The sequence below is a fragment of the Paenibacillus bovis genome (genome assembly GCF_001421015.2).
Taxonomy (GTDB): domain Bacteria; phylum Bacillota; class Bacilli; order Paenibacillales; family Paenibacillaceae; genus Saccharibacillus; species Saccharibacillus bovis.
This window is the reverse complement of the sequence record NZ_CP013023.1, coordinates 3,087,648-3,145,318: the sequence shown is the minus strand read 5'-3', so window position 1 is coordinate 3,145,318 and position 57,671 is coordinate 3,087,648. Positions and strand designations below refer to the sequence as shown.

At 47.0% G+C, this 57,671-nt stretch carries 47 protein-coding genes and 1 pseudogene (2 of these 48 cut by a window edge); 12 read left to right on the top strand and 36 right to left on the bottom strand.

All coding sequences use genetic code 11. The features are described from left to right. Positions 1-162: the 3' portion of an L-lactate dehydrogenase gene (locus AR543_RS13490; protein ID WP_060535010.1), read on the top strand. Its footprint begins 768 nt before the window's first position; only the last 162 of its 930 coding nucleotides appear in the window; its start codon lies beyond the left edge, outside the window; it ends in the stop codon at positions 160-162. A gap of 174 nt (positions 163-336) precedes the next feature. Here AR543_RS13490 and AR543_RS13485 read toward each other — a convergent pair whose 3' ends face one another. The 6 genes from AR543_RS13485 to AR543_RS13460 form a co-directional block, all read right to left on the bottom strand. Beyond that, positions 337-1,437, bottom strand: a complete 1,101-nt coding sequence (locus tag AR543_RS13485) for a DUF3900 domain-containing protein (RefSeq protein WP_060535009.1) — start codon at positions 1,435-1,437, stop codon at positions 337-339. A 101-nt stretch (positions 1,438-1,538) separates the two neighbouring features. Then, positions 1,539-2,480, bottom strand: coding sequence for a DMT family transporter (locus AR543_RS13480; RefSeq protein WP_060535008.1), 942 nt, complete (start codon positions 2,478-2,480; stop codon positions 1,539-1,541). Next, positions 2,480-3,184 (bottom strand): GntR family transcriptional regulator, encoded by a 705-nt coding sequence (locus AR543_RS13475; RefSeq protein WP_060536780.1) that lies wholly within the window; start codon positions 3,182-3,184, stop codon positions 2,480-2,482. The genes AR543_RS13480 and AR543_RS13475 overlap by 1 nt, the downstream gene beginning before the upstream one ends. Before the next feature lie 327 nt (positions 3,185-3,511). Next, positions 3,512-4,915 carry a branched-chain amino acid transporter BcaP gene (locus AR543_RS13470; protein WP_060535007.1) on the bottom strand — a complete coding sequence of 468 codons (1,404 nt, stop codon included), beginning with the start codon at positions 4,913-4,915 and terminating at the stop codon, positions 3,512-3,514. Positions 4,916-5,090: 175 nt separating this feature from the next. Continuing rightward, a complete protein-coding gene (locus tag AR543_RS13465) occupies positions 5,091-5,939 on the bottom strand; it encodes a hypothetical protein (RefSeq protein WP_060535006.1) in 849 nt (282 codons plus the stop codon). After that, positions 5,939-6,937, bottom strand: a complete 999-nt coding sequence (locus AR543_RS13460) for a tyrosine-type recombinase/integrase (protein WP_060535005.1) — start codon at positions 6,935-6,937, stop codon at positions 5,939-5,941. The genes AR543_RS13465 and AR543_RS13460 overlap by 1 nt, the downstream gene beginning before the upstream one ends. 374 nt (positions 6,938-7,311) lie before the next feature. On the opposite strand from AR543_RS13460, the gene AR543_RS13455 reads away from it, so the two are divergent. Next, positions 7,312-8,265, top strand: coding sequence for an alpha/beta hydrolase (locus AR543_RS13455; RefSeq protein ID WP_060535004.1), 954 nt, complete (start codon positions 7,312-7,314; stop codon positions 8,263-8,265). Between the two features lie 265 nt (positions 8,266-8,530). Here the strand turns inward: AR543_RS13455 and AR543_RS13450 are convergent, their stop codons facing one another. The 7 genes from AR543_RS13450 to AR543_RS24295 form a co-directional block, all read right to left on the bottom strand. Beyond that, positions 8,531-9,661, bottom strand: a complete 1,131-nt coding sequence (locus AR543_RS13450; RefSeq protein ID WP_060535003.1) for a 5-methyltetrahydropteroyltriglutamate--homocysteine S-methyltransferase — start codon at positions 9,659-9,661, stop codon at positions 8,531-8,533. A gap of 15 nt (positions 9,662-9,676) precedes the next feature. Next, positions 9,677-10,609, bottom strand: coding sequence for a LysR family transcriptional regulator (locus AR543_RS13445; protein ID WP_060535002.1), 933 nt, complete (start codon positions 10,607-10,609; stop codon positions 9,677-9,679). Positions 10,610-10,846: 237 nt separating this feature from the next. After that, the gene (locus tag AR543_RS13440) at positions 10,847-11,836 is read right to left on the bottom strand and encodes an aldo/keto reductase (protein ID WP_060535001.1); all 990 of its coding nucleotides are present in this window, start codon (positions 11,834-11,836) and stop codon (positions 10,847-10,849) included. A 250-nt stretch (positions 11,837-12,086) separates the two neighbouring features. After that, on the bottom strand, positions 12,087-14,291 hold the full coding sequence (locus AR543_RS13435) for a putative bifunctional diguanylate cyclase/phosphodiesterase (protein WP_158523966.1): 2,205 nt from the start codon (positions 14,289-14,291) through the stop codon (positions 12,087-12,089). An 808-nt stretch (positions 14,292-15,099) separates the two neighbouring features. Then, complete coding sequence (gene mbcS / locus AR543_RS13430; RefSeq protein ID WP_060534999.1) at positions 15,100-16,686, bottom strand: acyl-CoA synthetase MbcS; 1,587 nt, start codon at positions 16,684-16,686, stop codon at positions 15,100-15,102. 420 nt (positions 16,687-17,106) lie between these two features. Beyond that, entirely contained in the window at positions 17,107-17,979 is an 873-nt protein-coding gene (gene rhaD, locus AR543_RS13425; protein ID WP_060534998.1) for a rhamnulose-1-phosphate aldolase, read from the bottom strand. 201 nt (positions 17,980-18,180) lie between these two features. Further along, the gene (locus AR543_RS24295; protein WP_158523965.1) at positions 18,181-18,318 is read right to left on the bottom strand and encodes a hypothetical protein; all 138 of its coding nucleotides are present in this window, start codon (positions 18,316-18,318) and stop codon (positions 18,181-18,183) included. A gap of 209 nt (positions 18,319-18,527) precedes the next feature. On the opposite strand from AR543_RS24295, the gene AR543_RS13420 reads away from it, so the two are divergent. After that, positions 18,528-19,760 (top strand): family 16 glycosylhydrolase, encoded by a 1,233-nt coding sequence (locus AR543_RS13420; RefSeq protein ID WP_060534997.1) that lies wholly within the window; start codon positions 18,528-18,530, stop codon positions 19,758-19,760. Between the two features lie 209 nt (positions 19,761-19,969). Here the strand turns inward: AR543_RS13420 and AR543_RS13415 are convergent, their stop codons facing one another. The 3 genes from AR543_RS13415 to AR543_RS13405 form a co-directional block, all read right to left on the bottom strand. Then, positions 19,970-20,590, bottom strand: coding sequence for a hypothetical protein (locus tag AR543_RS13415; protein WP_060534996.1), 621 nt, complete (start codon positions 20,588-20,590; stop codon positions 19,970-19,972). 367 nt (positions 20,591-20,957) lie between these two features. Next, positions 20,958-22,286 carry an MFS transporter gene (locus AR543_RS13410; RefSeq protein ID WP_060536779.1) on the bottom strand — a complete coding sequence of 443 codons (1,329 nt, stop codon included), beginning with the start codon at positions 22,284-22,286 and terminating at the stop codon, positions 20,958-20,960. An 81-nt stretch (positions 22,287-22,367) separates the two neighbouring features. After that, positions 22,368-23,405 (bottom strand): quercetin 2,3-dioxygenase, encoded by a 1,038-nt coding sequence (locus AR543_RS13405; RefSeq protein ID WP_060534995.1) that lies wholly within the window; start codon positions 23,403-23,405, stop codon positions 22,368-22,370. Positions 23,406-23,602: 197 nt separating this feature from the next. On the opposite strand from AR543_RS13405, the gene AR543_RS13400 reads away from it, so the two are divergent. After that, positions 23,603-24,508, top strand: a complete 906-nt coding sequence (locus tag AR543_RS13400) for a helix-turn-helix domain-containing protein (RefSeq protein ID WP_060534994.1) — start codon at positions 23,603-23,605, stop codon at positions 24,506-24,508. 318 nt (positions 24,509-24,826) lie between these two features. Here the strand turns inward: AR543_RS13400 and AR543_RS13395 are convergent, their stop codons facing one another. The 3 genes from AR543_RS13395 to AR543_RS13385 all read right to left on the bottom strand — a co-directional run bounded on the left by AR543_RS13395 (position 24,827) and on the right by AR543_RS13385 (position 29,274). Then, positions 24,827-25,924: an SDR family oxidoreductase gene (locus AR543_RS13395; protein WP_060534993.1), complete on the bottom strand. Its 1,098-nt coding sequence runs from the start codon at positions 25,922-25,924 to the stop codon at positions 24,827-24,829. A 158-nt stretch (positions 25,925-26,082) separates the two neighbouring features. After that, positions 26,083-26,961 (bottom strand): DL-endopeptidase inhibitor IseA family protein, encoded by an 879-nt coding sequence (locus tag AR543_RS13390; protein ID WP_060534992.1) that lies wholly within the window; start codon positions 26,959-26,961, stop codon positions 26,083-26,085. Positions 26,962-27,273: 312 nt separating this feature from the next. Next, the gene (locus AR543_RS13385; protein WP_060534991.1) at positions 27,274-29,274 is read right to left on the bottom strand and encodes an ATP-dependent DNA helicase; all 2,001 of its coding nucleotides are present in this window, start codon (positions 29,272-29,274) and stop codon (positions 27,274-27,276) included. Positions 29,275-29,581: 307 nt separating this feature from the next. Here AR543_RS13385 and AR543_RS24290 point away from each other — a divergent pair, with 307 nt between their 5' ends. Further along, positions 29,582-29,800, top strand: a complete 219-nt coding sequence (locus AR543_RS24290) for a hypothetical protein (protein WP_158523964.1) — start codon at positions 29,582-29,584, stop codon at positions 29,798-29,800. Between the two features lie 32 nt (positions 29,801-29,832). On the opposite strand, the gene AR543_RS13375 is transcribed toward AR543_RS24290, so the two are convergent. Both AR543_RS13375 and AR543_RS13370 read right to left on the bottom strand, forming a co-directional pair. Next, positions 29,833-31,347 (bottom strand): ABC transporter permease/substrate-binding protein, encoded by a 1,515-nt coding sequence (locus AR543_RS13375; protein WP_060534990.1) that lies wholly within the window; start codon positions 31,345-31,347, stop codon positions 29,833-29,835. Beyond that, a pseudogene (locus AR543_RS13370) lies at positions 31,347-32,117 on the bottom strand (ABC transporter ATP-binding protein); the annotation flags it as partial. The pseudogene AR543_RS13370 and the gene AR543_RS13375, both read right to left, overlap by 1 nt. A gap of 475 nt (positions 32,118-32,592) precedes the next feature. Between AR543_RS13370 and AR543_RS13365 the strand changes: the two are divergent. Beyond that, positions 32,593-33,012, top strand: coding sequence for a hypothetical protein (locus tag AR543_RS13365; protein WP_060534988.1), 420 nt, complete (start codon positions 32,593-32,595; stop codon positions 33,010-33,012). A gap of 111 nt (positions 33,013-33,123) precedes the next feature. On the opposite strand, the gene AR543_RS13360 is transcribed toward AR543_RS13365, so the two are convergent. The 4 genes from AR543_RS13360 to AR543_RS13345 form a co-directional block, all read right to left on the bottom strand. Next, positions 33,124-34,260, bottom strand: coding sequence for a bifunctional cystathionine gamma-lyase/homocysteine desulfhydrase (locus AR543_RS13360; protein ID WP_060534987.1), 1,137 nt, complete (start codon positions 34,258-34,260; stop codon positions 33,124-33,126). Between the two features lie 4 nt (positions 34,261-34,264). After that, on the bottom strand, positions 34,265-35,188 hold the full coding sequence (locus tag AR543_RS13355; RefSeq protein WP_060534986.1) for a PLP-dependent cysteine synthase family protein: 924 nt from the start codon (positions 35,186-35,188) through the stop codon (positions 34,265-34,267). 462 nt (positions 35,189-35,650) lie between these two features. Continuing rightward, positions 35,651-36,853: a YsnF/AvaK domain-containing protein gene (locus AR543_RS13350; RefSeq protein ID WP_227871747.1), complete on the bottom strand. Its 1,203-nt coding sequence runs from the start codon at positions 36,851-36,853 to the stop codon at positions 35,651-35,653. A 133-nt stretch (positions 36,854-36,986) separates the two neighbouring features. After that, a complete protein-coding gene (locus tag AR543_RS13345; RefSeq protein ID WP_158523963.1) occupies positions 36,987-37,502 on the bottom strand; it encodes a general stress protein in 516 nt (171 codons plus the stop codon). 592 nt (positions 37,503-38,094) lie between these two features. On the opposite strand from AR543_RS13345, the gene AR543_RS13340 reads away from it, so the two are divergent. Genes AR543_RS13340 through AR543_RS13330 form a run of 3 tightly spaced genes read left to right on the top strand, consistent with a single transcriptional unit; the run spans position 38,095 to position 41,728 of the window. Further along, positions 38,095-39,066 (top strand): ABC transporter permease, encoded by a 972-nt coding sequence (locus AR543_RS13340; RefSeq protein WP_082472228.1) that lies wholly within the window; start codon positions 38,095-38,097, stop codon positions 39,064-39,066. Positions 39,067-39,106: 40 nt separating this feature from the next. Then, on the top strand, positions 39,107-40,018 hold the full coding sequence (locus AR543_RS13335; protein ID WP_060534984.1) for a carbohydrate ABC transporter permease: 912 nt from the start codon (positions 39,107-39,109) through the stop codon (positions 40,016-40,018). 54 nt (positions 40,019-40,072) lie between these two features. Further along, entirely contained in the window at positions 40,073-41,728 is a 1,656-nt protein-coding gene (locus tag AR543_RS13330; protein WP_227871746.1) for a type 2 periplasmic-binding domain-containing protein, read from the top strand. A gap of 205 nt (positions 41,729-41,933) precedes the next feature. On the opposite strand, the gene AR543_RS13325 is transcribed toward AR543_RS13330, so the two are convergent. Next, positions 41,934-44,288 carry an AraC family transcriptional regulator gene (locus AR543_RS13325; RefSeq protein ID WP_060534983.1) on the bottom strand — a complete coding sequence of 785 codons (2,355 nt, stop codon included), beginning with the start codon at positions 44,286-44,288 and terminating at the stop codon, positions 41,934-41,936. A gap of 254 nt (positions 44,289-44,542) precedes the next feature. Here AR543_RS13325 and AR543_RS24285 point away from each other — a divergent pair, with 254 nt between their 5' ends. Together AR543_RS24285 and rsgA are read left to right on the top strand one after the other, a co-directional pair. Next, complete coding sequence (locus tag AR543_RS24285) at positions 44,543-44,704, top strand: hypothetical protein (RefSeq protein ID WP_158523962.1); 162 nt, start codon at positions 44,543-44,545, stop codon at positions 44,702-44,704. Positions 44,705-44,972: 268 nt separating this feature from the next. Next, positions 44,973-46,037 (top strand): ribosome small subunit-dependent GTPase A, encoded by a 1,065-nt coding sequence (gene rsgA, locus AR543_RS13320; RefSeq protein ID WP_060534982.1) that lies wholly within the window; start codon positions 44,973-44,975, stop codon positions 46,035-46,037. A 246-nt stretch (positions 46,038-46,283) separates the two neighbouring features. On the opposite strand, the gene AR543_RS13315 is transcribed toward rsgA, so the two are convergent. Then, the gene (locus tag AR543_RS13315) at positions 46,284-47,306 is read right to left on the bottom strand and encodes a UDP-N-acetylmuramate dehydrogenase (protein WP_060534981.1); all 1,023 of its coding nucleotides are present in this window, start codon (positions 47,304-47,306) and stop codon (positions 46,284-46,286) included. A gap of 198 nt (positions 47,307-47,504) precedes the next feature. On the opposite strand from AR543_RS13315, the gene trhO reads away from it, so the two are divergent. Next, a complete protein-coding gene (gene trhO, locus AR543_RS13310; protein ID WP_060534980.1) occupies positions 47,505-48,398 on the top strand; it encodes an oxygen-dependent tRNA uridine(34) hydroxylase TrhO in 894 nt (297 codons plus the stop codon). 137 nt (positions 48,399-48,535) lie between these two features. On the opposite strand, the gene AR543_RS13305 is transcribed toward trhO, so the two are convergent. From AR543_RS13305 to AR543_RS13265, 9 genes are all read right to left on the bottom strand, one after another. Then, positions 48,536-49,777 (bottom strand): aminotransferase-like domain-containing protein, encoded by a 1,242-nt coding sequence (locus AR543_RS13305; RefSeq protein ID WP_060534979.1) that lies wholly within the window; start codon positions 49,775-49,777, stop codon positions 48,536-48,538. A 77-nt stretch (positions 49,778-49,854) separates the two neighbouring features. Beyond that, a complete protein-coding gene (locus tag AR543_RS13300) occupies positions 49,855-51,024 on the bottom strand; it encodes an amidohydrolase (RefSeq protein ID WP_060534978.1) in 1,170 nt (389 codons plus the stop codon). A 123-nt stretch (positions 51,025-51,147) separates the two neighbouring features. Continuing rightward, positions 51,148-52,218, bottom strand: coding sequence for an LLM class flavin-dependent oxidoreductase (locus AR543_RS13295; protein WP_060534977.1), 1,071 nt, complete (start codon positions 52,216-52,218; stop codon positions 51,148-51,150). A 102-nt stretch (positions 52,219-52,320) separates the two neighbouring features. Continuing rightward, a complete protein-coding gene (locus AR543_RS13290; protein ID WP_060534976.1) occupies positions 52,321-53,073 on the bottom strand; it encodes an amino acid ABC transporter ATP-binding protein in 753 nt (250 codons plus the stop codon). Beyond that, positions 53,070-53,780 carry an amino acid ABC transporter permease gene (locus AR543_RS13285; protein ID WP_060534975.1) on the bottom strand — a complete coding sequence of 237 codons (711 nt, stop codon included), beginning with the start codon at positions 53,778-53,780 and terminating at the stop codon, positions 53,070-53,072. Before AR543_RS13285 ends, AR543_RS13290 begins: the two co-directional genes overlap by 4 nt. Beyond that, positions 53,777-54,547, bottom strand: coding sequence for an amino acid ABC transporter permease (locus AR543_RS13280; protein WP_060534974.1), 771 nt, complete (start codon positions 54,545-54,547; stop codon positions 53,777-53,779). Before AR543_RS13280 ends, AR543_RS13285 begins: the two co-directional genes overlap by 4 nt. A gap of 42 nt (positions 54,548-54,589) precedes the next feature. Beyond that, positions 54,590-55,477: a transporter substrate-binding domain-containing protein gene (locus AR543_RS13275; RefSeq protein ID WP_060534973.1), complete on the bottom strand. Its 888-nt coding sequence runs from the start codon at positions 55,475-55,477 to the stop codon at positions 54,590-54,592. A 229-nt stretch (positions 55,478-55,706) separates the two neighbouring features. Continuing rightward, positions 55,707-56,624 carry a LysR family transcriptional regulator gene (locus AR543_RS13270; protein ID WP_060534972.1) on the bottom strand — a complete coding sequence of 306 codons (918 nt, stop codon included), beginning with the start codon at positions 56,622-56,624 and terminating at the stop codon, positions 55,707-55,709. Positions 56,625-56,917: 293 nt separating this feature from the next. After that, positions 56,918-57,671 carry the 3' portion of an LLM class flavin-dependent oxidoreductase gene (locus AR543_RS13265; protein ID WP_060534971.1) on the bottom strand. 575 nt of this gene lie beyond the right edge of the window, so only the last 754 of its 1,329 coding nucleotides appear in the window; its start codon lies beyond the right edge, outside the window; its stop codon occupies positions 56,918-56,920.

Below are 57,671 nucleotides of genomic sequence, written 5' to 3'. Positions count from 1 at the left end.
GACTATCACGGTATCTCCGATGTCTATCTCGGCGTACCTTCGATTGTCGGCAGAGAAGGTATCCGCGAGAAACTGCAGATTCCTCTTAATGAAAAAGAAGAAGCATTGCTGCGTGCTTCGGCAGCCAAACTCAAAGACCAAATTTCCCAATTAAATATTTAGCCTATATTTCAAATTTTACGCAAGGGCTTACAGCGCTTGCTCCAAACGATTATATCCCTTCGTCATTATACAGCGCTGTGCGCAAATTGACAAAAAACGCCGCTTTTCCATACGGAAAGGCGGCGTTTGCTATATAGATTATTCCATATCCCTCAATATCAGGCAAAATCAGCCTCAATAAGGAATATCGTCATCCCTTTCTTGCGGCTGATTGGCGCGCTCGATCAGATGCTTCGACAGATTCTCGAATGTATCCGGCTGCAGCAGCTCGACAGGCGAGAATCCTTTCTCAAAAGTAAACGATTCTCCTTCGATCACCATGGCATAGTGATCGCCCAGCTTGGCAATATGCATACGGAAGCCAAAATCGGCCAGAAGCCCTTTGACACTCGTATCGCCGAGTTTGACGCGGATCTCGATCTCCGGCTTGATCTCGACAATGCGTTCAGCGGCTTCGATGACCTGCTGCGGCTCCCATTTCTCCTGCAGATCCCGCTTGTCACTGGCTGCCCACAGCTCCAAATCATGCTCTTCCCGCTGGCGATCTTCATTACTCGCATCGGGCCACTTTTCTTCTACATAGGTCTGCACATAATCCATTACACGTTCATTGACAATCTCGGGAATGGACTGCTCATAGGTAACGAATTTGAGGAAGTCTTCAAAGTAGCGGGCATGTGAGGACTGGTGTACCTTAAGTTCCCACTCCTCGATCATGCCTTCCTCCGGCATATGCGGATACTGGATTGATTTCATATTGCGGGCACTGATCGCCATCTCCACTTCGCTGATCAGGCTGCGCTCATCGGAAATACGGGCAATCTGCTTTTCAAAATCGCACTTCATCACAAATACAAATGGATCATCAAAATGGGTATCCATCTTCACCTGAGATACGATCAGAGCACCGCCGCGTACAGAGCTGGTATCCAGATAGCTGCGTACCAGATCATCACCGGCATTTTTGAAATCTTCTTTGGTGTCTACCGTACGCAGGCGGGCAAACAGATTGAAATTTGGATTGCTCGTCAATTCATGCCCTGGCTCCACGAGAAAAGTTCCGATCTTGGTCGGCGGCTGCTCACTGGACGGATTTTTCTCTACTTTGCGCTTGGCTGTACGGGTAAATTCGGCATGCAGGAAATTTTTGAGTTCACTCAATTCATATTCGTCTTCATCGAGTGTCTGATAATGTTTATAATTTTTGGAAGTTTGGCCTTCTTTGCCCTCTACCTGCAGAACAAAGAAAGATAGAAATTGCACATTGAATCGCATGATATACTCCTTTGTGATTACGGATACAGCCTGCAGACAGAATCCGGCAGGCTCAAATTGTCTGCCTATCACTATACTTGAATTTGAGCGGAAATGTAAGCTTAATTTGAACGTGCCGACAGCCAGGCATTCACGATCATGCCGCCAATGACCAGAATCATTCCGACCCACATCCCTATTGAAGTGAGTATAACCCCCAGCAGCATCCATTCGCCCAGCAGGGTAAAAACTACCTCCAGCGATTGAGTCGCTTCAACTGCCGCGAGACGGGCTGGATGGTTACGCACCCGGTCAGTAGCTCCGAAAAAGAGTACGGTAGCGATTACTCCCGAGAATAGCGCGACCAGAAAAGTCTGCACGGTCTGCTCACCTGTAGGTGGCCCATGCTGTAACCATCCAATTATAGACAACAGGATCCAGAAAGGCAGGCTGGCAATGCTCATTCCCAGCGTGCGCTGAAATGCATCCAGTCTGCCGTCGCATACTTCCATCATTTTGCGGTTACCCAGCGGATAAGCGATAGCTCCGATCAGGATTAGCACAATCCCCTGCCAGCTCGCTCCCATCGAACTGTTATGCGCCTGACCAATCTGCATCAGTCCGATACCTAATAGCATCATAAGTGCAATCAGCAGCACACTGCGCGGGATACGCCCCCTTTCCCGAACCGGCCCATCCGGTGTATGACGTACAAAAAAGAACAGTGGTGACAGCAGCATCCCTGCCAGAATGGTCGTCTGAAAACCTGCCGCTGTCAGCCAGGCAGGCGAGTAGATCGCCGAAGCACACAGCGGCGCATAGAAAAAGCCAAATCCTACGGTGCTCCATACCAGCCATCGCCCAGGCTGACGGCGTATTTCCCGCCAGACCGGCAATAAATTCCCACGCGCCAGAACCAGTATACCCAGCAGTGGCACCATAAAAAAATAGCGCAGTGCACTGCTCCATATCCAGTGCCCTCCTCCTACTTCCATCGACCGATTCAGCACAAAGCTCGATGCAAAAAAGAAAGCTGCGAGAATACCCAGCCATACCGTTTTCATTATAATTCCTCTGCTGCTTTGGAAGAGTTGGATGTGGCAGAAACGTCATCTTGACGATGAGCCAGCCACTGGCCCAGACTGAGCCAGTTATGTTCCATCCAGCGGGCAGCTTCGGCTTCGTTATGCTCACGGCAGTACGCTATGATCTTCAGATGATCTGCCGGAGAGTGCTCGCGGCTGGCCTGGCTGAACTTGGCATATTCCAGCCTTCGGATCTTGGGCATAATTCCATCCAGTGCAGCATTCAGCTCCGGATTAGCGGCACGATCCAGGAACAACTGGTGAAAACGGTCATCAGCTGTAATTGCCTTTTCTGCATCCTGCTGCTCCAGTGCCTCGATCAGCTCTTGATTGGCTGCTTCCAGCTCGGCATAATCGCTCTCGGTCAGTTTGCTGACACACAGCTTTGCTGCCAACGCATGCAGCACGGCAACTACTACAAAGGCATGCGCAGCTGTTTCTTCATGCAATAAGGCTATACGCGTGATTGAACCGGGGAACGACTCTACCAGTCCTTCATCCTCCAGCCGCTTGAGCGCTTCCCGAACCGGCGTACGGCTTACGCCAAACTGGTTGGCCAGTTCCATATCGTTCAATTTTTGTCCGGGAGCAAGTTCTAATGTAATAATCCCTTGCTTGATCGTACTGTAGACCTGATCACGTAACGACGGACGGCTTAGTTTTTGAAATTTGGTTGTATTCATAAAACCAATATATTGCATATCAATAAAAGCTACAATAGAAATGTCAGCTATATTTTGGTGTATGATCAGAATATGGGCGGATCTTATTCTCCGTATTTGCAAAGATATTGTATTACATCAATTCTCAAAAACAATATGACTAAGAGAAACCTATAAAAGCAGGCTGTATTGTATATTCTTCCTTCTTGTCTGCTTTTAATAAAAAATAAAAGGAGCATCTTCGCCGCAAAACTGGCACGAAGATGCTCCTTGATTTACTCATATTGCAGATAATACATCTCCAAGGAGAAAGACCATCTGCAATATTGGCTTTTTTAATTATTTTGATTATTTGGAGCGGCGGTTAGGACTTAACAGACTACGGTTTTTACCATACAGGAAGTAAATAACAAGGCCGACCAACAACCATCCGAAAAATACAATCCATGTCAGACCCTGCAGTTGCAGCATCAGATACACACAGCCTATAGCGCTCAGGATCGGGATCAGTGGTACGAATGGTACACGGAATCCTCTTTTCAGATCGGGCTGGGTACGACGCAGTACAATAACACCAATACTTACTACAGCAAAAGCAAACAGTGTACCGATATTGGTCAGTTCTGCCAGTCTGCCCAGCGGAATAAAACCGGCGAAGAAAGCGATAATAATACTGGCAATCCATGTACCTACAGCAGGTGTCTGGCTTTTGCCGCTAACTTTGGAGAAGACCGGTGACAGCAAGCCGTCACGGGACATCGCGTACAGCAGACGGCTTTGTCCATACATCATAACCAGCAGTACGGTAGTGATACCTGTAATTGCACCCAGAGAGATGATCCAGGCCATACCATTCAGATGTACAAATTCCAGAGCAAAGGCTACCGGATCGCTGACATCAAGCATTTTGTAAGGTACGATACCTGTCAGGATCAGGGAAACAATAATGTACAATACGGTACATACAGCAAGCGAAGTAATAATACCGATCGGCAGGTCACGCTGCGGACGTTTTACTTCTTCGGCAGCTGTTGATACTGCGTCAAATCCGATATAGGCAAAGAATACAGTTGCTGCACCGGCAGCTACTCCTCCCCAGCCAAATGGCAGGAACGGTGTCCAGTTGTCCGGCTGTACATAGAATACACCGATACCGATAAAGATCAGAACGACCACCAGTTTGATCGCGACCATCACTCCATTCGCGCGTGTCGCTTCTTTGACCCCGCGTGTAAGCAGGAAAGCGATAATCAGCGTAATGACCGAAGCTGTAACATCAAAATAGGTTCCATTAGCCGGATTAAAGGCACTGGTTAACGCCTGCGGCAAATGAATGCCGATTCCGGACAGCAGGCTCTGGAAATATCCGGACCATCCGCTGGCAACAGCCGCACTGGCAAATCCGTATTCCAGAATCAAATCCCATCCGAGAATCCAGGCGATAATTTCACCAAATGTTGTATAGCTATACGTATATGCACTACCGGATGCAGGCACGGAAGAAGCGAATTCCGAGTAACAAAGCGCTGCAAACGCACACACAATACCTGCCAGCAGGAAAGACAGCACCAATCCTGGTCCGGCATAGTTGGCAGCTGCCACCCCGGTAAGTACGAAGATCCCTGTACCAATAATGGCACCGATTCCGAGAGTGGTCAGATCGAGAGCTCCGAGTATGGGCTTCAATTGACTATCTCTTGCTGCAACAGGTTTGCGTCTGAATAATGAAGTATTATCTTTAGGATTGCTCATAGACGAATTCCTTTCTTCTGTAAGGTATATTCACATTTATTCACTAATGTTAAATGACACCTACAGAAAACTACACAATACTACACTTCAACGCGTTGAACGATTGAAACTTTTTTTGAGAAAGTGACATAATAGCTTCCATCGAACCTAATTATTTAACTAAACCGATGTAGGTTTATATGCAATGTTCCAATATACCTTTCCATACATTTCCTTTTTCCTGACAATGAGGGCAGATTACCTCTCCTGCAAGATAGGGAATGCGCTGCTGAAGATCCATTAATCCGAATTCGCCGGCTCGAACAGACAGTTCTGCCAGTTCCGGATCAATACGTTCCAGATCAGTACATTCTGGATCAGCTGTGTTGCTATCCCTGTTAGGCTGAATCATTCTTCCATATTTATTGTCTGATGTAACAGGGTCATCCGGATATACGATCCAGGAAGTCTGCTGATTATGTTCATCTGGAGGCCAGATATACCACTCTTTACTGCAATGCGGACAGATCGCTGGATATTCTTCCCCTTCCGGATAATGAAACAGCAATCTAGCGACATTCTGATAACCATGATAGGCCATCCAAGCAGCCAGTACGTATTGTTTCTCCAGCGGATCTATAGTAGGTCCACTCAGTATTGGCAGTATCCGGTCATGCAATAAATTCATATTCTGCACAGCCTGGCAGTAAGCCTGTTCAATATCATGGTATAACGACGGATCAAGATGACTGTCTATCCGTGGATTCTGATCTATTTCATATTCGGCAGCGATCATTCCACAATCTATATAAATGCTCATCATCGCAGAAGTGTCCTCGAAACGAGCTGCAATAGACAACAAATGAGGAACAGCTGCCAATGTAGCGGTATAAAGGGTATCCTGATGCAGCAGCTCTTCATATAATTCCTCGGCTTGCTGCTGATTATATTGTTGCGCGAGTAAAGCCAGCTGCTGCGGTACCTCTTCTGCCGATCCATAGGCGGTTGATAATTGAGCCCAGACAGGACTATCCAGTGCCAGCATTAATCCGTCTCCTCCTGATCATGCGGAAGAGGCAGCTGGATATCCAGCCTTGAGATAGCTTCCTGCTTTTCCCGACTGCTGACGTGAGTATAAATAATGGTCGTCTGGATCGAAGAGTGACCGAGCAGCTCCTGAACCGTGCGCAGATCGGTTCCCTGTCTCAGCAGCATAGTCGCAAAGGAGTGCCTAAGCTTATGGCTCGAATAGGGCAGTCGCTGTCCCGGCTCTACATCTTCCTGAAATTTGTCAAAGGTGTCCGCAGCGATCTGCTGGATATTCCGGATCGACAGCCGGGTTCCTTTTTGCGAGATAAACAGCGCATTTTCTCCATCCCGCCATGGAGTTAGCCTTTCTCGAATCGCCAAACTCAGAAATTCAGCTACCGCAGACGGAACGGGCAGTGTACGCCATTTTCTTCCTTTACCAAACACCTGCAATGTACCGCGTTCTTCATTATAATCCTGCACATTCAGCAGATGCACTTCGCCAACACGTAGTCCCATATACGCCATCAGCAGAAAGACTGTCAGATTTCGGGTGCGGTATTTGCCTTCGACCGACTGCAAAAAGGCGGTCAGCCGGGATTCGTCCAGATAGACAGGTTCCTTGTTCTGTTCGGTTTTGGCCTTTTTGATACCGGCAGCAGGATTGGCGTCTGCCATCTCTAGTTCCATAAGGGCTTTGAAAAAGCAGCTTACTGCTGCATGTTTGCGATTACGCGTCGAGTCGCTGACTCCCCGGGAACGCGCTCCACTCAGGTAAGACAATACATGCCGCTTTTTGATCTCGTCCAGAGGCTTGCCACGTACCGAATGGGATTCGAGAAACTCATGCACATCTCCGAGATATGCTTTGCGGGTATAACCGGTGTATCCGGCATCTTTCATCCAATCAAGAAAAGCCTCCAGCTCTTCGGCATAGAGACCAGCTGTATCTTCATCCCATGATTCTTCATATTCATTCCGATCATCGGGCAAGGTATTTCTTCGTTTATTCATTGACTGATTTTCCTTTCCTGTACATCTCGTTCATCATATTTTCTCCATTATACAGGAGTCTGGATCAACTACCTATCTTCAAATAGAATAGTTTGGATATTCATTTATCCATTAATTAGATATGTATTATCTATTAAATGGAAAGGGCGTTTTTGTTTCAGCTGCTGCGTTTACGTTTACGTTCACTATAGAATCAATTGCACAATTAAATTTTGTTGAATTAATTGTACAGCAATAGCAAAGCAGCTGATTTGCTGTATCCTGCCAACTTAAACTGTTGCAGTGATCCAGATCGGATGTTTTGACAACGAGACATGCACCAGGCAATTCAATCGTATATCTATCAGCAACTTTATTCCGAGGAGGCCTTTTACATGACTAACGAGAAAAAAGTATACCTGGAACCTGCAGCACAGAAATTTGCCGACGATAATTCCAAACCCCCTTTCCTGTTCGATCTGGGACCGGAAAAAGGACGCGAAACGGTTAATGAAGTTCAATCCGGAGATATCGCCAAACCAGAAGTAGATATCGAAGATCTGAAAATTCCAGGCGGTCCAGGTGGCGAAGTCGCTATCCGAATCGTGCGTCCTCCAGGTGCTCGTGCCGAGCTGCCTGTATTACTTTATATTCATGGTGCAGGATGGGTATTCGGTAATTCGCATACTCATGATCGCTTGATTCGTGAACTGGCAGTAGGTGCCGAAGTGGCCGTAGTATTCCCTGAGTACAGCCTGTCTCCGGAGGCCAAATATCCAACAGCTATCGAAGAAATCTATGCAGTATTGCAGTGGATAGCCGAACAGGGCAGCGCACAGGGCTTTGATACTTCCAAACTGTACGTAGGTGGCGACAGCGTAGGCGGTAATATGACTGCAGCTATTACACTGATGTCCAAAGAGCGCAGCGGTCCAGCGATCCAGAAGCAGCTGCTGTTCTATCCGGTGACTGATGCCAATTTCGATACAGAATCTTATCATCAGTTTGCTGAAGGGTATTTTCTTGCTCGTGAAGGCATGCAGTGGTTCTGGGATCAGTACACTACCTATCCGGCTGAACGTGCACAGATCACAGCTTCTCCGCTCCGCGCTACTACAGAGCAGCTGAAAGGTCTGCCGGAAGCTCTGGTTATTACCGGTGAAGCCGATGTACTGCGCGACGAAGGTGAAGCGTATGCCAACAAGCTGCGCGAAGCAGGTGTACCGGTAACAGCTGCTCGTTTCCAGGGAATCATCCATGACTTTGTAATGCTGAATGTACTGGCAGATACACAAGCCAAAAAAGGTGCCATGAAGCTGGCTAACGCTTTCCTGCGCGAAGGTCTGTAATTCCTGTGTTGCATGTTGTATGTTGTAAAAATCAAACGATGTCTATTGCGAATGCGGTCGGTGAATCGGATACCGCTCGCAAAACAAAAAGGCAGCCCCTTATACAAGGGCTGTCTTTTTGGCATTTATCTGAATTGAGGGATGAATGGATAATTCCCTATTGGATAACCTGTGTTATACGTATGCTTATTTTGTAGATTGGAAAGGTCGTTGCGATTGATACACAGTTTGTCTAAATGTGTAAGTGTACTGCTATAGCTTTGGCCTATAACAAAGCGGCCGGAGTCTGGGTCCATACTTCATTGGCTGTATCGATCACGAGACGGATTTTGTTCCACTGTTCTTCCTCTGTCAGCATATTGCCTTCCTCGGTCGAAGCAAAACCGCACTGGGTACTCAGACAGAGCTGATCCAGCGGCACATATTGGGAAGCTTCGGCAATACGCTGCTTGAGCACTTCTTTACTTTCCAGTCCTCCATGCTTGGTCGTAACGAGTCCCAGGACAACAAATTGATTTTTGATATAACGCAGCGGCTGAAAATCTCCGGCGCGTTCATTATCATATTCGAGGAAAAAAGCATCTACCTGTGTTTTGCCAAACAACTCTTCTGCTACAGGCTCATAACCGCCTGCCGCGAACCAGGTCGAACGGAAATTGCCGCGGCATACATGCAGAGCAATCGTCATATCCTCCGGACAGTGCTCAATACTCTCGTTAATCAACCGTACATAATCGCTGGCCAGCTGATCGGGGTCCTGTCCCCGATTGCGAAGCAGCATCCGGTGCCTACTGCTGCATAGTGTTCCCCATGTCGTATCATCCAGCTGCAAATAACGACAGCCCGCATCATAGAATGCCTTGATCGCTGTCTGGTACACATGAATAATATCCCGGTACAGCTCTTCCTGATCGCTGTATACTTCGTTGCCGTTATAATTTTCTACAAAATGAAACAATGCCGGCGAAGGAATCGTCATTTTGGCTGTGCGATCACCGGCAAGCTGCTGCAGATAGCGGAAATGCTCCACCATCGGATGATCGCCAAAAGAGATTTTATCGACAATACGGAAGCTTTCGGCACGATTGCGGTTATCAATACCCGCGGTAGGCAAGCCAATCTTCTGGGTACCCTGAATACCGAGGAAAAAGTCCAGATGCCACCATGTGCGGCGGAATTCACCATCGCTTATCGTCTGCAATCCCATATTTTTCTGCTGTTGCACCAGCCTGGTTATTTCTTCATCCTCTATGGTCCGCAGCTGGTCAGCACTTATTTCGCCGCTCTCATATTGGAACCGCGCATCCCGAATCGATTCCGGACGCAGATAGCTGCCTACAATATCACAGCGAAAAGGAGGTGTGTTTCGTTTGGTTCCTGTTAATGGACTCTGCATAGGCTCCTCCTGTACTTATAATAGAAATTGATTCATATTCAGATAGCTGTTGGACACCAGATCATTCAGTATATCGATATATTGGGAGGCGACCTCGCTTGGCTTGCGGTCTTTGTGGGCAATCCATCCTACTGTAAAATCCTCATTCGTCTGCAGCGGAACAGCTACCAGCTGCTCATAATTGAACTGGGATACCAGGATTCCTGTTCCGACTGTATAGCCATCGGTACCGGACAACAGATTGGCGAGTGTCGCCCGGTCATGCACTTTGATACTTTTGGCAACCGAAGAGAATGTGATCATTTCTTCCGAGAAGTGCAGCGAATTGTTTGCTCCCTGATCAAACGTAATATACGGATACGCACTGAGCTCCTGTGTCGTAACCATTTCCTTTTGAGCCAGCGGATGACCCGCCCGGATAAAAATATGCGGACTGGTATTGAACAGCGGCGTAAACATCAGGTTCCCATCGCTGAACAGCTTGTTCATTACTTTGAAGTTGCGTTCATTAATATACAGAATGCCGATATCACTGCGCAACGTTTTCACGTCTTCGATAATATTGTAGGTCTGCGTCTCCCGCAGATGCAGATTATATTCATTGATATCGGTTTGCTCCATCAGCTTCACAAAAGCATCCGATACAAAAGCATAATGCTGCGTAGAAACGGAGAAATGAATCAGATTGCGCTTGCTTCCATGGTATCGGTTCTCGATCAGTTCAGCCTGCTCGATAATCTGACGGGCATATCCGAGAAATTCCATTCCTTCGACAGAAATACTAATCCCCCGATTGGTACGATCGAAGATGGATATTCCCAGTTCGCTTTCCAGTTCCTTGATGGCATTTGAAAGGCTTGGCTGCGAAATAAAAAGCCGCTTTGCCGCCTCGTTCATGGAACCGCAGTTCGCAATTTCAATGGCATACCGCAGCTGCTGTAGTGTCAATGCCTTTCCCCCTTTGGACAATCCGTCTGTAGATATCACGTTCATTCTCTGCCATAGCGATAGGCAGAATTTTTTGACTAATCGAAATTATCGTAGCACAGATGATCCGCCGAATCCAAGTGCTTCCCGCTGGAATAGTTATTTCCTATAACAGAGATGACATCCATCGTCTGCATATCATACAAATAGCATCACCAACCGATAGCATATACCGGTTAGTGATGCCTGATGACTGCCTTATTTCATCGCAATTCTGGAAATGGTGAAGCTACCATCCCCCGAGAAATCCTGATACGGACTCGGGATCAATCGGTCAATCTGCTGAATCTCTTCGTCGGACAATCTGATATTCAGTGCTCCCAGATTATCTGCCAGCTGCTGCTCATTGCGAATACCTACAATCGGAATTACTTCCGGACGCTGCAGCAGCCAGGCCAGCGAAAACTGACTGAGCGTGACTCCCTTGGTTTCTGCCAATCCTGCCAACTGTTCTACTATATCCAGCTTATGCTGATTATGCGGGGTAGCGAGATCCATCTGCTCTCCTCTTGAACCTGCGGGAAGCGGCTTATTCCTGCGATATTTGCCGGATAGCCAGCCGCCAGCAAGCGGGGAGTAAGCCAGAATAGATAATCCGTGCCGCTTGGCAGCCGGGATAATCTCCTGTTCGCTGTAGCGATTAAACAAACTATAGGAGAGTTGATTGGTTACAAAACGCTCCAGATTCATCTTCTCGCTTGTCCACAGTGATTCAACCATGCGCCATGCTTCAAAGTTGGAACAGCCGATATAACGTACTTTCCCTTGGGATACCAGTGTATCCAGCGCTCGCAGCGTCTCATCGATCGGCGTATACGGGTCAGGCCGATGGATCTGGTACAGATCGATATAGTCGGTGCCAAGCCGTTTGAGACTGGCTTCCACCTGCCGCATAATCCGGTAGCGGCTCGCACCTTCTCCATTCGGACCTTCAGCAGTGCGTACCTTGAATTTGGTAGCAACAATAAATTTGTCACGTCTTCCTTTGAGCGACTTGCCGATAATTTCTTCGCTTGTTCCTTTGCCATATGTATCTGCTGTATCCAGAAAATTAATACCCGAATCCAGAATCCGGTCCAGCAGAGAGAGCGAACTCTGTTCATCCATATCCCAATCTCCATACGTCATTGTACCAAGACACAGCCGCGATACTTGCAGACCGCTGCGACCCATGTACCCATAATCCATCATATATCCCCCTTTATTGATGTGATACTGCAGCCGAAGATCCGGACAGAAATAGCTGTCCCCAGCGAAAACGCATTCACTTCCCTTTTATTATAATCAAATCAAACAGCAATCCCAACTTTGTGACTGCATTCAGCCATCTCCGTAACCCTACAGCTATGAAATGGGTATAATGATGCGTTCATCATATAACATACAAAAAGCAGCTCTTCCCCTGAGGGATAGAGCTGCTTTTACTGTAATCCTGTCTTCAGGAAGACTTGCTGACTGTGTCCGCACTCATCCAGGCTTCCAGATCATTTACTTTCATCGGCCGACCATAATAATATCCCTGGATATGATAGCATCCCAGCTGTTGCAGCAGTTCCACATGCTGCCGATATTCTACGCCCTCAGCCAGCACGTTCATCTTGAGCTGTTCGGCAAGCTCGATCACGGAACGCACAACTGCAACATTGCGCGGATTCACATCGATATCAAAAATCAGTGACCGGTCAATTTTGATAAACTGGAATGGAAAACTGGTTACTGTCTTCATCGATGAATAGCCGGTACCAAAATCATCAACAGCCAGCGTCACACCCATACTGACGATTTCCTCGCAGATTTGCATAATCTGCTCTTCTTCGCGAATCGCTGCACTTTCTGTAAATTCCAGACAAAGCAGATGAGCCGGCAAACCGGTCTGCATTAGCACCTTCTCTACTTTACGTGCAAAATAAGGATCGCTTAGCTGACTTGCCGATACATTGACAGACATCTGCATTTCCGGATAGCCGGCTTCCAGCCATCGTACTGCCTGCTCGGCCGCTTCCTGCATAACCCATTCCCCAATAGGACGAATCGTTCCATTCTGCTCGGCAACCGGTACAAAATCCTGGGGAGATACAAATCCCAATTCAGCAGAATGCCAGCGCAGCAGTGCTTCTACACCAAATACTATACCTGTACGGCTATCCACCTGAGGCTGGTAGACGAGCGAAAATTCATTACGCAGCAGAGCCGTCTCCAATCCTTGCTGCATCAGCAGATCACGTTCCGCTTCACTTTTCAGCTGCGCATTAAACAGATGATACTGATTGCGCCCCAGCTGTTTGGCCGCATACATGGCAATATCGGCATTACGCAGCAGCGTCTCCGGATCTTCTCCATCGCGCAAAGCCAGACAGACGCCGATACTGCAGGAGACATGATAATACTTTTCGCCCAGTACGACCTGCTTGGCAAAAGCATGCAAAATGGTATTGGCCATCTCTGCTGCTGTCTCTTCTCCCTGCCAGCTCTTCAGCTCCGCCAGAAGGGCGAATTCATCACCGCCTGTCCGTGCTACAATGCTGCCCGGAGGCGTATGCTGACGGATCAGATCGGCTACATTGCAGAGCAGAATATCGCCTGCCGAATGGCCCATCGTATCATTAATCCATTTGAAATGGTCCAGATCCATCTGCATAACGACTACTCTTGTACCCGTATGATGTGCCCGTTCCACCGCTTCATTGAGCTTCATATTGAACTGGTAGCGATTGGCGAGCCCGGTCAGTGAATCGGTAAAAGCAAGCTCCAGTAGCTGTTGTTCATTACGCTGCTGCACAGTAATATCACGTACCAGCAAATAGGAATGCAGTTCACCTTCAATCTGCAAAAAGTCACTGTTCACTTCTACCATATAGCGCAGACCCGACCGACTCATAATCTCCATCTGCATCTGCTGGGGAAAAGCACGTTCCTGAAAAGCCTTTTCGATAACCTCCAGGTATACACTCTTATCGGGATTCGGCAAAATCGAAAGAATATCGATATCTCCTTCACTTTCGGATATGCCGGTAATCGCACGAAATGCAGGGTTCGATTCGGTTACAATTCCCCGGGAATTCATCAATGCTACGCCACTGCTGGAAAGAGTGAATAATAATTTGTACCGCTGCTCTGCCGTGGCGAGAAAATTATGCTTGTGCATCGCCAGGCGCAGGGTATAAGCGAGGATAATCGCTGCATACGTTGGCAGACTATCTACAGGGACAATCGGAATCTCGGGGAAGATCTGACTGAGGGCAAAAAAGAAAACCAGCCAGATCGATGCCACTACACTCCCACGGATAATTGTCAGCATCATCTGCTGTTCCCGCTCGTAGGCACGGCTGCTTTTCAGCTTGCGGTAACCGATAAACATAATCATAAGCAGGAAGGACAGGGAATAAAATGTGATAATAACAAACATCATATCAAAATTCTGGTTGTGCATTTCCATACGCCAATGCTTGCCCATGGCCATATACAGCTTAAATGTATCCGGCCATCCATGCAGCAATATACTACCTATCAGTGGAACACCTGCAAAAGGATGAAGCAGCCAGAATGGCAGCTCAATCCGGCTGAGGATCGCAAAATAATAAGTAAGGATCGTAATCGCAATAAATGTAAGATCATACGTAATAGCCGGATTAATCAGATTCACAAATTTAAAATCGAGCGATTGCGTAAGAAAATCGGATAAAAATATAAGCGAAAGGGCACCTATCAGGATCGTAGTCAGCCGATGCAATGAGCTGTCAGGATGCCGCATCAGAATCTCAATAGAAAGTGCACCCAACAGCACAAATGGTATAAATGATATTACAAAGCTAACTAGAAAGTTATACATGACTTTTGCCCCCAAACACACTTAAATACACGTACTACTAATATCGCACGAATTAAAGATAATTTAAATAGCTAACTCTCTTAATTTCGAAAAATATATTTGTATATAATCTATTGACAAATGTCTTTTGACCTATTTTATAACTTTAAACAGTGCGTCTTATGATTTATTTTGGCTATATGATGCGATATTATTAGTTTTATTTTTCTATTTTGAATTTTTCATGTATTGATTTTTTTATAAATAATTTCTTGATTTTTTAGTTTATAATGTATTTGGTTAAAGAATCAAAAACTACTTTTGCTTATTATTTTATAGGTCAATAGATCTAATCACTTTATTTGTTGTGTCTTTTTTGAAAGAATATAGAATACTGCAAATCCAAAAATGAGAATTATAAATAAAAAGCGACAACTGGTAATAAAAAAGCAGCCCTTTTGGGCTGCTTGGTATATTTTTGCTGATCATCCAGCACCTATTCGATTGTATCAAGCATTCAGTTGCATCGAAGCTTGAATTTGACGCTAATGGTCTTGCTACCTTGCTATATTGCTATATTGCTATATTGCTATATTGTTATATTGTTATATTGCTATATTGCTAAGCATACATGCACTACCCATTAGCTATTGGCTTTTTTCTCCTGTTCGCGCAGTTCAATACGACGGATTTTGCCGGAACTGGTTTTTGGGAGATCGGTGATAAATTCAATTTTGCGCGGATATTTGTAGGGAGCTGTCCATTGTTTAACATGATTTTGCAGCTCTCTTGCGAGTTCAGGTGTTCCCTCTACTCCGTCTTTTAATACGATAAATGCTTTGACTACATGTCCGCGGATTTCATCAGGACTGGCTACGGCAGCACATTCTTTGACAGCCGAATGTTTCATAAGTGCTTCTTCTACTTCAAACGGACCGATCGTATAGCCGGAACTGATAATAATATCGTCGCCCCGTCCTTCAAACCAGAAATAACCGTCTTCATCTTTACGGGCACGGTCACCGGTAATAAAGTAATCTCCGTTGACGTTTTCCGCTTTGCGTTCCGGGTCCAGATAATAGGTTTTGAACAAAGCAGGCATATCGGTACGAACCGCGATATTACCTACTTCTCCTGCAGGTACAGGCTGACCTTCTTCATCTATAATCTCGACCAGTCCCGGAGACATGGATTGTCCCATTGCGCCCAGTCGAATCTGGGTATCCGTCAGGTTACCGATCAGCAACGTACTTTCGGTCTGGCCGTATCCATCACGAATAGTCAGTCCGAACTCACGGTTAAAGGTATGAATGACTTCCTGATTGAGCGGCTCTCCAGCAGATACAGCGCTGCGCAGACTGGATAGATTGTAGCTACCCAGATCTTCCAGTTTGGCCATCAGCCGATACTCGGTTGGGGTACAGCACAGTACTTGTACTCCGTACTGCTGAATCAGCTCCAGGTATTTATGGGGCTGGAATGCACCGTTATAGACCAGTCCGGTCGCACCGCGTCCGAGAACGGACAGGAATGGACTCCATATCCATTTTTGCCAGCCTGGTGCAGCAGTGGCCCAGACCATATCGTCTTCATGGATATCAAGCCATGGACCTGTAATACGCAGATGAGCATACGCCCAGCCATGACTGTGCACAACGCCTTTGGGATTACCGGTGGTTCCGGAGGTATAAGCCAGAATAGCCATATCGTCACGGTGGGTAGCTACCGCTTCGAACTGCTCTTCTTCTCCTTGCATCATGGTGTTAAGATCCAGCCAGCCTTCTGCCGTTTCCGACTGATCCGCAGCGACAGAGATACGGAACGACCATGCCGGCAGTTCCTCATCGATTTTGTCTACTTCTCCGGTGACACTGGACCAGGCGATAACTGCACGAGCTTCCGAGTGGTGCAGTCGATAAGCAAGATCTTTGGCGCGCAGCATTTCCGAAGATGGAATAATAACCAGCCCGCTTTTGAGACAGGCCAGATATATAATATAGGCAGTAATCTGTCTTGGTACCATGACCAGCACACGATCGCCCTGTTTGAGGCCGAGTTTGAGCAGACCATTTGCCAGACGATTCGCCTGCTTGAGCAGTTCGCCATACGTAATTTCCTGTGTATCTCCCTTGTCATTCAGCCATTTGAGTGCTGTTTTGGCAGGGTTATGTCTCTCCATTTCGGAGGTTAGATTGTATTGCTCGGGTGCAGTCCATTCCTGATATTTCATAATCAATTTCCCCTTTATACTACAAAATGAATACGAATGATTCATTTTAGTATAGCATGTCTTAAGACCAGGTTCTAATACTAATTGCTGTTTACGCTTATTCAAAGAGCATTATATATACGGCATTGCTGCCCTTTTATTAACAGATTTTCCTTCTACGCTATGGATTGTTGTCCTAGATTTCCTTTTGATTCAGCTATTTAGCCGAAAAAGACCAGCCTGATTATTTCCAGGTTGGTCTTTGATTTAATTTTCACATTTTATTCATATCCTACGCCAAGCTATTTTCCTGGTAGCGGATACGCTGCATAGTCTTTTGGTATATGGTATCGTTTGCTAGTTCTGATGGGTATTTTTATAATATTTACATCGATTACTAACCTGTACGGTTCATTCTCTTCTATTCTATATATTGCTGTATCATTTTGTTTGCTGTGTATCTGTCTGCATATCCAAGATGCCGGGTCGCGGAGTTACGCCGAATGCCTGTGCCAAATCTGTCAGCTGCTGACTGGTGATCCGCTGCCGAATTGGCAAATGCGCAATTTTCATATAAATTTGTGCAGCCTTTTCAATGGTCTCAATCAGACCAAATGCTTCATCAATCGTTGCACCTGTTCCGAAAATTCCATGCTGCGGCCATAACACGGCACGATGCTCTTTCATTTTGAGAGCTGTAGCGCGCCCGATCTCGCTGGAACCGGGTACCATCCAGGGAATCACACCAATACCATCCGGAAATACAACAATACATTCCGTACACATCTCCCATAGCGTTCTGGTAAATGCGTTCTCCTCCAGGGTATGCACAAAAGTCATCGCCAGTGTATGGGTCGCATGATTGTGCATCACCACACGATGCTGCGGATCTACTTTGAGCCGTTCGATATGACTCATAAAGTGAGCCGGAAGCTCGCTGGTCGGTACAGCACCATTTTTCAATCCCCAGAGCAGTTCGAGATGTTCTCCATCATAGGATACACGCAGTACTCCCAGATTACCTTCGGGATCATCGATGATATTTTTAAAATATTTGCCTGAGCCGGTCACAATAAAATACCGCCCTGCCAGTTCATGCACCGGAAAAGCTGGCTGAAAGCGCCGAATCACCTGATTAACATCTATATACCGGGCAACTTCTTGTTCCTCCAAAATGCAGCTGACATTTCCACCATTACGCTCGTCCCAACCAAAACGCCACATACTGCGGGTAATCTGCGCCATCTCGCGCACAAATGGAATCTGGTCCGGTGCAATCGCAATTGGCTGGTGCTCAGGCATCATCGTATGCATGATATTCTCTCCCTCGGTTATTCAGATAAGTGCTACATCTACATTCTAATCTTCCCTTTTCTTTAAGTCAATAATAAACGGATATAAACAAAAATAAATAAACATTTTAATTTTTATTTATTTTTGTTATGTATTGTATTTCTATTTTAATTATGAGAAAAGTGCATTTTCTACTCTGTATAACGAATATCTCCAATATGCCTATAGATCGCTTATATGCTCGATATGCTCGATATGCTCGATATGCTCGATATGCTCGATATGCTCGATATGCTCGATATGCTCGATATGCTCGATATGCTCGATATGCTCGATATGCTCAAGTATATTTGATATCACTGCTATAGCTTTAATTTCTTTTGTTTTTGCTTACTCTCGCTTAATGAATTACTTTTTTATTCTTTAGCTGGAATCTATACATGTATCACAGTTCGTATTTTATAGAACAGTAGGTGTATTTCTACGCACTTCTATTATTGATCTTTTTTTGTAAGCCTTTACATATTAGAATATATTGGAAATTAACATACGAAAAGGTGGTTGTATTGATGAAGAAAAAGTGGTTCTCTCTTTTGCTGTCTACTGTATGTGCTGCCGGATTGGTGACTCCATGGAATGCAGATCTGCAGACAGCAGAAGCTTCTTCCTCCAGCAATTGGGTACCGATCTGGTCCGATGATTTTAACGGACCCAATGGAAGCGGCGTAGATACGTCCAAATGGAATCAGGAGATCGGCAACAATAACGGCTGGGGCAATAACGAGCTGGAATACTACACAAACCGTACCAACAACTCCTATATGGAAAATGGCAATCTGGTTATCCAGGCGTTAAAAGAGAATTATCAGGGTTCCCAATACACTTCAGCACGCCTGACAACTGCCAACAAATTCAACGTCAAATACGGAAAAATCGATATCCGCGCCAAAGTTCCCTATGGCAAAGGAATATGGCCGGCTGCCTGGATGCTGGGCAGTGATATTGGCAGCAATCCCTGGCCGGCGAGCGGCGAGATTGATGTGATGGAGTATATCGGGCCACCCGCACCCAATACGGTTTATGGAACGATTCATGGTCCGGGTTACTCGGGTGACAAAGGATTATCTGCCGGTTATACAATTGGCGAACCGTTCAGCAATGCGTTTCATAACTATACGGTGGAATGGGAACCAGGCGTGATCCGCTGGTATGTAGACGGCAAGCTGTATCATACCCGTACTCCTGCTGATGTGGGTGACAACACATGGGCTTACGACAAACCGTTTTTCCTGCTGCTTAATCTGGCTGTAGGCGGCAACTGGCCGGGGTATCCGGATGCAAACACTGCTTTCCCGCAAAAACTGCTGGTTGATTATGTACATGTATTCCAGCGTGAAGGCGGCTATAATATCGTAGCACTCAAAGCAGGAGCCAATGGCAAATATGTTACAGCTGAAGATTATGGCAAGGGTGCATTGATCGCCCGCTCGGATAATGTCAGTACCTGGGAACGCTTTGAACTGGTGGATCTGGGCAGCAATCGCGTAGCCCTACGCTCCATGATCAATGGCAAATATGTATCTGCAGACAATAATGGTGCCAGCCCGTTAATTGCCAACAAAACGGCTATCGGTACCTGGGAGACTTTTGAAATAGGCACAACAGCAGATGGCAAGCGTACACTGAAATCGCTGGCCAATAATAGTTATGTCACGGCCGACAATACCGGTAGCAGTCCGCTTATTGCCAATCGTGCCAATGTAGGCGGAGCCTGGGAAACTTTTGAAGTAGTAAAGCAATAGAATAAGGTAGTAATGCATACAGATAAATAAATAATTGATACTTGGCCGACTGCTTCGGTCTGTAACCTATTGGGCTATCCGACTGACCCTTTTTCTACAGAGCTCAATTATGCTATCCAAACGAAAAGGAGATTAACCGCCTGCAGTGGTTAATCTCCTTTTTATGACTGTTCAATAGCTGGAAAATATTCTGAGTATCGATAGATTGCTCAAAACTTCGAACGGCATCCCATGGCTTCTTTGGCGAGCAGTAGTACCTGTTCTGCCAGTTTGGCTGAATCTCCCTCCTGGTCTTCCTCGAAAGCAAAAGGACCCAGTACATATTCATTAATGTACAATGGCGAACCGGTTCGATCGCCTTCTACAAACGCATCCTGGTACAAAATGCGATGATAGCAAGCATAACCATCCATACCATAAAATTCGGCATGATCTGCTTCGGGATCATTTTGCAGAACAAAATGATGTTCATCCTCTACCGTCAGATTGCGTACCGGCCGGGAAGCAACATACACAGCAGCTGTCCAGAACATTCCCTGGCATTTTTGACATTCGCCACAGGAATAGGATGTATCATACCAATCGCTGCCCAGAATACTGCTACGTATTCCGGTAATTGTATCGCTATCCATGTATACATAACGATCGTCAAGCTCCGGCAATCCGGGATAAATATGCACCTGCTGCTTATTACTAGCCTTGGGGTCCGGTTCGACCCGAATCAGTACTTCCCGGCAATGCGGGCAATGGTGTTCAATAACAGCCATTTTGGATTCCTGTATCGGCTGCTGAAGTACTTTTAGAAATGCTCCTGATGTGTTCATTTTCATTCTCCAATCACCTGTAGATCATACTCCAATCTATTCTGTCGAATTGGGTATTAGGACATGAATCATTGCGCAACTGTGCGCTATTCCTTTAACAAGTATACTACAAATTAGGTTTTATGACCCAATTTGAATGAACATTTCCAATTCGATCTGAATGATATGGCAAAAATGTGATATGCAGGTAGAAGGACCCTGATTAAAATATACTGTTTAAAGTGTATGTCCCGGTGCATCATAAAAAAAAGAGCCAGATCACCTGGCTCTTTTTCTACATAGTCCTATTTGAGATTATTGGTTATCACAAATGCTTTTATCTATTCTTCTCAAACAACGGCATTCTTGTATGTCATACCGGCAAATAAAATGCTCACTTCTGTTCCCCGCGCTGTAAAAAGCGGAAGCTGCCGGCGAACATGATGAGTATCCAGATCGCAAATACAAGGAAAATCATACTGAATACGCTGGGTTGGCTGCTCAGCAGCACACTTGGAGACCAGCCGGTATGTGCTTGATCCAGAATCAATCCCAATATCGTTGTACCAATCGCTCCGGAAATAAAGCTTAGCATCATATACATTCCCATCCCTACACCGACCTGCGGTCCTGTCAATGTACGGGATACCGTGTTGGCGAGTCCGACCTGAGCAAAGGTAAGTCCGGTATTCCCGATTACGAGCAGCAGCATAATCATCAGATACGAACCACCGGTAAACAGTGAGATCAATACGTACGTAAGCAGCTGCAGACTGAATGCTATAGCAAGCAGGAACGAATTGCCTTTGCTGTCGGCAATACGACCGCCAATAATACCAAAGAGCGCAGCGATTAATGCACCAGGGAACATTACCAATCCGGTAGTAAATGAAGTCAATCCATTTACACTACTCAGCAGCTGCGGAATCAGATAGGGTACGCACAGATTGAAGATCAATACCAGACAGGCAATAATCATCGTTATCGTATATGCACGGTTGCGGAAAATAGCCGGGTCGAGAAACGGCTGTCTCGCTTTGCGAATATATAATACCAAAGCTACCAGCACAACAATGGTCAGCAGACCGAGCAGCCAGCTGGTATTGGTAATCGCTAGCAGCAGTAATGTTACTGCAGCAGCAAGCAGTATACCGCCAAGCAGATCAATCCGGGACGGATGCGTCTGATCCTTGTCCAGATATTTGCGGAAAAACGGAATTGTGACCAGAGACAGCAGACTGATTGCGAACAGATAACGCCAATCTGCAAAGCTGGTGATTAATCCGGCAACAATCGGTCCTATTGCTGTACCGAGCGCCATCCCGGACGATGTAATGCCCAATGCTCTGCCCCGCTTCTCAGCTGATACATAGCGAATGGGAATTACCATTGAAGATGCAGGAATGACCGAGGCTCCAGCCGATTGCAGAATACGACCGGCAATTACCATCCAGAAGCTAGATGAGATAAATCCCAGCACAGATCCGATCGCAAACAGACACAATCCGAAAGTAAGCAGATTTTTCAGTTTGTAACGATCAGCCAGCTTGCCATAAGTAACCGAGCCAATCGCATAGATAATAATATAAGAAGTAACGACCCAGCTAACCTGTGAGCTGGATAAATGAAAGTCTGCACGAAGCGCAGGCAGCGCCACGTTGAACATGGTTGAGTTCATAACAGACAGCACCATGGCAAATGCCAGTACAAAAATAATTTTCATATCAAATGCACCCTTGAATCCTATAACAGGATATAGAAACTGCACTATATCCTGCATAGGTCATCATAATCCTTTTGTTCATTATTTCTTCTGGTGAGAGTTAGGTGGCCCTACTACGTTCAGATCCAGTGTATCAATATTCTCCATCAGACGATCAATACGTGCTGGCCCCGGGTTATTAGGGAACATGTAATGCTCGTATTCGTCACCAAGCAGGCGGAAAAACGGCTCGAACAATCCACTTACGAGCAGTCCCACTACTTTGGTAAAGTGATCATCCAGACGGTAAGAGTGTACCGTACCTGCTGGCACATGCAGGAAGTCACCAGGGAACAACTGGATTTCTTCGTCATTGGCCCACATGGTCATACGGCCCTGTGTACAGAAGAATGTCTCTGTATGGTGATTATGGTAATGGGATACGATTTCGTCTCCTTTTGGACCATCGCTGGCTACTACAATATAAGCACCATCGGTTGTTTTCTGGGTCGCCAGCAGACGGTGTACCTGATCACCGGTCAGCAGGCGGATGCCTTCGCCGCTTTCCAGTACATAATTGCTGACTTCATCCGGTACGATATGGTTGCTTACAAGCTCGTAGGCTGGGAACTCTGTGCTGCCAGTAGAGAATACAATATCTGCCTGCTGCTCTGCCTGACGGCGATGTTCCTCGGAGTAGGCATGATCCGTAAAAGGTGGATATTCAATATGCTCGTAGGACTGACCGAGTGCCGGATAGACTTTGGTGATATCGCCGGAAATAGAATAAGAGATAAAGCTGTTACGATGTCCCAGCAGCTGATAAGCATGCTCGGTACCTGGTGTAATATGCGCATAGTCACCTGGCAGCAGCAGATGGCTCTGTCCATCAATTACGAATTGCACACGGCCTTCCATTACATAGATAGATTCGTAGGTATTCGGATGGGTATGCATCGGGAAGCTCTCGCCTTTTGGTCCGCCGATTACGGCTGCCGAGAAAATGTCTCCTGTGCTCTCTGCATTGGCAATAATCGTAGCGACCTGATTGCCGAACAAATAGCGTTCACCGTCGCCTCTGCGCAGCAGATATGGCATTTTTTCCTGGGGTAAATGAGTTATTAGCTTGGTTGTTGTCATCATGATCCTCCTGTAGGATATACTGTAGTTTTAAATATTTTTCGTATAAAGGTACTGTGGTTTAGTGGCTTCAGCCCTTGGTCAAAGCGGTGATGCCCAAAACCTTACTTATTTATTGTAGCCAACATTATAAATTTGAAATATAGTTAAAGACGACAAGACTATGGGCAATTACGACATATACAGGAGATATAGTAATGACAATATCCGAACTAAAAATAGCGGAACATCCTTTTGAAAATAATAATCCGCTTTCCTTTTTGACTATTGATGTGGTGCAATCCTACCAGCAGCATGCGCATCCGTTCTATGAAATCATCTATGTCTCAGAAGGCAAAGGGCTGCTGTTTATCGATAAGGAATCTTTTGAAGTATCCGAGGGAGACCTGTTTTTTATTCCGATTGGTATTCATCATATGTTCCATCGGCAGGACAGCAAACAGCCGGCACAACTGCAGATTATGAATTGCATGTTTTTACCGGAAGTATTAATGACGAGCGATAGTCAGGATAATTTGGCCTGGGATGAGGAGTTTCAAGAGATAGCCGGATTTTTTCGCCAATCCCAGCGCTGGCTCGGGTACCGCGAGCAAAATAATGAATTCGCCCGGATCATGTACTCCATGCATCTCAATCAGATGAATGCCACGCCTGGCTACCGGTACAAGCTGTACCTCTCTTTGCTGGAACTGCTGCATACGATGCATATGCATAATCAGTTCAGCTATCCGACTACACCGATGACGATCGAAGATCCGGTCGCTTTTGCCATTAATTATGTACAAACGCATTATCGTGATCCCCTCAAGCTGGACGAACTATGCCAGTGGATATCCATCAGTCCACGGCATCTTCAGCGCAAGCTCAAGCACACTACCGGCCAGACCTTTATCCAGCTGCTGCAAAATGTGCGCGTTATGCACAGCTGTGAACTGCTGATCGAAACGCAGTGGAGCGTACAGATGGTTGCTGCTGAAGTGGGCATACATGATATGAAGTATTTTTACCGAATTTTCAAAACACGCTGCGGGTTGACCCCTTCCCAATTTCGCAAACAGCATACCGGCAGTAATCTGCAGCAGAGTGACGAACCGCAAATATGAACAATACAACCTATATAGGCAGAGAGGACTACAAAAGGTTAGATAAGAATGCTATATATTGGTATGTAAAATTATACTTGGAGATTTAGAGATAAATACCATTATGTGAGTATGAACTGGGGTATACAGCTATAAATACAAGATAAATAGATATATAGCACAAAGCTCACTATATGAGTCTGGAACTTAAACAAAAAAGCCGAAGGGATCTTTTCCCTTCGGCTTTTGGGTATGCAGTATTCATATTTGGGGATAGCATCTATATGCCCTGTTGGATGTCATTCATCCTAATGGAGTGCTTTACTTGAAATTTTGCTTTTACTGATCCTGTTCGGTACGATGCTCCCGGGCAGCTTCCAGAGCAAGCGGAGCTGCTGCAGTAGGTGCTGGCAGAGAATCGGTACTGGAACTTCGTTTGGAATAGGCACAGATTAGCGTTGTCAGTCCGGCAAGCGCCAGCGTCGTAATAATCGGATGCTTGGTCGCTTCCACATACAAACTGCCTTTACGGATATGCCCTTCCTGCGTACCTCGTTCATGCAATCCGTAGCCTGCATGATACAATGCACTCGTCTCCGGCGGATTCGAAGGCCGATTCTTGGACTGTTGTCCACGGAACATCACCGCTTCAAAGATCAGATCGGTTACACGCGGTACAAAGTTACCGAACAGCGCACCGAGTCTAGCCTGGGAGCCGACAAACATATCCCGTTTAGGATGCTCGGCTGCATACAGAATTGCCTGTGCTACCGATTCCGGTGGATAGATCATGCCTCTATGAGCCGGCTGTTTGTCCAGATAGCTACGCGCATGCTCATTATACGGCGTATCGATACGTCCGGGATGAATCAGTGTAACAGATACTGGCGCTTTTTCTTTTTCCAGCTCCATACGCAGATTCTCGGTCCAGCCGTGAACAGCAAATTTGGCCGAAGAATACGTAGACTGTATCACTACACCACGATCGCCAAAAATACTGCCAATATTAATTAGTGCACCGGGTACACGACGTTCCTTGAAATGCTGTACAGCGGCACGGGAGCCGTACACCACGCCCCAATACACTGTATCAAACATACGCTTCATATCATCAATGCTGACTTCGGTTGCTTTGCCGAAAATAGAAACGCCGGCATTGTTCACCCATGTATCAAATCGGCCGAATGTCCGGATCGCGGTCTCGGCAATACGTTTTACATCTTCTTCCTTGCCTACATCCGCGGTCACCCAGGTCGCGGGATAACCTTTGCCGCGCAGTTCTGCCGCCAGCTGGATAATCGCCTCTTCATTACGCGCAGCCAGAACAACTTTAGCTCCTCGTGCTGCTGCCATTCTAGCTGTTACCAGACCTATTCCACTTGATGCACCCGTAATTACGATTACCTGATTTTTTAATTTTTTAAGTGATACTGCCATGATGGTGATCCCTCCTCGAAATAGTCTCAACAACAATTTACCCGCAGACCGCCGAGCCCAATCCCTGATTCGTTTATCCACCTATTCTGCAGGGTTAAAAAAGGAGCCTGACCACTCTATGGCAGGCTCCTGATGTATTCTCTCGCTGAAGATGCTGCTTAGAATAGTACATGTGGTGCAGTATTGATTTTCCATTGTCCGTCTACCAGCGCGAACTTCACCATAACACGTTCTACCGGCTGTGCATTGTCCACATAAGGAACGGTCAGACGATATACACGAGACGTATCGGTCATGCTGATCATTTTGGCTGTAGCACGATCGAATTCCAGCAGGCTACCGCCATCGGCTTGCAGTTGAGCCATTTTTCCGTTATTTTGAACAAAGTTTTTCTGGATAAAGGTCTCACTGGCCTGTTTGGTATAGGTTTCCATCAGATAGGACAGCAATTTGCTGCGCGTACCGATATCCTGTGACAGGTAACGGTATGTCTGACCGCTCAGCGTAAATGTGCCTGCAGCCGCACCGGATGCTCCGCCGGATGTGGTGTAAGTGTATCTTTTTTGTGCTTCCACGATCAGAGGAATTACCGTCTCATGGTTTAATTTGCTGACACCGGTCCAGGCTGCGTATGTAGATCCTGTAACCGTAGTCGCACCGGCAGCAGCTGCAGCCGACTTGGTATTATCGTTGGATTTGCTGGTCGAAGCTGCTTTGGAGGATGCTTTTTTATCGTCTTTGGCTGCTGAAGAGGCTTTGGAAATGCTGGATTTATCTGCTTTGGCACTGTTGGTTTGATCGGCTTTTGCAGATTTTGTTGAAGCCGTTGTGCTATTTGTGGAAGAGTTGCTGGTTTTGGTGCCTGATGGTGCAGCTGTTGTTGTACTTTTGCTGGATGATGAGGAAGTACTGGTGGAGCTTGATTTGGCAGCTGGCGCTGTTGTGGAAGCTGCCGAAGCTGGTGCTCCCGAATACAGAGAAGCAGATACAACGGCTGTCATCAGTAGTGCAGTTGCTGTGGGTTTGGTCCAGTTCATGGTTGAATTCGATCCTTTCGATTCCGAAGTTAGGTGTTGATCCTTTTTAAATAGGATGCCTACGCTTTATTTATTATGACAGGTATGCCACAGATATTCCACTTTCGCGATAGGAAATGATTGTTCCGGCACTCAAAAGAGAAGGATAGAGTATGGTAATAGTCAAAGGCGATAAAAAAGACACCGGAACAGTTCTTCCAAACGTTCCGATGTCTCTTGTGTTAACATGCCTGATTCAGAATCATAAGCATTTTATGCATTCTATAGATAAATACGATCTTCTTCATTATAAACCAATAGGTAAGGCTGATTCTATGGCAGTAGTTGCTCCACTGCATGACGCACATCCTGCTGCAGCAGCTCCCGGCCAAAGATTGATACCCGGCCGCTGTCATCACGTGAGCGGATCAGACGACCGATCCCCTGACGCAAACGCAGCATCATATACGGCATATCCACTTCGTGGAATGCATCTGCTGCTTCCTGGCGACGGGAAGCGAACACCGGATCGTTAGGCGGGAATGGCAGTGACCAGATGATTACATGAGATAATGAAGGTCCGGGAATATCCAGTCCCTCCCATAACGTAACCGCGCAGAGTACGCTGGTCTCTTCCTGCTGGAATTCGGAGATCAGATGACTGATCTCGGCTGTACCTTCATACAGCATCCGGTAAGGAAGTGTAATACCCATTACTTCTGTCATCCGGCGGAAAGCCGCCAATTCCTGCATGGAAGAGAACAGCAGCAGAGAACGGCCTCCACTTTGTTCGATCAGACGGATTACACGCTCGGTCTGCTGGCGGATTTCCTGTTCGCTCACACCCTGCATCCCTGTCGTGCTGATGGATAGATGCTTGCCTGCTGCATCATTTACAGATCCAGCTTCTACCTGATTATACAGATCCGTAATCAATTCTGCCTGCATCTGTTCCTTGTAGTCATAAGGTGATTCCACCGAAAAGGACAGATACTGCTCAATACCGAGGCTGTCGGCAATATAGTCAAACGACCCTTCTACCGATAATGTCGCCGAAGAGAAAATAACCGGCATTTTACGGGCAAATACCATTTCTCCCAGTACTTCCTTGACCTGCTTGGGCATAATAACGAGAGTCAGATCTTCATTCTCGCCCGTCACCCAGGAGATCAGCTGATCCTGCTGACGACACAATCCCAGTGCCAGCTGGATCATTTCCAGATGTTCTTCGACAATCTTGAGCTGGTAATCATCCAGTGTAAATAATCCACTTTCAAATACCAATTCTTCCTCAATCACATCAATATGCTGCTTGACCCGGGCAATCTGAGCCAGTAATTTGTCATTCCACTCAATATCTTTGCGATCCGATCCCGGGACCGGTTTGCTGTAACGAGCGAGCTGCTCGAACAGCATATCGCTCTGTACAATAACTTCTTCTACAGCTACCGCCAGTGTCTCGCGCACCTCGCCGTCCAGCAGACGAGTCACAATGCTCTCGAACAATGCCTGCTTGAGCTTGTAGGTCAGTGCATTTTGCGCAGCTGTCTCCAGCAGATGGCCTTCGTCAAATACAACCGAGCTATGCTCTGGCAGCAGTGGCAATTGTCCTTCACGCTTGCGCGCTTCGTAGGTCCATACATGTTCCATGTAGAAGTCATGGGAACAGATAATAATATCGGTTGCTTTGCGGTAATGGTCACGAGACAAGGTTTGTCCACAACGATGACGCTGCGGGCAGACCAGACAGTCCTGGAATACATCCCAGCCAATCTTGCTCCACTGCTCATCATCCAGTGCCGGATAATCCTTGCGGTTACCGTATGGACGGAAAGTCTGCATCGTATCCGCATAATGAACAAATTCCGGCAGATCCGTATATATATCGCGGTACATATCCGATTCGGACGGTTCCGCTCTGACTACGTCCAGCTTGTTCAAACAGATGTATTGATCCGGCGATTTACCCAGACGAGCATCTACATTCAGATCCAGATAACGGGCCAGCTTATGAATATCGCCTTCCGGCTTAACCAGCTGTTCGATCAGCGATTCATCCGCACAGGCGATAATCGCCGGCTTGCGGGTATAACGCGCATAGGCAATCGCATACAGCAAGTAGACCAGCGTCTTGCCTGTTCCTACACCTGCTTCGGCAAAAATAGTTTTTTTCTCAGCATAGGCTTTTTCCAATTGAAAAGCCATATAAATCTGTTCGTCACGAAGCTCCAGACCAGCTTCCGGCAAAATATCGTAAAACACGTCCGCGATCCATTCACCCGCTTGCTGGATAAATGGACGGGACGGATCAAATGTAAAAGGATACGTATTCAATCTAATTGTTCCCCCACCCGGTTAAAAGTACAATCCCTGCTGTTATTATCATCTGCTGAATTGCATCATTTCATTATACCGCAATTGGGGGATATGCGGAATGGGCAAATTAAATTTTATCGTGTGGTAGGGTGGACTGAAAATGGAGGAGTTTAGCAGAGAACGCTCCGGCAAGGGATAGGGCGCGTCCTTCGGTTGATCCTGGAGATCCTTTATTGTGGGGAAGTAATGGGGATCTCCAGGCTTAAAGGTCGTCCTTTGCCCTATTCCCTTGCCTGCGCTCTGTGCGGGGAGGTATTTTCAGCGCTTGTGGAGGTGGGGCAATAAAGAAAAACCGGCTGTTCGCCCTGATTGGTGGGAGAACGCCGGTTTTTTTACTGCTCTGCTCTGCTCTGCTCTGCTCTGCTCTGCTCTGCTCTGCTCTGCTCTGCTCTGCTCTGCTCTGCTCTGCTCTGCTCTGCTCTGCTCTGCTCTGCTCTGCTCTGCTCTGCTCTGCTCTGCTCTGCTCTGCTCTGCCAAATTATGAGTAGGGAGTGAGCAAATAGATATAGAGAAATGTTATTTTAATAATCCTTTTTGCTGCAGGTAGGTGCGTGCTACTTCGGCAGCTGGTTTGCCTTCGACGTTGACCTGGTAATTCATTTGGCGCATCTCATCATCTGTAATTTTGCCAGACAGCTGATTCAGCGCTTCGGTCACTTCGGGATATTCGGCGGATGTATCGGCGCGCATTAATGGCGCTCCCTGGTATGGAGGGAACAGTCCTTTATCATCCTCCAGCACGCGTAGCTTGTACTGGGCCAGCTCGCTATCTGTAGAATAGGCATCGATCAACTGAATATCTCCCGATTGGATGGCACTGTAACGCAGCTTGGGTTCCATCGTCGTCAGATTGGTGAATTTGAACCCGTACAGCTTGGCCAGACCGACATATCCATCGTTACGATCGGCAAATTCGCGGGTGAAGCCTACCTTGATTTCCGAGGCCACTTTACGCAGATCGGAGATCGTCTTCAGACCATGCTGCTCGGCATAATTTTCCGGTACCGCGAGTGCATACGTATTGTTATACTGCATCGGTGGCAGCATCTGCATAGCGAACTGCTGCTGCATTCCTTTTTGCGCCTGTTCATAGACCTGTGCACTATCTGTGCTGACAGCATCTTCATGGAGAAACTCCGAGATAGCTGTACCTGTAAACTCCGGATAAATGTCTACATCGCCGCCTTTTAGTGCATTAAACAGGAATGAGGTTTTGCCAAGACCCGGCTTCAGTTCTACAGTCAGATTAGTGTTCTGCTCGATCAATTCCTGATACATATTGATCAGGATCTCGGGCTCCGCGCCCAGTTTCCCGGCGATCACCAGATCTTTTTGCGACTGGTTGAACAGCGGTACAATGGTAAATCCGAGAATAATAACGACCGCGGCCGACATCAGCCAGATGGAGCGGCGGAATGAGGTTTTCTCAACCACCCGCAGCAACAGGTCAAATACAATAGCCAGCAGTGCAGCTGGTACTGCTCCCAGTACAATCAATGCTGTATCATTACGGTCGATTCCAAGCAAAATAATATCACCCAATCCACCGGCGCCGATCAGTGCAGCCAGTGTCGTGGTTCCAATAATCAGCACCATGGCGGTACGGATACCTGCCATAATCACCGGCATCGCCAGCGGCAACTCTACCTTGAACAGTCTGCGGCTGCGGGTCATGCCCATAGCATCCGCTGCTTCGAGCAGCGAAGGGTCGACTTTGCGAATACCGGTATAGGTATTGCGCAGGATAGGCAGCAATGCATAGATAACGATAGCAACAACAGCCGGCACAGTACCAATTCCCAGCAGCGGAATCAGCAGTCCGAGCAGCGCCAGAGACGGGATAGTCTGCAGCACAGCAGCTACTCCAAGCACGCCTTCGGATATTTTTAAATGACGGGCAATAAAGATTCCCAGTGGAATCGCGATAATCAGCGCAATTAGCAATGAAGTAAAGGAAATGACCAGATGTTCGGTAAGTGCCTGCCAGAGCTGATCCTGACGCTCACGAAATACATCCAACATAGTATTCATAATGGTCCCTCATTTCCGGAACCTGGATAGGTCGGTATTCCACTCTGACGTACCGACTGGAAAAACTGTTCCACAAAAGAATTAGCGGGATGCTGCAGCAATTGCTGCGGTGTATCGACCTGTACAATTGCTCCTCCATCCATTACGGCGATGCGGTCTCCCAGCTTGATCGCTTCCTGAATATCATGGGTAACAAATACAATCGTTTTGCGAATCGTCTGCTGCAGTTCCAGCAGATCGTTTTGCAGTCGTTCCCGGGCAATCGGATCCAATGCGCTGAATGGTTCATCCATCAGCACAACCGGCGGATCTGCTGCCAGCGCACGGATTACTCCGATTCGCTGCTGCTGGCCGCCGGACAGCTCATCCGGACGACGGCTGCGGAAGACTGCCGGGTCCATGCCTACCATATGCAGCAGTTCATCGATACGCTTGGATGTTTTGTCGCGATCCCAGTGCAGCAGATCAGGGGTAACGGCGATATTCTCTTCGACCGTCATATGCGGAAACAAGGCTATCTGCTGCAGCACATAGCCGATTTGCTGACGAAGCTTATGTACCTGAATCGTGTTGTGGTCGGTGCCATTTACATAAATACTGCCTTGGGTTGGTTCGATCAACCGGTTAATCATCTTGAGGGTGGTCGTCTTGCCGCATCCGCTCGGTCCAACCAATACGAAAAATTCACCTTTCTCAATATGAAGATCCAGCGGTTGTACAGCTGTTGTACCATCTTCGTACCGTTTGGATACCTGCTCAAAAGTAATCATTCATCAGCCTCCTGAATCGTTGTTATCTGCTATTCAGCTATTACCCATCCTGTAAGCAACTTACCCAGTGAAGTATACGGTGGTTGATTATGCGAATATCGTTTGGAATAGCAAAAATCCAGTTACCTTTGATTAGATAACTGGATTGGAGGATATGGACAGCAACTCTCTTGATTCATGCAGGGCTGCTGTAATGTATCATATATTTTCTATAAAGTACGGGATTACAGTAATACCTACTTACTTTCAACCACGAAATTATACATATGAAAATATCCAGCAAATAGTAAATACACTATATCAAATTGCTAAATCAAATTGCTGAAAATAATAAGTGTATATCTACATAATTTATTGAAACTATACTTAATATAAATTTGTCCATTTAGTGAAAAATATACCTTATATTGGAATTATATGGAACATAATGTTAGTATGTAGTTGGTTGTAAATATAACACAAAGGAGACATGATCATGAAAACTCGAAACATTGCAGTACTGTCCGCTCTTTCGTTGGCTTTCGCTCTTACCGCAGCACCTACAGGTTTCGCCAGTTCCATATCGCCTGATGTTACAGTAAACAACCCGACAGTCTCTTCACAAGATTCTATTTCCATTAATGCCCAGTCAGGTCCTTATCCGGTGGGTGGTAATGCTGTTGTTGTACCTATGCGTGGAGAACTGGCAGTTACAGTTAATCCTGCTCGCTATGCTACATTCAATCTCCAAGTAACAGATCTGAGAACAGGCAGTATTGTTGCTAATCAAGCCTATAGCGGCAGTAGCGCGTATACTTTCCGTGTCAGCAATAGTAGCCTGGTAGGAAATTATTCTGTTAGTGTAACTTCCAGCACAGGCGGCAGCAACGGTACATTCTCATTGAGCTACTTGTAAGATAACAGGCTAAACGATTAATTCGATTCTTATAAAAATGTAAGCGTACACTTCGCTCTGAACATTCAGAATGAAGTGTACGCTTTTTATTCTTTCTTACATATTAATTGTTCAATCTGCCAATGCAGCCTTTAGATCGTCGATCAGATCTTCTGCATCTTCGATACCGACAGAGATACGTACCAGTCCGGGAGTAATACCCAGTTCGGCACGGCGTTCTTCCGGAATAGAAGCATGTGTCATGCGTGCCGGTACAGAGATCAGACTCTCTACAGCGCCAAGACTCTCTGCCAGTGTAAAGTAGTGTAGCTTGCTCAGCAGCAATTCTGCCGCTTCATTACTGCCTACATCAAAGGAAATAATACCACCGTATCCTTCGGTTTGACGCGAAGCCAGCTCATGCTGAGGATGCTGCTGCAGGCCAGGATAGTGTACTTTATTTACCTTGTCATGCTGTACGAGGAAATCTACAATCGCGCGCGCGTTGCGCTCGATCGCTTCCATGCGCAGACCAAGCGTTTTGATCCCGCGGATCAGCAGCCAGGAGTCCTGAGGTCCGAGGATGGCACCTACTGCATTTTGGATGAAATGCAGTTCGTCGGCCAGCTTGGCACTATTCACTACCGCAAGACCGGCGACCAGATCGCTGTGTCCGCCAAGATACTTGGTCGCTGAATGCAGTACAATATCCGCGCCCAGTGTTAATGGATTTTGCCAGTAAGGTGTTGCAAACGTATTGTCTACAATCACCAACAGATCACGTTCATGAGCAATATCTGCCATCGCACGAATATCTGTGACTTTGAGCAGTGGATTGGTCGGTGTCTCGATATAGATAGCGCGTGTATTGGGCTGGATCGCTGCTTTGACAGCTTCGGCATCGGTTGTATCCACAAAAGTCGATTCCAGGCCAAGGCGACTCAGTACCTTGGTGAAAATACGATAGGTACCACCATATACATCATCGGTAAGCAGTACATGATCTCCACTGTTGAACAGAGTGAACACTGCATGAATCGCAGCCATTCCCGATCCAAAAGCAAAACCGCGCTCGCCTTCTTCCAGATCCTTGATCAACTCTTCCAGAGCATAACGGGTAGGATTGCCGGTACGTGAATATTCATAGCCCTGATGAACACCAATACTTTCCTGCTTGTAGGTGCTGACCTGGTAGACAGGTACACTGACTGCACCTGTATGGGAATCACCGGGGATACCGCCGTGAATCAATTTGGTTTTGCGTTTCATAAGATTAAATGCCTCCTTCATAGATTTGCTTACTCAGGTAACGCTCACTGCTATCCGGGAAAATAGTAACAATATGGGCTCCATCGGGTGCCTGTTCTGCTTCGAGCAGTGCCGCATGCAGCGCTGATCCGGCCGAACTGCCAATCAGCAGTCCTTCTAGTCGGGCCAGTTCGCTTACCCGGTTAAATGCATCTTTATCACTAATCGTGTGAATCGCATTGAAATACGATTTATCAATAAAGTCGGGAATCATCTCCATACCGATTCCTTCGGTTTTATGCGAGCCTGAAGGACCACCATTTAGAATAGAACCTTCCGGTTCCACAATAACGGTTTTGAGCTGCGGATTTTGTTCTTTTAAATAACGGGAAGTCCCCATAAAAGTACCGCCGGAGCCCGCTCCTGCCACAAACACATCCACTTTACCGCCGAGATCCTGCCAGATTTCCGGCCCCATGGTCTCGTAATAAGCTTGCGGATTGGCTGGATTGCTAAATTGTCCCGGGCAATAGGCACCTGGAATCTGCTGTTCCAATTCTTTGGCTTTTTCTATCGCTCCACGCATTCCAAGGGATGTCGGAGTGTGCACAATTTCTGCACCCAGAGCTTTCATCAAAATTTGCTTCTCGATACTGAACTTCTCGGGTACCGCAAAAATAACACGAATCCCTTCATGGATAGCTGCCATAGCAAGACCGATGCCTGCATTTCCTGCGGTTGCTTCCACCAGAGTGCCACCGCGCTTTAGTTTGCCACTCGCCAAAGCTTCTTTGACAAGCGCGCGTCCTACGCGGTCTTTGACACTGCCACCCGGATTCATAAATTCAAGCTTGGCAAATAGGCGAATACCACGCGGTAGAGAATACGCATTGATTTCAACTAGTGGTGTATTGCCAATTAGCTCCATTGTATTGTTGTATAATGTCATGGTTATGCTCCTGTTCTTCTTTTAGACCAGTGGTCAATAAAATAAAAAGCAATATTCGGCATTATTATATCCGGTTCATTTGTGCTTATATAAATACCCTATTAAACTCATAGGAATTGTATATAAACAATAATTTGAGTATACTGCCGTTTATCCGAAGCGTCAAAGGTTTATTTGCTTTTTTTTGATTTGGAAAAAAGAAGGTTGTAGCAGCCGCATTATAATGGATAGAACATTACAAAAATCATTTTTATTGGTGGAAATCAACAGCGCCCATTGCTTTGATCTTGTATTTTATTTGGATGTTTTAATAGATGCAAATATCCCGCTGAACATAAGCTCAGCGGGATATTTACATCCATCCAGCTTTATATCGAATTCCGGGAAAAATCCGATATTAGACAGTTGATGAATGCCATAAGGATATATATTTAAAAGCAGCTATAGGATTGGAAAGTAAAATTATCGTTTCATGCGATTAATCGCATCTTTACTATCCTGGATCATGTCTTTACTGCGCTCTTTGAGAGACTCGTCATGGGTGTTATCCAGACGATCGGTTGTGCTGGCTGCGCCAGTTGTACCTGTTCCAGCAGTAGTACGTGTAGTCTGGTCACCAGTTACGATAGGTTGGCCTGTCTGGTTGATACGAGCTTCTTCGCGTTTTACAGTATCCTGTACTTGCTCTGTATCCTGAACCGTACGTTTATGCACTTCTACTTCACCTGTTACTACATTATGCTTGTCTACCTGTACTTGTTCCTCACTTACCGGAATACGGATTTGCTCACTTTGACCTACCGGTTCGTTGGTTTGTTCATTATTAATCGCTCTGCGTTCAATCACGACTTCTTCATGATTCACTGGAACGTTGATTGTTTTTTGCTCTTCTACTACTTCTTTGCGAATCTCTACTTCACCTGTACGCACTTCGTTTTTGCTTACATCCAGGCGCTCTTCGCGAAGGCGCAGATTTTGCTCATCTTCACCAGAATCGAATACGCCATCCATATTGGCTGCTGTAGCGGCAGTAGCAGATGCTCCTGGTGCACCATTTACAGTAGTAGATGCTGTTGTATCTGCAGCTCTTGTATCCGGGATCGTTGTATCATTATCATAATAACGACTGTTGGTTGCATTGTTGGCGCGGAAGATATCGTAGATACGGGAACGGTTGCCTGCAGCGCTATCTACCATAACCAGAATGTTACCTTCATTAACGTTAGTTTCGTATTCACGAGCTTCATCTTCCGGAATACCCAGGCCGATCAGACCGCCTACCAGACCGCCTGCACCTGCACCCGCTGCTGCGCCTGCCAGTGTTACCGCGATTGGACCTGCTGCCATAATTGGTCCGAATACTGGAATAGCTGCTAGACCGAGACCTGCGAGCAATCCGGCTACACCGCCAACTACACCGCCTGTTGCTGCACCGGTAGCCAGGCCTTCCGGAGCCTTCGTACCTGTTTCTTCACTTATATGTTTAACATCTTTACGGTTTTTACTAACTACAGAGATATCATCTGTAGAGAATCCTGCATCTTTCAATTGCTGAATAGCAGTACTTGCTTCATTCTCATTGGAGAATACACCTACAATTTTACGAGTCTCATTGTTTAGATCCACATTACGGTTGTTTTCATTATTTTGGTTGTTCAACATCATTTTCATCCTCCTTGGTAGTAGATAAATAGTTGTTCTGGATTCTTACATGTTGCGTTGAACCTGTTCTATTTTTAACCAGTTGATATAAATCTAAACAGGTTAAGTTTTCCATTTACATATTTGTCAATAACTATTATTCAAAAAGATTCGCTGCATGATTCTCACGGAATACGCGGTATATCTCTTCAGTTCGCCCTGTTGCTTCGGCGACCAGAACAAGTATATTCCCTTCCTCCAATTGATCATTGTAATGATTCGCTTCTTCTTCTGAAATCCCATATCCTATTAATGCACCAATCAGTCCGCCAGCTCCTGCGCCGAATAAGGCACCGGTAAACATACCGACAATCGGCCCTGCTGCGAGAATAGGACCCACACCTGGAATAGCAAATGTACCGATCCCTGCCAGCATACCTGCCAGTCCGCCAAAAATAGTCGTCTCGGACATACTGGATTCCTTCTCATATTCAATATCGACGCCAGTCTCACGCTCTATCGCTTTGGCATCTTCCGGATTTTTGGCCAGTACCGAGATATCTCTTTCTTCAAATCCGGCAGCTTTCAGTTCATGAATAGTCTGGACTGCTTGCGGTTCATTCCTGAAGACGCCCACAATCTTTTCCATCACTTTATTATGATAGTCACTCATCTGGATCACCTTCATTCGATTTATTGTCTCCACTCTCTATTAGACGTAAAGCAGGGTTCGCTAAACGGATATCCTCAAATCATTTAGGGATATGTCATTGTTATCTCTTATCCAATCCGTTACTTTCACGCTTTTTGCTCAATTTAAATGGCAGACAATCTTTAAATACATTTTGATGCACCCCTTCCTTTTAGCTTACATTTGTAAACGCATACAACTAACATAGATATAAAAAAACCGTACTCCCTTTATTTTGTAAGGGTTTACATTAATGAGGTGAGCTATACTATACGTACTGAATAGGCTTGATATGACATCATATTTCACATATTGCCAAAAAAGAGGCTTTCCCGTTTTTGTGGACTCCATACCCGGAAGAACAAAATGAATCTTCGTATTTTTTACGTTCTTTCATACAGCAAGTGTTATTGCACATTCTACATATTTACGGTACTCCTCCTGTTTTTTACACTGGGAACATCTCCAATCGATATCCACATCTTATTTAACAAAATGTTCATTGATGTACTGGATTCGTCAACAGATGTACTGGATTCTTGTTTATGCTTTTTATCCAGAAAGGAGGAATAGAATGCCAAAACCTATGGCAGATACCGTTAAGATCGATGGAGTCTCCAATTCTTCGGCACACAGCAGACGACACGGATTACGCAAAAGAATCTCGCGTAATTGGGAACTATACCTGCTGATTGCTCCAGCTTTCCTCTACTTCCTTATTTTTCATTATGGACCGATGTACGGCATTCAGATTGCTTTCAAAAACTTTATGCCTGCCCGTGGCATTACAGATAGTCCGTGGGTAGGGTTCGATCATTTTATCCGTTTTTTTAATTCCTATTATTTTTGGGATCTGATCCGCAATACGCTTACGATCTCTTTGTATCAATTGATCGTAGGCTTTCCACTGCCGATTCTGCTGGCGCTGGCCTTTAACGAAATCAAAAATGGCTGGTTCAAACGAACAGTGCAGACTGTTACTTATGCACCCCATTTTATCTCGGTAGTGGTTATGGCCGGTATTATCGTTACGTTCCTGTCGCCGTCTACCGGTATCATTATCAATATTATCGAATGGCTTGGTTTCACTGCTCCTGCTTTTTTGACAGACCCGGCGTGGTTTAAGACGATGTATGTATTATCCGGCGTGTGGCAGAGTACCGGTTGGGGAACGATCATTTATCTGGCAGCCCTCTCCGCTGTAGATCCGCAGCTGCATGAAGCAGCAATTATGGATGGAGCAAGCCGGTGGCGCCGGATTATCCATATTAATATTCCAACCATTATCCCGACTATTACCATTTTGCTGATTCTCAATGTAGGCAGTATTTTGGGTGTCGGATTCGAGAAAATATTACTGCTGCAAAACCCGCTAAATATGAGCTCATCCGATGTTATTGATACCTTTGTGTATCGTACAGGTCTGTTGAATGTACAATACAGCTTCTCTACGGCAGTCGGTCTGTTCAACTCGGTCATTAATGCCATTTTGCTGATTGCTGTCAATCAGATCGCACGGAAAACAACTGAAAACAGCCTCTGGTAATCATGAGGCCCCAATGTCCGAATAAAGGAGGCACTTCGCTATGGCTGCTGTTATCAAGGAAAGTAAAACAGACCGTATGTTCCTCGGGTTCACGTATCTATTTCTGGCGATTGCGCTGATATGTGTGTTGTATCCACTCCTCTATATTGTCAGTGCTTCGATCAGTTCACCTACCTACGTGAACTCCGGCGAAATGTGGCTGCTGCCCAAAGGCATTACATTTGAAGGCTACCAGCGTGTATTCGAGAATCAGGCCATCTGGCGCGGCTATGCCAATACGATTCTATACACGGTAGTAGGTACTCTTGTGAATCTGCTCGTCACGATTCCGGCTGCTTATGCGCTTAGTCGGTCTGATTTTGTAGGACGCGGATTTTTTATGGGGATGTTTCTCGTTACGATGTTTTTTGGTGGCGGTCTTATTCCGACCTATCTGCTGGTCAAGGAACTGGGACTGATCAACTCGATGTGGGCGCTGATCCTGCCGGGCGCTGCTTCGGTATGGAATATCATTGTCGCGCGGACCTTTTTCCAGTCTACGATTCCCAAGGAACTGCAGGAAGCGGCCCATATTGATGGCTGTACCAATCTGCGTCTGTTCTGGAAAATCGTAATCCCACTCTCCTCTCCGATCATCGCTGTTATGGCTCTGTTCTACGGAGTCGGTCACTGGAACAGCTACTTTAATGCACTGGTCTATCTAAATGATGAAGCCAAATATCCGCTGCAAATGGTACTGCGACAGATCCTTGTTCTGCAGGAAATGAACAGCAGCGGAATAGGTACTGCTACCAGCGGTGAGACGGCGATGGCGATGAATGCCCGTGCCGATGTAGCAGCTTTGCTGAAATACGCTGTTATCATTATCTCCACTCTACCGATTATTGCCATCTATCCATTTTTGCAGCGTTATTTTGTACAGGGCGTGATGATCGGTTCTGTCAAAGGTTGATTGCTTTGTATTCATAAGGCTGCATTCTATTCATACATTTAAAGGAGGATTATTATGACTCATTCCACATCTTCACGTTCCCATGCGTCCAAGTCCGGCTTGACCCGTTTTAGAGCACCCAAAGCCGCAGCGCTGGTGCTGTCATTTGTACTCGGAGCATCGCTGCTGGCAGGCTGTTCCGATTCTGCCGAACCAAAAGCAGGCAGCCAGGAATCCGCAGCCAATGTTAATAAAGAAGGATTCCCGATCGTCAAAGAAAAATTGACGCTGCGAATGATGGGACCCGATGTAGGCGTGCAAAAATGGGCGGATATGCCTGCTTTTCAGGAAATGGAAAAAAAGAGCGGTATCTCTTTCCAATTCGATAATCCTCCACTCGACAGCTTTGAGACCAAAAAGAATCTGACTTTTGCCAGTGGAGAGTATCCGGATATTTTCTACGCGGCTTCGCTGACACAGGCCGATGAAGTTAACTACGGTAGTCAGGGTATTCTGCTGCCGCTTGAAGACCTGATCGACAATTACGCACCCAATCTAAAAAAGATCTTGGACGAAAACCCCGAGATTCGCAAATCGATCACGACACCGGATGGTCATATTTATTCATTGCCGGTAATCAATCAGCAGAGCATCTGGTATCGCAGCCCAATGTGGTATAACGGCGAGTTCCTCGACGCACTAAAAGTCAATCACGACAAGCTGCCCAAAACCACAGAGGAGCTGTACGACCTGCTGGTTCGTTTCCGGGATGAAGATCCAAACGGCAATGGCAAAAAAGACGAAATTCCGCTGATTTCGGTAAAATTGGACGATATCCGCTCCTGGCTGCTCGGTGCCTGGGGAATCTATGGTGAGGATATTTATAATGACGCCAACGGCAAAGTGCACTTCGCACGTACCGAAGACGGATACCGTGAATTCCTGACGTATATGAACCGTTTGTGGAAAGAAAACCTCCTGGATCATGAGACGTTCTCCCAGACACCGGAACAGAAAAAAGCTAAAGGTGCCAATAATCAGGTTGGATTGTTCCAGGACTGGCATGCCTACTTTACCCATGGCGGTGAGCCAACGACCAATGATCCGATGTTTGTTCCGGTCAAAAGCGATAGTGTAGATAAACCGGCAGTCGCTATCCATCCGGGATTGTCTACAGGCTCATTTGCTATTACCGAAAGCAATCCGGCACCGGAAGCTTCGATCCGCTGGGTTGATTATATGTACAGTTATGAAGGTGCCATGCTGTTTGACAAAGGACCGGAAGGTGTGATGTATAAAACGGTAAATGCAGAAGATCATACCAAAAAGTGGCTGCCTCTTCCCGACAAATTCAACAGCCGTGAAGACTATCGCGGTACGCTGACGCCGAACTACGGTACGCCAGCTCCTACCCTGCTGAGTCCGGATCTGCAAAAAGGACTCAAAGAAGAATTCGATGTCTGGGTAGACAAGCAAAATGAAGAGAAAATTCTGGCTTATGATCCACAGCCTCCTTTCCCGATTCTGTATCTGACGCCGGAAGAACAAGCCGAGATCTCCAGTCTGCGATCTGATATGGATACGTATATACAGCAGATGGAAGCCAAGTTTGTCACCGGTCAGGAGCCTCTGAGCGGCTGGGATAACTATCTGGCTACCGTTAAGCAAATGGGTAGTGACCGTATGATCGAGATTTACCAGACAGCATACGATCGCTGGAAATCCAGCTAAACCTACTCTTTTGATTTACTGCTTCGCTTTATTTCATTATTATCCAGCATGGATATTAAATATCACCTCAAAATGGCCATAGTATAGTCCAGCATACCCTCTCACAATACGACCAAATAAACCGCCCTGATGATACCAGGGCGGTTTATTTATTGTACAATTTGTATCTCTCATCAAAATGTAAACGTATTCATATATAGTTGGATCAGGAAATAGAATCTTCGCGGTCGATGCTGCCATCTGCTTCCGAATGAAGTTTGCGATATTGTCCCGGCGTACATCCCATCTCTTTTTTGAATTTACGAATAAAATTGGCGGTGTCCAGATACCCGACACGTACAATAATATCCTTGAGCGGATCGGAAGTATGAGTAATTTGCCGGATCACCTCGTCCCGGCGCAACTGCCAGATATATTGGGAAAACGTCTGCCCGGTCTTCTCCTTGAATGTACGGCTCAGATACGAGCTTGAGATAGAAAACTGCTGGGCCAATCCTTCCAGACTGAGTGCATAATCACAATAATGTTCATTTACATAAGTGACTACCTGGTCCATCATCGAGACCTGCTCGGTCTCCTGCTTGTGCTCGGCGCATTCACAGATCCGCACTGCCAGCTGCTGCAGACGATGCTCCAGCTCCTCTGCCGTCTCAAAACCCGACAATTGCGGCATATCGCGCAGACTGTTCAGCAATCCTGCTTCCGATGCTGCCCGCAGTACCGTATTAAGCAGATCAAACAATATACAGCGCATCAGCGGCAACGCCAGTGAACGATCATGTACGCCAGCAGTAATACTATGGATCATATGCGAAGCGACCTGAATATTGCCCTGCTTTAGACTCTGGGACAGCTTGAGCAGGGATTCCGGGCTGATCCAGTACTGCTGCCCATCACTACTGCCTGTTTCTTCATGGAGCTGACAGAAATATGTGACACTCGCCTGCTCGCTGATCACACGATATTCCATCGCAGTCGCCGCCTCGATAAAGGACTGATTGATCTCGGTCAGCTGTCCATAGCTGGTACCTACACCTACCGTCGGCATAGATTGATAATGCTCATATACGATCCCGCGTACTGCCTCAACAATGTCTGTCATACGTGCTTCCCGATCCTGTACATCCCCTGGCTGCCAGCATACAGCCAGAGCCAGTCGGTTGCTCGAGGAATATTCAACACCATAAATATGTGCCTGAAGAGTATTTAGCTTCACCTCTGCCAGAATCTCGGGCAGACTTGGATACGGACTCATTACCTCGTCCAGCAGTTCCACATTTGGATGCTGTTCGGGCGAGCGTGAACCGTCAGAGTTCACAAGCGAATCTCCCGAGATAATCATCACAAAGTATTGCTGTCCTGCTTCACGCAGACCGAGTGTATCAATTAGCTTTAGCGTCTCTGCATCTTCGGGCTGCCCGTGCTTCATCAGCATCAGCAGACATTGATGTCGCACATAGGGCTCCTGCATATCCATCCGATCCCGGTAATCATGCAGCGTCTGCCGAATCCAGGCCCATTCATTATGTGAAGCCGATACCAATGGCTGACTGGATGTATCCTTGCCCTCGGATCGGGCAAATTCCACCAGATCACGCAGCGGGCCATACTGGCGTCTTGCCAGCAGAAGCGCCACCGGTATACCTGCCAGTGCAATCATGGCAAATATAAGCACAATTAGTGTCTGCACATGGAAAATGCGGCTAAAGAATTGGTCGCTTGGCATTGTAGTCACATAGGTCCAGCCATTCTCCTCCGAATGAACAGCCACTACAGACTGCTGCTTGCCATTCAGCTCCATGCTGTGAATACCGGGCGCAAGATCAACCAGCCTGCTCAGCTCATCTGCACGTACGGCTTTGTCATGATTATTCGCAGTCAATACCTGTCCATGATTATCAAAGATATAGCTGTTCCCTTTGAAATCACTCAGGATAGAATCCATCATGCCAGTCAGTCTGGATTCATCGATCAAATAAACGACTGTCGCATACGGATACGGATCTGTCGGTTTGATCGGTACCATATGTACCAGCATCGAAGACGGGCGGGAATTGACATTCACCTGTTCGGCAGGACGAGTCATCGGATAACGAATTTCATTTAGATCACGCTGGATAGCTGCTGTATTCCAGCCATCGAATTTGTAGGTTTTATCAAAAACCACATTCAGACTGCTGAGTCCCTGGGAAGAATAAATAACCGAATCATCATGAAAATACAGCAGTAAATCATCAACAATCGAGCTGTTTGCCCGGTATCGATCCAGTGTCTTGATCGCTTCACTACTGTAATACGGATGTCTGACCATATAAGGAGTAAGGTTGTTATCATAGCTCATACGAATAGCAATATCGCGCAGTTCGGTCATCCGTCCATCAATTGTCGTACGCACATGATTCAGCTGATTGACATTGGACTGCTCGATTTCACTGCGCAGACTATTTACCGCACTGTGATAGATCAGCAGCGTTATCACAATTAGAGGAATCCAAAAAATCAACAGGTAGGAAACTACATAACTTCGCAACAATCTGGAACCTTTACGTCCTAATTTCATCCGTTTCCTCCTCGGCTGCACTAGGCATGTATGGATTATGGAACACGTAACTACGCAGATCGGGCTGAATGAGAAAAATGCGTGGAACTGGTATTATATTTTACAGAACATGCAGATTTGGAACATCAATATTTCAATTGTAGCTTATTTTCGCTATCTGAAAAGGCTTAACTTCATATTTATGACAAATATAGTTCTTTTTGATCACCTTTGCTTTACGCAGGCTTTACATGGTGAGGAATTAACAAGGAAGCATGATTGTAAAGGCATATGCGAGTGATCGAGCCAGAGCGATGGCAGAATACGGATTTGCAGCCGATATTTCATACGATGAATTTAATAGACGAACCGGCGGTTTAACCCGTACACAGTACCTGGATTATCTGAATCGTACTTATCCAGCGTATCAGCAGTAACAATACCATCCAATACATACTGCTTATTGTTTTTAATTTATTATGTGCTGCCAGTCTATCCCTACCTATCACCTGCTCTATATTGGTGGGTTCCTTTTTATCCCATATCTGCTATACTGAATGGGAAATCCCGAACAGAAAGGATGATGAATTATGGTGACTTATCAGTTTTTTCGCAGCCACAAGCCGTATATGACCAACTTCAAATCGGGAGTAGTGAGCGGATAACGGATCATGAGCTCCCGTATACTAAAGGAGCTAACTTACATTGAATTTAAAAGAATATGGATATAATGATTTTTTTGCTGCACAATTTGCGGAGCTGGAGCTGCCCGAGCAGCTTATTCCCGGCCGTGTAACGGCTGTATTCAAACATGTGATGCGCGTTGTCTCTGCTGACGGTGAACATTTGGCCAAAACCAAGTCGTCTTCATTCCGGGATGCTCTACGTACCGACTGGCCGGCGATCGGCGACTTTGTCGCGCTGGAGAGCCATCCTTCGGATACTTCACTTATTCACAAGGTGCTTGAACGCAAAAGTATCTTCCTGCGTGACGATCCGGACCCGGATATGCCGCCTCAGGTCGTCGCGGCTAATTTTGATTACTGCTTTCTGGTCAATTCGGCCAATGACGACTTTAATATTAATCGTCTGGAGCGCTATCTGACTGTTGCATGGAACAGCGGAGCCAATCCGGTAATTGTACTGACCAAAGCAGATTTGTCCGACAAACTGTCCTATTATATGGATCAGCTGAATGCCGCAGCCTTCGGTGTGCCGGTATTTGCGGTAGACAGTATCAGTGGTACAGGACTGGATGAACTACGCAGCTTGCTCTCACCGGGAGAGACGATTGTACTGCTCGGTTCATCCGGTGTCGGCAAATCTTCGCTGGTCAATGCTTTAGCTGGTGAAGAACGCATGAAGACCAGCGGAATTCGCGAAGACGATGCCCGCGGCAGACATACCACTACCCATCGGGAGATGCATCTGCTGCCGAGCGGGATTATCGTAATTGACACTCCGGGAATGCGCGGACTCGGTATCGGTAATGCCGCAGCAGGTCTGGAAGAGACGTTCCAAGATATTGAAGAGATTGCCCAGCAGTGCCGATTCGGGGATTGTTCTCATCATAACGAACCCGGCTGCGCTGTACAGGATGCTCTCGAAAATGGAACGCTTGCCCGTAAGCATTATGCCAACTGGGAAAAGCTTCGCAAAGAGCTAGCTTATAATGAACGCAAAAACAATATCCTGCTGATGCGCCAAGATAAGCAGCAATGGAAAGCGATCAGTAAACAGCATCGTGCCAAACCAAAGAAAAAAGTATAATTTTTGCCACCGTCGGTATTATGACGGCTAGAGCACTTATAAAATCAACAATCTCCAAACTAAATAACTACGGAATAAATAACTAAAAAGCCGCTGACCCTTTCAACCAGGTCAGCGGCTTTTTATAATGAAGTCCATATTACACGGTTACGCATCTACAAGTACTGTGTATGCAGCATTTTTACTGTTACATGTACTTTTACTTTTGCTTTTACATAACAGATTCTACGAACTCCTTGTTCACTATTACAAAATGACAACTTCTGGCTCCGGTACAAAACCAAATCGGTTATTGATCGCATCCTGTACCATCTGGATCAGGTATAGAATATCCGATGCAGTCGCTCCCCCGGTATTCTGGATAAAGTTGCCGTGATACGGCGAGATACGCGCCTGTCCATGAATGGTACCGCGCAGACCGAGCTGATCGACCAGCTTGCCGGTCGGCTGACCAAAGTCATAATTGTTTTTGAAAACCGATCCACAGCAGGCATGGTCAAAATGACGCTTGCCTCCTCTGTCTTCGATCACGATTCCAAACATGTCCGGAACCTGATATCCCTGTTGTTCCAGACGCGGAATCCAGTTACGGTAATACTGGAAATACTCCGGCAGACTGGAAGATGCGTTACTCGCTGTTACCATCTCGCGCATAATGGATTCCCAGGCAGGCTGATCCGGAAGCGTATATGCTCCGATATTCAGATCCGCCCCTACAATAATCCATGGATTTTGCTGGAAAATAGACTGCTTGTAGGCATAGTTACACTCGGCGACGCCAATCGTCTGCAGACCGCGCTCCGGATGCTGCGCATCAATATAATACACTTTATCCAGCAGGTCACTGATCTCATGGTTAAAATATTTGGCATTCATATAAATGCCTGCGCCCATCGTGCCTGGCAGCAGATACGTAAACTCCATGCCCTGTATTCCCGTATAGACTCCGATCAGCGCGAGCCAGGTCATCGGCACACCCGCCGAGACGAACAGCTTGCCCTGGGAGAATTTTAATTCCACATGTTTTTTCATAGACAGGAAAAGCGTATCGTCCTGCGGCTGATCCGGGAACAGAATATTCGATCCCATGCCAAACCATTTGACATCCAGGCCTTTATGCTGGCTACCTTCCAGCAGAGCGATAATTTCTTCGGTAGTGGCAGGCTCAGCCAGGTGTCTGGCTGTCCCTCCAATTTCATAGGTTGAATATGGAGCCAGACTTGTATTCATGCTGCATAACTTATCAAAATGTAATGTATTCAAATTCATCGTAACTCCTCTGCTTGCGCTGGCATTCATTAATTAACATCTTATCTATTATAGATAGCATTTACTGAAAACCCAAGCATAAAAAAATAATATTTTTCTCATTTTCAGCATCTTTTTATACATATTCATTGACTAAGGGTGCGAAGAGGCGTAAAATTTTAAATTGCGATAATTTTAATAAGATAATAGGTGATGAATATGTCCAACAGTCCTTACCGGATTTTACTGTTTTATAAATTTGTCAATATTGATGATGCAGAGACACTGACTGCCGAACATTTGAAATATTGCAAAGATCTCGGAATCAAAGGCCGGATTCTGATTGCGCCGGAAGGTATTAACGGTACCCTCTCCGGTACATGGGAGCAGACCGAACAGTACATGAACGATCTGCGCGCAGATGCCCGTTTTGCCGATATGGTCTTCAAAATTGATGAATCCGAAGGTCATGCCTTCAAAAAAATGTTTGTACGCCACAAAAAAGAGCTGGTTACTTTCCGTCTGGAAGATGATGTTAATCCGAATGAACTAACCGGCAAGCATCTCTCGCCCAAGGAATTCTATGAGCAGCTGCAGCAGGAAGATGTTATCGTTATCGACGGACGTAATGACTATGAGTATGATATCGGTCATTTCCGCGGTGCAATTCGTCCGGGTGTCGAATCTTCCCGTGAGTTCCCGGAATGGATTCGTGAGAACCTGAGCGAGTACAAGGACAAAAAAATCCTCACGTACTGCACAGGCGGTGTACGCTGCGAGAAGCTGTCCGGCTTCCTGATGAAAGAAGGATTCAATGATGTTGCCCAATTGGATGGCGGTATCGTTACTTACAGCAAAGATCCTGAAGTACAGGGACGTCTGTTTGACGGCAAATGCTATGTATTTGACGAGCGTATCTCTGTACCGATTAACCACACCGATGAAGATGTCATCGTCGGCAAATGTTACCACTGCGAAGAGCCAACCGATCATTATATCAACTGCCCTGTGTGCAACCTGCAGCATATCGTATGCGATAGCTGTGAAGACGAGCATGAGCACTTCTGCTCCGATGCTTGTCGTGAAAAGGTACAAACAGCCGCAGCTCTGTAACAGACAGTGTTCCTGATTGACCGATGATCAGAAGACACGGGCTATAGTTATATGAAACAAGCACGCATATCAAAAAGGAACAAACTTCCTGCTAGCAGGTAGAGTTTGTTCCTTTTTTTGCTGGTCATATCTTCCTGTCAGTGCTGGCTATAACTATCCACACCTTGATGCAGATGCTCCTCTCGGTATTCACGATAAGCGGCTGCCAGACGAGAGATGCCCTCGGTCAGTCGATCTGCTGTACAATAACTGAAGCACAGTCGCAGATGATTATGCCCGCTATCATCATGATAAAAATGACTGCCGGCTACATAACTTACCCCGTGCCGCTCCGCAATATACTGCATCTCTGCTGTATTCACCTGATCCGGAAAAGTCAGCCACAGGAAAAATCCACCTTCCGGAAGTTCAAAGCTCACTTCATCTCCCAGCTCGGAACGAATCGCTGTCACCATAATATCCCGTTGACGCCAGTAATGCCGGATCAGCTGCGCCCGATGCTGTTCAAAATCCAGCTGCTTCAGCAGATGAGCTACAATCTCCTGAGTGAACACAGCCGTACTGCTGCCCAGCATCAGAATACGCAGCCTCGATACCAGCAGCGGATGTGCAATCATCCAGCCCAACCTGATCCCCGGAGCAATAATTTTGGAGAAAGTATTCAGATAGATCGTACGCTCCGGTGCCAGCTCATATAATGAAATGAACGTCTCTCCGGTGAAATTCAGTTCGGCATAAGCATCATCTTCCACAATATAAAAGTTGTACCTGCGGGCAAGATCGGCCAGCTGCCTTCTTCGGGATAGTGACAGCGTCACCCCACCAGGATTATGGTAGACTGGCATGGTGTAGAACAGCTTGGGAACCGGTCTTCCTTCATGCACAGCTGCTATCAGCGCCTCTTCCAGTTTGTCCACTTGTACCCCTTCTCCATCTATAGGAAATGCCCGAATAGAAGCTCCACACAAACGAAAAGCCTGCAGCGCACTGAAAAAGGTCGGTGCTTCCACCCATACCTCATCACCGGGTTCCAGCAGTAGCTGCGCAGCCAGCGCAATTCCCTGGGTGGCTCCATTGGTGACCAGTATTTGCGCTGTCTCGGCGTCGATTCCATAGGAAGCAGCTCTACTCTGAATCCAGTCCAGTATATACGCAGGACCCGGCGCGCCGGAATATTGCAAAGCCCGGGCTCCATCCTGACGGATCGCCTGCTGGGCAGACTGCTCCAGCGCTTCCAATGGAAATAAAGAATCTGCTGCAAACCCAAATGATAAATGAATATGATCCGGCTTGGTCACCGTTGTACTACCAATAGACGGCGCCGCTGGAATACGACTGGACAAGCGAGACAGATCCGGCACCTGATGAACTGTATTCATATCGGAACCTCCTTGGATAGATAGGTCTGCGATCGACTGTTAGCTGATAAATATTATCTGGTATCTGTACGATTATATTATTCTGCCGAAACTGCCAGACGGGCAGTCTCATGCCACTGCTGCAGCGCAGCTCGTGCTGTCTCGGCCAATAATGCGGCAGTATGACCCAGTGCCTGCTCATCCACGTCAAAAGCAGGATGATGCCATTCCTGCGGTCCCGAGGTACCGACAAACAGGAATACACCCGGAAGCTGCTGCTGATAAAAGGAAAAATCTTCGCTTGCCGGCGAGACGTCCGGCACAATGACATGGAGATCCAGCTGCCGGGCAGAACGGCGGGCAGCATCGGTCCAGGTGCTGTCATTGTGCACAGGCGGTGGGCCTGCGAGCATTTGTATGTCTGCTTTCGCTCCATACGCTGCTGCTGTATGTTCGATAATGCGACTGAACCGATCCAGAACTTCACGGCGTACCGATTTGGTAAAAGTACGAATTGTGCCTTCCAGTTCTGCCTGCTCGGGAATAACATTCCATGTATGGCCACTGTGCAGACGGGTGACACTGATAACGGCACTCTCCTGTGCACTAATATTCCGGCTGACAATTGACTGCAGTGCCGTAATGATATGAGCAGAGACAACAATCGGGTCGATTCCTGCCTCCGGCACTGCCGCATGTGTCGATTGACCATGGATACGGATACGGAATCCATCTGCTGCTGCCATTAATGGACCGTCCTTGATACCAATCGTACCGACCGGCAGATCCGGCTTATTATGCAGACCATAGATGACCTCTACTTCTTCCAGACCTCCATTATCTATAATCTGGCGTGCTCCCTTGGCTTTTTCTTCAGCAGGCTGAAAAATAAATCTTACTCTGCCAGGCAATACGGCTTCCTGTTTTTTGAGCAAATAGGCAGCACCCAGCAGAGCAGCACTATGAAAGTCATGCCCACAGGCATGCATTTTCCCTGCAATCGTTGAGGCATACGGCAGACCGGTCTGTTCCTGTACAGGCAGCGCATCAATATCCGCCCGCAGGGCAATAACCGGGCCGGAATGTCCAATTTCGGCGATAATGCCAGTAGCCAGCCCGTGAGCAGGCAAAATTCGAATCTCTGCTGCTTCCAATTGCTCGCGAATATAACGGGTCGTTTCCCATTCTTCACCGGACAATTCGGGATAACGATGCAAATGGCGGCGTATAGCTACCAGCTGTTCCTGCAGCGCTGTAGTTGAACTCATAGACAGCCTCCTTTTTGGGGAATGGGAATTGTATCTTTTGGAATCAAGCAATTTGCAAGTCATACGTGGCAGAGAACCCATCTACATCTATATGATGCCAACGTCTATCGTTTCTACTGCCGATCATAATCGCGGCTGGAGAACCGATGGACCATTCAGAACAGCACCAGCTTCGGGACTATCGTATTCATACTGTATAAATGCTTCCTGCAGCAGTTCAAAAGAACGTATACGCTTGGCGAAATCACGGATGACCGTATGCACAATAAATTCCTGGATACCATAGCGCTGCCGGATCTCTGCCAGCTGCTTGTAGACCGAAGCGGATGAACCTTTGACTACTTTGGCTTCCTTGACTTCAATGCGGTACTTTTCCTGGGATTGTCTGCCAAATTCTTCGGCCTGTTCGATCGTCGCAACTGTAAGGACGCGACCACTTTCCAGATGGATTTTGACGGACAGATTTTCTCCGGCCAGCTGATCGGCTTCCTGCTCAGTCTCTGCAGTAATCACAGATAATGCGAGAATAGCATGGGGCTGCTGCAATTCTTCGGACGGAATAAAATTCTCCCGATAGATATGCAGTGCCTGTAAAGCAACCTGTTCATCGCTGTTGATAAACAAGGAAAATACATAAGGCAGACCCAGCCTTGCAGCCAATTGGGCGCTATCTGGACTCGCACCGAGCGCGAACAGATCGGCCGGCTGTTGTGGACGCGGACTTGCCTGAATGCCGGCCAGTGGATGATCGGCCGGCACCCGGTGATACAGATACTGCCGCAGCTCCTGCAATTTCACATCAAGTGGAGGCTGCAAAGCAGCTGCTTCGCCTTGCAACGCCCGTGTAGATCGAGGCAGCCCGCCGGGAGCACGTCCGATCCCCAGCTCTACCCGACCTGGAGCAAGCGCCGATAGCACATTGAAGTTCTCGGCTACTTTGTAGGGACTGTAATGCTGGAGCATCACGCCTCCCGAGCCAAGCTTTATTTTTTGGGTATGTGCCAGCAAATACGATATAAGCACTTCCGGTGAAGAACCGGATACATTGGACGAATCATGATGCTCTGATACCCAAAACCGACGATAACCGAGCCTTTCTGCCAATTGCGCCAGCTTTACAGTTCGCTGAAATGAAATTTCCGCACCTTCGTTTTCATAAGTGGGCGTCTGATCCAAAATACCGACAGGTATCATCCCATGACCTCCTTTATTTTGATTGCAGTATGTGCTGTTATATACAGAGTATCCTACTGTCCGACTAAAGAATAACAATCGGAAATGACGCTGCAGGCTGTCTTAAATCGAATAATTGGGCTCCGGCATAATGCGCTGGAGAAACTGCCGTGTCCGCTCTTCCCGGGGACGCTGAAAAATCTCTTCCGGCTGTCCTTCTTCCACAATCACTCCTCCATCCATAAAAACTACACGGTTCGCCACATCGCGAGCAAAACCCATTTCATGGGTGACTACAATCATCGTTATGCCTTCACGGGCAATTCTGCGGATGACTTCCAGTACTTCTCCGACCAGTTCCGGATCCAGGGCAGAGGTCGGCTCGTCAAACAGAATCACTTCCGGATTCAGCGCCAGTGCTCTGGCTATGCCTACCCGCTGCTGCTGGCCGCCGGACAGTTGACCCGGATAATGATCCAGCTTGCTGCCAAGCCCTACCTTTTCCAGCATACGTGCGCTGATCTCGCGCGCTTCGGAATGAGGAATTCGCTGGACTACTGTCAATCCTTCCATTACATTTTCCAGTGCTGTGCGGTGTTTGAATAGATTGTATTGCTGGAATACCATGGCTGTGCGCTGACGCAGCTGGTGGATATCGCGACGGGACGGGTGTTTTCCCCTGACTGCGAGATTGCCGATTCGTACTTCACCGGCATCCGGTCGCTCCAGATAGTTAATGCAGCGCAGCATCGTCGTTTTGCCCGAGCCACTCGGACCGAGAATAACGACAACTTCTCCCTTGTCGACCGATAGATTTATTTCCTTGAGCACTTGCTGGGAACCGAATATTTTGGATAGTCCGCTGAGTTGAATCATAGTGTGCCTCCTCGCTGATAAGCATTCAGTCTGTATTCCAGCCAGCCACTGATCCGTTCGATCAGGATTGTCAGCACCCAGAACAGAATAGCGGCCGCTATATAGGCCTCAAAGTATTTCCAGTTGTCCGCCGCAACAATCTGGGCCTGGGCATTGATTTCGACTACTGAGATCGTATACGCCAGCGTCGATCCATGGAGCATGCCGATAACGGAGTTGGACAGATTTGGCAAACTGACTGACAATGCCTGCGGTAAAATGATCCGCCTTAGTGTCTGTATGGTCGTCATCCCAATAGACTGGGCAGCTTCTACCTGCCCTTTGTCTACTGCTTGAATGCCTGCCCGTACGACTTCGGACATATAGGCTCCTGCTGTTATCGAAAAGGCAATCCATACAAAACCGATCAGCGGAATCGAAGCGGAGGTAAAGCTCCAGCCCATTGCTGCCGATAGTCCGTCGATTACTACAGGCAGTCCAAAATAGATAAGCAGCAGATGCATCAGCATCGGTGTTCCCCGCACAAAAGCTACATAGGCTGCCGACAACTGGGACAGCACCGGGATACGGTACATCCGGCATAGCGCAACTACCGTACCGATCACAAGCCCCGCTGCTACGGAGACGAATGTAATCCACAGCGTCTCCGGCAGTGCCTGCAGCAGACTGAGACCTGCTGTCCAGATAAATGAAGGGTCCAGATTCATCCGTTTTTGCCTCCTTTGCCGAGTAGTGGAACCGCACGCAACGGACGGCGCCAGATTGCTCTGACTGCTTTTTCACTCCGATGTCCGTCAAACCGGTTCATATAACGTTCGAGCCACTGAAAACCTTTTTCCAATCCAAAGCTGATTACAAAATAGATCAGTGACAGCGCAATATACGTCTCGATAAAATGCTGGGTAGCTGTACCAAGCGTCTGCGATCTTCCGGTCATCTCCATCACTCCCAGGGTGAACGCCAGTGAAGTATCTTTGAGATTGCCGATCACCAGATTGCCAAACAGTGGTATCGAGATCCCCAGTGCCTGTGGTGCAATAACCCGGGTAAATGTCTGATAACCGCTCATCCCGATCGAATGTGCCGCTTCGATCTGCCCCCGATCTACAGCAGCGACCGAAGCGCGGATCATCTCCGAGATAAACGCTCCACTATTCAGCGCATAGGTGGCGATTACAAAGTACAGTACTGCCAGCCGGGAGACATCTATATGAATCCAGCCCAGCACTTCGGGCAGCCCGTAATATACGAGGAAAAGCTGAATCAGAATCGGCGTTCCCCGAAAAAAGGAAACATACAGCTGGGAAAGCCGCTTCAGCACAGGAATGTTATACAGCCGGGGCAGCGCTACGATCAATCCGATCAGCAGGCCCAGCACGATCGAACTACCTACGATGAGCAGTGTTATATTCAGATAAGCCAGCAGTTTCGGAATAAAATCAAATACATATTGAATATCGAATCGTCTGCTCACAGCGTATTCGCCTCCTTTGCCCGATAAATGGAGTTCTCTGCATTACTGGGTAACTTTGGCTTCTGCCAGTGTCTTGGTAAAGTCATCCCCAAGCCATTTTTCGCTCAGCTGTTTGAGGGTACCGTCTGCTTTGATCTCGTTGATCGCCTGGTCGATCTCATCGGCCAGTGGCTGCTCATCTTTGCGGAACACAAAGTACACATTGGATTCGTTCAGCGGTTCGCCTACTGTTTTCAAGGCTACCTGACCGTCGGCATCCGTATTGAACCGGTTGGCAAAATCGGTCGTAATCGTCGCATCGACACGTCCCGATACGATCTGCTGCACTGTATCATTGGCTGCACCGCTCGTATAGACGACCTGTATCGCATTATTATGAGTTTTGTTGTATTGATTAAGCAGATAAGCGGCATTGCTCGTCGCACTGGTCATTACCTTTTTGCCAGCCAGATCATCCAGTCCATGGATTGCTGTATTGTCTTTGGCTACCGCTACACGATTCAGGAAAATGCTGTAGGGAACTTTGTTGAACAGGTATTTCTGTTCGCGTTCCGGGTTGGTCTCCATCTGATGAGCCACAAAATCAATCTTGCTCGTATCCAGACTGAGAAGCAGATTGGAGAACTCCATCGTTTTGAACTCAAATTCTACATCGGGCAGACGCTTGTCGATCTCGCGCACCAGCTCCACATCATAGCCGGTAAGCTTGCCATTCTCATCGATAAAGCATACGTTGGGGAATCCGGTTCCTGTCCCGACGATGATTTTGCGTACATTGCTTCCGCTGGCAGCAGCTTCTGCATTTGCATCGGTACTGCCAGCCGATCCTCCGCTCGATTCACTTACAGAAGCGCAGCCCGATAACAGCAACGTCAGCGCGCCTACCCAGAGTGTAAGACGTGATAATTTGTGGATAGCGTTAATAGTCATCATAGAATCTCCACCATTTCTGAACGATAGTATATAATTCTCATTGATTTAATCGGAATTTAAATAGCATGAATTGTTTTTATTCGGCGTAGTCCATCTGTTTAGCAATATACAAAATACGGCTGCAGTCTGGACACGGAAGGATAAGATAATTTTAAAAGCATATATCATCAGAACTTCCATCCTATACGCTGCAATCTTTATGTCCTTTTTCCTTCTTGCTTATTCTTTAGAAATGTATAGGCTCCGGCAAAGGAACGGATGGTCGGAAATAATCCAGCTCACGGAGCAGCTCTGCTGTTACCGAAGCGATATGCAGCTGGTTCTCCTTGAGTGTAACTAGGCTTGTCTGGAGCGAGATGCCCTCCAATTCGGGAAGAGGAATACGAATGAGCCGACCCGACTGTACATCCTCCTGCACACTCAGCCCCGGCAGCAGCGAGATGCCTGCCTGCTGTAGTACAAGTTTGCGCGCAGTCTCCGCATGATCTACCTGAAAAGCAATATCCGGCGGAACCGGAAGCGATTCAAACACCCGGTGGATTCGCAGCCAATCCAGCGATCCGCACTCAAAAAAAACAAGCGGTTCACCCTGCAGAGCGGCTACCGAACCCGGAGCCTGACTGGCAAAAGGATGATCGGCATATACATATAGCGAAATCGGGTCTTCGTAGGAAGATACGGTGCGAATCGAAGGATTCATTACTTTGCGAACAAAGGCCATATCGATCTCTTTATTGAGCAAACGGCCAACCAGCTGATCCGTGGCTGCTGTAGCTACTTTGAAGCGGGTCGCCGGATACCGCTGTTTCAACCGGGGAAGCAGCGAAGGAAGAATATAATGAGATACAGAGAGTGTACATCCGATCGTCAGCTCCTCTGGTGTGGTACGAACCGTCTGGATTTGCTGTCTGCCTTTTTGCAGCACCTGTAGCATCTGCTGGGCATATGGCAAAAAGCGCCGGCCTTCTTCGGTTAGCAGAATCTGCCGACCCAATCGCTCGAATAATTTACAACCGAGTTCTCTCTCCAGTGATTGTATTCGTGCAGTAACAGAAGGCTGAGATAGAAACAGGATTTCGGCTGCCTTGTTGAAGCTGCCATAGTGATTGATGTACACAAAGGCTTCCATATTCTCAATATTCATCGTGCATTCCCCTTTCCTCGGATTATACTAACTTAACCTATGAATTAACTTGGTTTTATGTATCATAGGTGCGCGGAAAAGGCTTGTCAACGGGATTTACAGCTCTATCGGATACGGCAGCGAGGAGCAATCCTCCCGAACCCATATGCAGCAAGCATTTATCTGACTTGTATTCATAATGGGAAAATCAAATTGCAGCATCAGACCGCCGCTGTATCGGTGCGAACGCCGGTCTGATGTGCATGATCATTCGGTTTTGTTTTGCCTGAATGCTCCGTAAGTATAGCTGCTCCTTAGCTGTTCACTGTCCGACGGGTATAGCGGTTCTGTGGAATAGGAACGCCCAGATTCTCCCGCAGCGTCTCATATTCATAGTCTTCACGGTAAATGCCGCGCTCCTGCAAGATTGGTACGACTTCATCCACAAATTGATGCAGCCCGGAAGGTAGATCGGAATGAATAATAAATCCGTCCGAGCCCCGCTGTTCGAACCAATACTGGATACGATCCGCTACCTGTTCGGCCGTACCGATAAAGTTGCTGCGCGGCGTTGCCGCCTGCAGAGCCACCTCACGTAGCGTCAAATTGCGTTCGCGGGCATCTTTTTTGATTTTATCGGTGCCGCTGCGGAAGCTGTTGCTGCCGATACCATGCAGTTCCGGGAACGGCTCATCCAGTGCATATTGGGAAAAGTCGTGATGATCAAAAAATCGTCCCAGATACAGCAGCGCTTTATCCACAGTAACCAGGCTGGCAATTTCGCGGTAGCGTTCTTCCGCTTCGGCTGCTGTGCGTCCGATAACCGGCGTGATGCCAGGCAGGATTTTGACCTCTTCTTCGCTGCGTCCGTAGGCTGCTGCCCGCTTTTTCACATCCTGGTAAAAAGCCTGGGCATCTTCCAGCGTCTCCTGTCCGGTAAAAACTGCATCTGCTGATTGAGCTGCCAGATTTCGTCCATCTTCCGATGATCCGGCCTGGAAAATAACCGGCTGTCCCTGACGGGAACGCCCAATATTAAGCGGCCCCTGCACCGAGAAATACTCTCCC

Excerpts from the sequence above, each read along its gene's own strand:
- AR543_RS13485 (WP_060535009.1), bottom strand. The coding sequence starts at position 1,437 with ATGCGATTCAATGTGCAATTTCTATCTTTCTTTGTTCTGCAGGTAGAG.
- AR543_RS13480 (WP_060535008.1), bottom strand. The coding sequence starts at position 2,480 with ATGAAAACGGTATGGCTGGGTATTCTCGCAGCTTTCTTTTTTGCATCG.
- AR543_RS13475 (WP_060536780.1), bottom strand. The coding sequence starts at position 3,184 with ATGAATACAACCAAATTTCAAAAACTAAGCCGTCCGTCGTTACGTGAT.
- AR543_RS13470 (WP_060535007.1), bottom strand. The coding sequence starts at position 4,915 with ATGAGCAATCCTAAAGATAATACTTCATTATTCAGACGCAAACCTGTT.
- AR543_RS13465 (WP_060535006.1), bottom strand. The coding sequence starts at position 5,939 with ATGCTGGCACTGGATAGTCCTGTCTGGGCTCAATTATCAACCGCCTAT.
- AR543_RS13460 (WP_060535005.1), bottom strand. The coding sequence starts at position 6,937 with ATGAATAAACGAAGAAATACCTTGCCCGATGATCGGAATGAATATGAA.
- AR543_RS13455 (WP_060535004.1), top strand. The coding sequence starts at position 7,312 with ATGACTAACGAGAAAAAAGTATACCTGGAACCTGCAGCACAGAAATTT.
- AR543_RS13450 (WP_060535003.1), bottom strand. The coding sequence starts at position 9,661 with ATGCAGAGTCCATTAACAGGAACCAAACGAAACACACCTCCTTTTCGC.
- AR543_RS13440 (WP_060535001.1), bottom strand. The coding sequence starts at position 11,836 with ATGGATTATGGGTACATGGGTCGCAGCGGTCTGCAAGTATCGCGGCTG.
- mbcS (WP_060534999.1), bottom strand. The coding sequence starts at position 16,686 with ATGAAATATCAGGAATGGACTGCACCCGAGCAATACAATCTAACCTCC.
- rhaD (WP_060534998.1), bottom strand. The coding sequence starts at position 17,979 with ATGCATACGATGATGCCTGAGCACCAGCCAATTGCGATTGCACCGGAC.
- AR543_RS13420 (WP_060534997.1), top strand. The coding sequence starts at position 18,528 with ATGAAGAAAAAGTGGTTCTCTCTTTTGCTGTCTACTGTATGTGCTGCC.
- AR543_RS13415 (WP_060534996.1), bottom strand. The coding sequence starts at position 20,590 with ATGAAAATGAACACATCAGGAGCATTTCTAAAAGTACTTCAGCAGCCG.
- AR543_RS13410 (WP_060536779.1), bottom strand. The coding sequence starts at position 22,286 with ATGAAAATTATTTTTGTACTGGCATTTGCCATGGTGCTGTCTGTTATG.
- AR543_RS13405 (WP_060534995.1), bottom strand. The coding sequence starts at position 23,405 with ATGACAACAACCAAGCTAATAACTCATTTACCCCAGGAAAAAATGCCA.
- AR543_RS13400 (WP_060534994.1), top strand. The coding sequence starts at position 23,603 with ATGACAATATCCGAACTAAAAATAGCGGAACATCCTTTTGAAAATAAT.
- AR543_RS13395 (WP_060534993.1), bottom strand. The coding sequence starts at position 25,924 with ATGGCAGTATCACTTAAAAAATTAAAAAATCAGGTAATCGTAATTACG.
- AR543_RS13390 (WP_060534992.1), bottom strand. The coding sequence starts at position 26,961 with ATGAACTGGACCAAACCCACAGCAACTGCACTACTGATGACAGCCGTT.
- AR543_RS13375 (WP_060534990.1), bottom strand. The coding sequence starts at position 31,347 with ATGAATACTATGTTGGATGTATTTCGTGAGCGTCAGGATCAGCTCTGG.
- AR543_RS13365 (WP_060534988.1), top strand. The coding sequence starts at position 32,593 with ATGAAAACTCGAAACATTGCAGTACTGTCCGCTCTTTCGTTGGCTTTC.
- AR543_RS13360 (WP_060534987.1), bottom strand. The coding sequence starts at position 34,260 with ATGAAACGCAAAACCAAATTGATTCACGGCGGTATCCCCGGTGATTCC.
- AR543_RS13355 (WP_060534986.1), bottom strand. The coding sequence starts at position 35,188 with ATGACATTATACAACAATACAATGGAGCTAATTGGCAATACACCACTA.
- AR543_RS13350 (WP_227871747.1), bottom strand. The coding sequence starts at position 36,853 with ATGATGTTGAACAACCAAAATAATGAAAACAACCGTAATGTGGATCTA.
- AR543_RS13345 (WP_158523963.1), bottom strand. The coding sequence starts at position 37,502 with ATGAGTGACTATCATAATAAAGTGATGGAAAAGATTGTGGGCGTCTTC.
- AR543_RS13340 (WP_082472228.1), top strand. The coding sequence starts at position 38,095 with ATGCCAAAACCTATGGCAGATACCGTTAAGATCGATGGAGTCTCCAAT.
- AR543_RS13335 (WP_060534984.1), top strand. The coding sequence starts at position 39,107 with ATGGCTGCTGTTATCAAGGAAAGTAAAACAGACCGTATGTTCCTCGGG.
- AR543_RS13330 (WP_227871746.1), top strand. The coding sequence starts at position 40,073 with ATGACTCATTCCACATCTTCACGTTCCCATGCGTCCAAGTCCGGCTTG.
- AR543_RS13325 (WP_060534983.1), bottom strand. The coding sequence starts at position 44,288 with ATGAAATTAGGACGTAAAGGTTCCAGATTGTTGCGAAGTTATGTAGTT.
- AR543_RS24285 (WP_158523962.1), top strand. The coding sequence starts at position 44,543 with ATGATTGTAAAGGCATATGCGAGTGATCGAGCCAGAGCGATGGCAGAA.
- AR543_RS13315 (WP_060534981.1), bottom strand. The coding sequence starts at position 47,306 with ATGAATTTGAATACATTACATTTTGATAAGTTATGCAGCATGAATACA.
- trhO (WP_060534980.1), top strand. The coding sequence starts at position 47,505 with ATGTCCAACAGTCCTTACCGGATTTTACTGTTTTATAAATTTGTCAAT.
- AR543_RS13305 (WP_060534979.1), bottom strand. The coding sequence starts at position 49,777 with ATGAATACAGTTCATCAGGTGCCGGATCTGTCTCGCTTGTCCAGTCGT.
- AR543_RS13300 (WP_060534978.1), bottom strand. The coding sequence starts at position 51,024 with ATGAGTTCAACTACAGCGCTGCAGGAACAGCTGGTAGCTATACGCCGC.
- AR543_RS13295 (WP_060534977.1), bottom strand. The coding sequence starts at position 52,218 with ATGATACCTGTCGGTATTTTGGATCAGACGCCCACTTATGAAAACGAA.
- AR543_RS13290 (WP_060534976.1), bottom strand. The coding sequence starts at position 53,073 with ATGATTCAACTCAGCGGACTATCCAAAATATTCGGTTCCCAGCAAGTG.
- AR543_RS13285 (WP_060534975.1), bottom strand. The coding sequence starts at position 53,780 with ATGAATCTGGACCCTTCATTTATCTGGACAGCAGGTCTCAGTCTGCTG.
- AR543_RS13275 (WP_060534973.1), bottom strand. The coding sequence starts at position 55,477 with ATGACTATTAACGCTATCCACAAATTATCACGTCTTACACTCTGGGTA.
- AR543_RS13270 (WP_060534972.1), bottom strand. The coding sequence starts at position 56,624 with ATGAATATTGAGAATATGGAAGCCTTTGTGTACATCAATCACTATGGC.